We start from the raw sequence: 57,671 nt of genomic DNA, 5'->3' as shown, positions 1-57,671 counted from the left end.
GGGATCGGCGTGATGGCCGATCTCGCGGTGGGTGTCGCACGGCACAGCGCCGACGCGTGGGCGCTGGGCGACGTGCTCGCCTCCGGGGCGACCGTGGGAGCGCCGCCCGACGGCTTCAACCAGCAGGGACAGGACTGGGACCAGCCGCCGTGGCATCCCCGGCGCCTCGCCGAGGCCGAGTACGAGCCGTACCGCGACATGATCCGCACCGTCCTGCGACATGCGGGAGGTGTGCGCGTCGACCACATCCTCGGACTGTTCCGGCTCTGGTGGATTCCCGACGGGAGCAGTCCGGCTCACGGGACCTACGTGCACTACGACAGCGAAGCACTGATCGGCATCCTGGCGCTCGAGGCGCAACGCGCCGACGCGGTCGTCGTCGGCGAGGATCTCGGGGTCTTCGAGCCGTCGGTGCAGGACTCGCTCCGCGAGCGCGGAATCCTCGGCACCTCGATCCTCTGGTTCGAACAGGGACCCGACGCGGCGATCCCGCCCGAGGACTACCGCGAGCTGTGCCTGACCTCGGTGACGACGCACGACCTGCCGCCGACCGTGGGATATCTGGCGGGCGACCACATCACGCTGCGATCGCGGCTGGGCCTGCTCGCCTCCGGCGAGGACGCCGAGCGGGCCCGGGACGCGCGCGAACGCGACGCGGTACTCGAACTGGCCTACGAGCGCGGACTGCTCTCCCGGGACGCCCCGCTGACAGATCCCAAGGTCGTCGACGCCCTGTACGCGGTGATCGCACGGACCCCGTCGGTGCTGCTGAGCGTCGCTCTGGTGGACGCGGTGGGGGAGCGGCGGATTCAGAACCAGCCGGGCACCGACAGCAGCCAGTATCCGAACTGGTGTGTCCCGCTGGCCAATACCGAGGGCGACGTCGTCCTCGTCGAGGATCTCGTCAGCAGCGTGCGGTTCCGCAGGCTGGTGTCGGTGCTCAACGAGTCGGGCGTGCCAGGTTCCTGACGGACACGATGGTCAGCACGAGCGCGACGAGGGCCAGCACGGCGACACCGATGTTGAAGGCGATCCCGGCGGGCCGGAGACCCCAGTACTGCGCGGTGATCCCCTGGCCGACGATCGGTATGGAGATCGCCACGTAGGCGACGACGAAGTAGGTCGAGGTGACCTCGGCCTTGCGTCCGGCCGGTGTCGCGGCGACCACCGACGCCAGGCCCTTGCTGAACGACATGCCCTGCCCCACACCGCAGATCACCGCGCCGCCGAGCAGCGCCGGGGTCGACGCGGCGACCAGCCCCAGGATCGACAGGCCCGTTCCGAGGATGAGGAGGGCGCAGCCGGCGATCAGCGCCGGCTCGGTGGGCATCCGACGTATGACGATCTGGGTGAGCGCCGAGGACGCGAACAGCACGAACACGAGGAATCCGGTGAACGCGTGGTCGTCGATGCCGAGGATGTTCGTGACGAAGGAGGGCATCACGCCGGTGAAGGTGCCCATCACCGCGAACCCGGCGAAGGCCGCGATCGACGCCCGGACGAACACGCCGCGGATGTCGGCGGGCACCGACAGTCTCTGCACGCTCAGCCGGGCGCCCGGCACGACGTCGACGGTCTCGGGGAGTCGCCAGATGCCGACGAAGACGAGGACCAGCAAGGCGAGATCGAGCACGAACGGGGTGTGCAGCGGGGACGGTGCGTACTCGGCGAGGAGGCCGGCGATCAGCGGACCCAGGCCCAGGCCGCCGATGTTGGCGGCGGTCGCCACCGCCGGCGCGCGTCCCCGCCAGGACGCCGGGGCGAGTTCGATGACCGCGGTGGTGGCGGCGCCGGCATAGATGCCGGCGGACAACCCGGACAGCACGCGGCCCAGCAGCAACTGCCAGACGGGGCCCGCGGTCAGGAACACCACGGCGCTGACCGCCGACAGGATCGCACCGGCGATGAGCATCTTGCGGCGACCGATGACGTCGGACCAGCGTCCGAAACCGATCAGCGCGGCGATGACCCCGGCCGCGTACACGGCGAAGATCACGGTCGTGGTGGTGACGCCGAAGCCGAGTTCCTCGCCGTAGATCGCGTAGAGCGGCGTGGGGAGCGTGGTGCCCAGCATGATCACCGTGAAGGCGTAGACGGCCGCGGCGAACGATGCACCGGAAGGGGCGGAGGAAGAGGCGGGGACACTCGAACGGTCAGACATGGCAGCCGACACGCTACCGCCGCGGCCCTGGTCCAGCGCTGTGTGCTGAGTTACAGTTACTGGTGGTAACAGTTAACTTCCGCAGTGCAGCAAGTTGGGGGTGTCGGATGCAACCAGAACTCGACGTCGTGATCGTCGGTGCCGGCTTCGGCGGGATGGGCGCCGCGATCGAACTCAAGCGTCAGGGCTTGGACAACATCGCGATCCTCGAGCGCGAAGACGATCTGGGCGGCACGTGGCACGTGAACCACTACCCCGGACTGGCCGTCGACATCGCCTCGGTCACCTACTCCTATTCGTTCGAACCCAATCCGTACTGGTCCCGACTGTTCGCGCCGGGCGCCGAGCTCAAGCGCTACGCCCACCACGTCGCGGACAAATACGATCTCAAGCGGCACATGGAGTTCGGCACCCTCGTCGAGTCCGCGTCATGGGACCCCGAGGATCAGCTGTGGCGAGTCCGGACAGGTGACGGCGGTGAGCGGACCGCCCGCTACCTGGTGACCGCGACGGGATTCCTGTCACAGCCGCACGTCCCCGACTTCCCCGGGATCGAGAACTTCGCGGGCACCATCCTGCACACCGCCGCCTGGGACGACGGATTCGACTTCGCGGGCAAGAAGGTCGCCGTGATCGGCACCGGCGCCACCGCCGTCCAGCTCATCCCGGAGATCGCCGCCCGTGCCGACACCCTGACCGTCTTCCAGCGCACCGCCATCTGGGTGGTCCCCAAGATAGACTTCGCGATCCCCGCGGTCGTGCAGCGGCTGTTCCGCCGGATCCCGCTCACCCAACGCGCTGCGCGACTGGTCAATTCGTCGCTGCTGGAACTGTTGATGGTGTTCGGCGTCCTGCACTACAAGCAGGTCAAGCCGGGCAACAAGCTGGCCGCCCGACTGGCCAAGGCCCACCTGCGCGCGCAGATCGACGACCCGGAGCTGCGGCGGAAGCTCACTCCGGACTACGACTTCGGATGCAAACGCCCGACCTTCTCCAACACCTACTTCGCCAGCTTCGCCAAGCCGAACGTGACGCTGGAGACCAGCGGCATCGCCGGTCTCGAAGCCGATGCCATCCTGGCCGCCGACGGCACGCGCACCGAGATCGACACCCTCGTCCTCGCCACCGGGTTCAACCTCTGGGACGTCAACTTCCCGGCATTCGACATCATCGGCCGGGACGGGCGCAACCTCGGGAAGTTTTGGCGCGAGAACCGTTTCCAGGCCTACGAGGGCGTGACTGTCCCCAAGTTCCCGAACCTGCTGTCCCTCAACAGCCCGTACTCCTACAGCGGGTTGTCGTACTTCACGACCATCGAGGGACAGATGAAGCACATCGCGCGACTGTTCGGTGAGCTCCGTCGCCGCGGGCAACGCACCTTCGAGGTCACCGAGGCGGCCAACGATGCCTTCCTCGACGAGGTGACCGACCGCCTGCAGTCGTCGGTGTTCTACAACGGGGACTGCGCGACCTCGCGCAGTTACTACTTCAACCAGCACGGCGAGGCGACGCTCCTGCGGCCGGCATCGACGTTGCGGACCCTGCGCGAGATGAACTCGTTCCCGTTGCGCGACTACGAGTTCAGCTGAGCGAACCGGGGCGCGCCGGCGGGAGGGCTTGTCTCACAACAGCTCCCTGAGGAGCGAGCTTGCGAGCGTCACGAAGGGTTGAGCAACTCCGGTCCGTTGTTCGCGACCCGGTTGACCAGCGGGGCGACCTCGCGGATCGCGATGGCGTCGACCAATGACCGGGCGGGTGGGGCGAACAGTTCGTCGGGCGCCCGGCCATCCGGATCGAGCCAGGCATCCCAGCTGTCGTACGGCATGATCAGCGGCATCCGGTCGTGGACGTCGCGCAGCTCGCCGACCGCATCGGTGGTGAGGATGGAGCAGCTGAGCAGCGGCGGGGCCGGTTCGGCCGTGTCGGCGTCGGTCTTGGGATGCCAGACCGACCACAGGCCCGCCATGAAGAGCCGGGTCCCGTCCTGCGGGGACATGAAGAACGGGATCTTGGTGGGTTTGCCCTTGCTGTCGACCGGACCCTTCTTCCACTCGTACCACCCGTCCATCGGTACGAGGCAGCGCCGCGACTTGACCGACGAACGGAACGAACTCTTCTCCGCCGCACTCTCGGCGCGGGCGTTGAACAGCAGCGGCCCCTTGCCGACCTCTTTGGCCCACGGCGGCACCAGTCCCCAGCGCATCGCCCGCACCCGCAACAACGGATCGTCGTCGGGATCGTCGGGCGAGTGGCGCTTGACGACGGTCATCACCGTCGTCGTCGGTGCCACGTTGTAGTTCACGCCGGGCGGGCGGGGAGTGGCATCGAGATCGGTGGAGTCCTCACCCGCCGGTTCGGGTACCTCGTTGACGGCCTCGATCTCCGCCGCGAGCTTCGCCGGGTCGGTGGTCACCGCATAGCGTCCGCACATGGTGTCCATGCTGCCCTAGTGGGGGCGACTAGGCGGCGGCGATGTCGGCGACCACGGCCTCGGTGACCGACACCAGATCCGCCGGGGCCAGTTCGATCTCGAGCCCGCGCTTGCCTGCGCTGCACAGCACGCGGTCGAACCCCGTGGCCGAGGAGTCGATCACCGTGGGCAGCAGGGTGCGCTGACCGACGGGCGAGACACCGCCGAGGACATAACCGGTGGTCCGGGTGACCGCCTTGGCCTCGGCCATCGTCGCCTTCGACGCACCGAGCGCGGCCGCCGCCGACTTGAGTGACAGCTTGCCGGGCACCGGGACCACCGCGACGGCCAGACCGGATCGCCCGCCGCCGGAGAGTTCGATGACCAAGGTCTTGAAGATCTGCTCGGGCCGCACGCCGAGGGTGTCGGCGAGTGCGGCGACGGCCTCCGCGCCGTAGGCCTCCGAACGCGGGTCGTGCGCGTACCGGTGTACGGAGTGGGCGATCCGAGCACGTTCGAGTGCGGCGATCGCCGGGGTGGATGCCATCGTCGGTTACCTCCTGGTGGTGAGCGGGGGCGCGGGGGTGGCGCGAGAGGCCTCCGCCGGGATCGGCCCGCCGCGATCGCAACGGCGACCCGGGAACAAACCGCCCGTCGCGCTCTGTTGGGACTGTTCGGACAGCGGACGTAGGGAAACGGACACGAAGGAGGTCGGGAGGCATATGAGCACAGCGGCCGTGATGGAGCTCCCGCAGCGCACCGAGCCGAGGTCACTCTCGGTGGGGGACGGGTCGGTAAGCTTGATCGACAACATCTCCGTGATGCCTCCCATCGAAGGGATCGTAGTGTCCGACACAGAAGCATCCGACACAGAGTCGTCCGGCCCGGGGTCGTCCGGCCCGGCGCAGTCGGCGACCGGCCGGTCCGGTACCGCCAAGGCACCCCGCCGGGCCGATCCGAGCGAATCGCCGGAGCAGCTGACCGAGCGGTTCGAGCGCGACGCGCTGCCGCTGCTCGACCAGATGTACGGTGCCGCGCTGCGGATGACCCGCAATCCCGCCGACGCCGAGGATCTGGTCCAGGAGACCTACATCAAGGCGTTCACCGCGTTCGCCTCGTTCCGGGAGGGCACCAACCTCAAGGCCTGGCTCTACCGGATTCTCACCAACACCTACATCAACGGCTACCGCAAGAAGCAGCGTCAGCCCGCGCAGTACCCGACCGACGAGATCACCGACTGGCAGATCGCCGCGACCGCCGAACACACCTCACAGGGGTTGCGGTCGGCGGAGATCGAGGCGCTCGACGCCCTTCCCGACGACGAGATCAAGGCCGCGCTGCAAGAACTGCCGGAAGACTTCCGGATGGCCGTGTACTACGCCGATGTGGAAGGCCTGCCGTACAAGGAGATCGCCGAGATCATGGACACCCCGATCGGTACCGTCATGTCCCGACTGCATCGCGGACGCCGACAGCTGCGTGAGCTGCTGGCCGACGTGGCGCGCGAGCGCGGGTTCAACCGTTCCGCACGTGCGACGGATGCGGAGGTGGCCCGATGAGCGACGTCGATCCGGAGCTGACCCAGCTCGACTGCTCCGCCGTCATCGCCGACGTCTGGCTCCTGCTGGACAACGAGTGCGACCAGAACGCCCGCGAACGACTCCAGGGCCACCTCGACTCCTGCCCGTCCTGCCTGGCGCATTACGGCATCGAGCAGCAGCTCAAGGCGCTCGTCAATCGCAAGTGCGGCGGCGATCAGGCCCCGCAGGGTCTGCGCGACCGTTTGCGCATCGAGATCCGCAAGACCGTCATCGTGCACGAGGTCTCGGAATCCGAGCGCTGACCCCGACGAACACCGGACAACGCAGAACACAGGAAAAAGCCCGGGCGGCCTGATGGCCGTTCCCGGGCTTTTTTCTGCTCGATCGCCGAGACCGCGGTGAGCGGTGATCAGGCGTTGGGGCGCTTGCCGTGGTTGGCAGCGCTCTTCTTACGAGCGCGCTTCTTGCGTCCACGCTTTCCCATGACGCATCTCCTTCGTTGCGGGGCGGGTGCCGCCTGGGGCGGGTCCGCCGTGTACGGGTTTCAGCCGTGTGCTGAGACAACCCTGGCATCGGCCGGGGAGGACATCCCTGGTGTCATCCGGGGAAGACATCCCTGGTGATCGGGACATCACAGTGTCTCAGGGATTCTCCCATGCGCCAAAAACACCTCCGCGCACGCCCCCGGCACCGGACCGTCCGGGTACGACGCCGTGGGCTAATTTAGGTGCATGGCAGAAGACGTGGTGGCAGAGATCGTCGCGAGTGTCCTCGAGGTGCGCGTCGCTGCGGGCGAGCAGATCGAGGTCGGCGACACGCTCGTCCTGCTCGAGTCGATGAAGATGGAGATCCCCGTGCTGGCCGAGGAGCCGGGCACGATCGCCGAGGTCAAGGTCGAGGTCGGCGATGTCATCCAGGCCGGCGACGTGATCGCCGTCTTCGAGTGACCGTGTCGCGCCCCCGCCGGCCGGTCGACGTCGCCGTCTCCTGAGATGTCGACCCTCTCCGACCTCCTCGCCGAGCACACCACGCTGTCCGACTCGGCCGCCGCGCACCTGCAGCGACTCGTCGCCGAATGGCAACTCCTCGCCGATCTGTCCTTCGCGGACTTCCTGCTGTCGGTGCGCACGGAGGCCGGGGCGGTGGTCACCGTCGCGCAGTGCCGTCCCAACACGGCCTCGACGGTCTTCCCGACCGATGAGGTCGGCCGCGTCATCGACACCGAGGCGCACCCGCAGGTCCTGCGCGCTTTCACCTCCTCCCGCATCCTGCGCGACGAGGACCCGACCTGGTCCGGTGCGACGGCCATGCGTCAGGAAGCCGTCCCGGTCGGTTACGACGGCGAGGTGATCGCCGTGGCGACCCGGGCGGTGGATCTCACGCACCCACGCCTGCCGTCGCCGCTCGAACTCGCATACCAGGACTCCGCCGACGACCTGTGCCAGATGGTGGCCGACGGCACGTTCCCGCACGAGGAGGGCAACCCGCGCGGATTGTCGACTCCGCGGGCCGGTGACGGATTCGTGCGGCTCGACGGCCAGGGCATGGTCACCTACACCAGCCCGAACGCGCTGTCGGCATTCCACCGGATGGGGTGGACCGCCGAACTCAACCACACGCACCTGTCCGACGTCGTCAAACAGCTCATCACCGAGCCGTTCGAAGCCGACGACGTCGCCCTGATGCTCGACATCGCGGCCGGGGTGACCGAGGTCCCGACCGGTCCCTACCGCGACATCGGGATGCGGGTGGAGGCCGATGCGCGACGCGCGACGGCCCTGATACGCGCTGTACCGCTCCGTCCACGGGGGGACGTCACCGGAACCGTGGTCCTGATCCGGGACGTCACCGAGGTCAAGAGGCGCGATCGCGCACTGATCAGCAAGGACGCGACCATCCGCGAGATCCACCACCGGGTGAAGAACAATCTGCAGTCGGTGTCGGCACTGCTGCGACTACAGGCGCGGCGCACATCCAACTCCGACGCACGCGAGGCCCTCAACGAGGCGGTCCGGCGAGTGGCGTCCATCGCACTCGTCCACGAGCTGCTGTCGGGCAGTGTCGACGAGGAGGTCGACCTCGACGAGGTCGTCGACCGGCTCGTCCCGATCCTGATCGATGTCGCGTCGGGGGAGGCGAGGGTGGCTGTGCGCCATCGTGATCGGCTCGGCGTGCTGACCGCCGAACTCGCGATGCCACTGGTGATGGTCCTCACCGAACTCATCCAGAATGCGATCGAACACGGCTTCGACGGGGCGCCGCCCGACGACGCCGAGATCTCGGTCGTCGCCGAACGGGATGTACGTGGTCTGCGAATAGCCGTCCGCGACAACGGTTCCGGGCTACCCGAGCACTTCGACCTGGCCACCTCGGATCATCTCGGCCTGCAGATCGTGAAGACCCTGGTGTCGATCGAACTCGGAGGCGAACTGGACATCCGCGCCAATCCTGGCGGGGCGGGAACCGAAGTGGGTGTGTACATTCCGCTGCGCTCCTGAGCGCGGAAATCGCGAAGCGGTTGGGCGGCACCGGCTTCGCCGGACGCAGCGAGGCGCGAACACGAAAAAACCCGGCCGTGGCCGGGTTTTTTCGAATCCGGAACAGGGCCGGCCGCGAGGGCCTAGACGCTGCTCCGGGTACGCGTACGTGCGGTACGGCGCTTGAGTGCGCGTCGCTCGTCCTCGCTCATGCCGCCCCAGACCCCGGCATCCTGACCGGACTCGAGAGCCCACGACAGGCAGTCGGCGGTGACGGGGCACCGTGCGCAGACGAGCTTCGCGTCGGCGACCTGCGCGATGGCCGGGCCGCTGGTCCCCACGGGGAAGAACAGTTCCGGATCCTCGTCGCGACAGATGGCCTTGTGACGCCAGTCCATTCCACTACTCCTTCGGGCGCGTTTGCACCACTCGATCGTCTAACTGGTGATTGTTGGCTGTAACTCTCAGTTCACGCGGCGCACCAAATGTTTCCGCGTTGTTGCTTGTGAATACTTTCACGAATCGAGCCGAAGTCAATGGGTTTGCTTAACACGTGGGCAACATCACGTCGCTCGCCTAGCACTTCGGTCTCGGACTCCCGGAGGGGGGTCCAGGCTGTCTGTCTCACGGCCTTGTAGTAGCCTACTCGTCTCGCGCCGGTGCTGTCGATGACTTTCTGCTGGTCGCGCCCCTGTCGCCGGCGAAAATTGCCCGTGACGTGGTCGGACGCTCCGGGGTATTCTTCACCACATGCGCCGACGATGTTGATCCACACCGCATGAACGGACCCGCCGCAGGCTGACAGCCGCGGCGGTGGGTGCCGCCCTCCTCGAAGACCTCATCCCGTTCTACCCGCTCTATGCCGTCCTCTTCGCCGACCCCGGCGTCCCGGGTGCCGGCCTCGGGTCCGCCGAGATCTCGGCACTGTTCGTCGTCTGGTCGGTCTCGTCGGTGATCGTCGAGGTCCCCACCGGTGTGCTGGCCGACCGGATGTCCCGACGGAAGCTGCTGATCGCCGGTCCGCTGATCACAGCTTCCGGCTTCGCGCTGTGGACGGCGGCGCCGTCGTTTCTCGCCTTCGCCGCCGGATTCGTCCTGTGGGCCCTCGGCGGTTCGCTGCGCTCCGGCACGACCCAGGCCCTGGTCTACGACGAGCTCGCCGGTCTCGGGCGCGCGCGTGACTACGCGCGTCTGTCCGGACTCATGCGGGCCGCCGCGGCCCTCGGGGTGATCGGCGGCACCGCCCTGGCCGCGCCGTTGTTCTCCTGGGGCGGCTACGAGGCGGTGGGCATCGCCAGTGTCGTCTCCTGCCTGCTGTGCTCGCTGATGTCGGCGATGCTGCCCGAGACGCGCACCGGCCGGGGCGGTACCCCGGCGGACACGTCGGACTCCGATGGACCCGACCCCGGCGATGCGGACCCGGGAGCGGGCTGGCTCGCGATCGTGCGCAGTGGCAGGCGTTCGCTGCGGACACAACCCGTGGCGCGGCGGATGTTGCTGCTGGGTGTGGCCCTGACCTGGGTCGCTGCGCTGGACGAGTACCTGCCGTTGCTGATCGGGGCGTTCGTGGGCGAGGCGGAGAACGCCGACGCGGTCGGCGCCCCGGGGATCGATCCGGGCGCGATCGCGCTGCTGATGATCGTGGTCTCGATCGGCGACATCGGGGGAGCGCTCGCCGCGGGACGGTTCCGGTCGGTCGCGGCGATCGGGCCCGCCGTGGGTCTGGGCGCGATCATGCTGATCGGGGCGTCGCTGTGGGGGCATCCGGTGGGTGCGCTGGGTATCGCCGTCGCGTTCGGGATCCTGGGCTGGGCGCGGGTCGTCGCCGACGCCGCGCTGCAGGACCGACTGAGTTCGACGTCGCGGGCCACCGTCACCTCGCTGGCGGGGATGGGCGAGGAAGTCGTCGCGATCCTGGCCTATGCCGGCTGGGCGCTGGGGTCGGTGTGGCTCGGGCCGGCCGGACTGTTCGCCGTCGCCGCGCTGCCCTACGTCGTGGTGTCGGCGCTGCTGATCGGCGGTGCGATGACCGTGAGGGCCTCGCGGCGATGACGAAACCGCAAGTCGCGGAACGCCCCGATGTAGTCGCCGTCCATCTGCACATCGATCGGCGCCTCGGCGCGGAAGCACACCTCGTCGACATCGTCGTCCCGAAAGAGGTGGCGCGCCTTGGGATCTGCCTGGGACAGGAGTCGGGTTGCCAGCGGGAGATTGCGGAGCACGCCGGTGGAGGTCGCCACGAACACGCCGAGTCCGGTGTGGAAACCGGTGTCGGGATTGGTGCGGATCTCGCGCGGTCCGAGGTAGGTCCAGGGGCTGGTGTTCGACACGAAACCGAAACGGGCGCCGGTGATCCGGTCGCGCCCGGGGATCTCGACGTCGAACGTGGCCGACGACCCGGACTGTTTCAGGAAGCTGCTGATCGTGGTCCACAGGTATCGGGCCGGTGTCGCGGTCTTGCCCGCGTGGCGTTTGTCCTCCATCGCGTGGATGACGACCGCATCCATGCCCATGCCCGTGTTGAACAGGAACCACCGGTCGTCGGTGTGCCCGAGACCGATGCGGCGGCTCTGTCCGGCGTCGAGCAGCGAGATGATCTGCTGCGTCGCGAGAAGTGGATCGGGGTCGATCCCCAACGTCCGGGCGAAGACGTTGGCGCTGCCGCCGGGGATCACGGCCAGCGACGGGCGTCGACCGTCGGGGTCGCTCGTCGACGGCGGGTCGAGGAGTCCGTTGGCGGCCTCGTTCACCGATCCGTCGCCGCCGTGCACGATGACGGTGTCGAAGTCCTCGGCGACGGCGCGCGCGGCGAGTTCGAAGGCGTGCCCGCGGTGGGTGGTGAGTTCGACGTCGAGGTGGAAGTGCGCGCTCAGGGTGTGCGCGAGCGCGTCGCGGCCCGCGGGACTGGTCGCGGTGGCGAACGGATTGACGATGAGCATGACGCGCACGACACCCGAGGATATGGGGTCGGCCCCGCCTGCGCGTAATCGCGGCGGTGTCGCAGCGTGATCGGACCGGTGTGCACACCCGGGGCGGGGCGTGCGAGCGCACCAAATATCCTGGGGCGGTGAGCACCGAGAACGGCCGTCCGGAGTCCGACACCGATCCATCGGTGACCCCGCGCCAGATCAAGATCGCGGGTGCGGTGACCACGGTCCAGGGTCTGGTCGGAATTGTGGTCGCGGTGATCCTGGTGGTGCGCGGTCTGGCCGGGCACGAGGAGGCCACGATCAGTGGCTATGGCACCGCGGCCTGGTTCGGCATCATCGGCGGTGGAGTGCTCGTGGGCGGGCTCGCACTGCTCGCCGGGCGGCGCTGGGGACGCTCGATCGCGATGGTGGCCCAGATCTTGTTGCTGCCGGTCGCGTATTACCTGTTCACGAGCGGGTGGCCGGTGTTCGGGGTGCCGCTGGCGCTCGCGGCGCTGGCCGTCCTGGTGATGCTGTTCAGCCCGGCGTCCATCCGCTGGCTCGCCGACGACCTCGAACCCGACCGCTGACGGACCGCTCCCTACCTGACGTCGTCCACGAGGGCGGCCCCACAGACCGGGGAGCCGTGGCGAAGCCGCCGCGCAATCGGCCCGGACTCTCATCCGACGATCCCGGCCCGGGCGGTCGTACAGTAGGGCGCATGACGCGCATCCTCGCGATTGCCAACCAAAAGGGTGGGGTCGCCAAGACCACCACGGTGGAGTCCCTCGGCGCCGCCCTCGCCGACCTCGACGTCTCGGTGCTCGTCGTCGACCTCGACCCGCAAGGCTGTCTCACCTTCTCGCTCGGGCACGAGCCCGACCAGCTCACCTCCTCGGTTCACGACGTGCTGCTCGGCGACGAGGAGATCGCCGACGTCCTCCTCGACACCGAGGACAAGGTCACCCTGCTGCCGGCGACCATCGATCTCGCCGGAGCCGAGGCGCTGCTGCTGATGCGTCCGGGGCGGGAGTACGCGCTCAAGCGGGCGCTCGCGGAGGTGAGCGAGGATTTCGACGTCGTCATCGTCGACTGCCCGCCGTCGCTCGGTGTGCTGACCCTGAACGGTCTCACCGCGGCCGACGAGGTGATCGTGCCGCTGCAGTGCGAGACCCTCGCCCATCGTGGTGTCGGTCAGCTGTTGCGGACCGTCCGGGAGGTTCAGCAGATCACCAACCCGAACCTCACGATGCTGGGCGCGGTGGCCACCCTGTTCGACGCCCGGACCACGCACAGTCGTGACGTCCTCGCGGACGTGTCGGACCGCTATGACCTGCCGGTGCTCGACCCGCCGATCCCGCGCACCGTGCGTTTCGCGGAGTCCTCGGCTTCCGGGACATCGGTCATGCGGGGCCGAAAGAACAAGGGCGCCACGGCATATCGCGCGCTCGCCGAGAATCTGTGGAAGCACTGGGAGGCCGGCGAGAAGGTCGGTACCTTCGAGGTCTGAGGTCGCCGATCAGCCCGGACCGAAGGCCTCGATGCGCGGTCCGTGCTGTTCGATCACGGAGTCGCCGAGAACACGAAGACTCACCACCGGCGCCGCCGGTTCGCTTCGTGCCAGCGGGATGGACCGTATCTCACGGCCGGTCGCCACGTCCCGGACGCTGATCCCCGTCGCGCTCGGCAGCAGGAGTTGCCCGGCCATCACCTGGCCGGGCCCCAGAGTGCCGGGGACCTGATAGATCGGGTTGAGCGTCTGGGCGTTGAGGACGACCGTCGCCTTGCCGGTCCAGTAGGTGACGATCCCGTCGGAGGAGATCGGGACACTCCCGGCCGGCGGCGTCGCGTCGCCCGCGACGGTGTTGGTCCCGGCCGCGTTGCCGTCGGTGTCGAAACGCCGGATCGCCGGTCCGCTCTCGGCGCCGATCGTCGGTGGTTCGGCCGGCGTGGCCCCGCCGTCGTAGACGGCGATACCCGACGACGACATCGCGATCAGTACCGGCGGCGGTCCGCTCACGTCCCCGGTGATCAGGGTCGACCCGTACTGCTCGACGTTCTCATCGCTCCCGAGCACCGCGCCGAGGACCGTCAGCCGGTACCCGGGGTCGTCGGCGCAGCGTTCGATGACGGCGACGCGATCTCCGGACACCGCCGAGGAGAACAACTCGCAGTCTTCGCGGTCGGGCGCGTCCTCCGGACGTACAGGTGCCTCGACCCGCCCGTACTCGATACCGCGGACGAGGTTGGAACCCCAGGTCTCCATCCGCCGGGACCCCTGCGCGACGACGTACCCCGAGTCGGTCGCGAGCCGGATGTCCGGGTCGGCGTCGCTGGTGCGTGCGCCCTCCCGGCTCCCGGTGCCCGCGTCGAGTGCGGTCACCTCCGAGCATCCCCGGCTGTTGCGGTACACGGCCAGCGCCAGGTCCGAACTCGCCGTCCAGGCGGTGCCGACGGTACACAGATCGAGATCGCGGCTGTACGACCAGAGTTCACGGCCGGTGGCCGGGTCGTGCCCGACCACCCGACCGCCGTTGCCGGTGACCACGGCCGAGGTGCCGATGGCCGGGGCGCTGGTGGCGTCGGAGTCGGCCCGCCACCGGGCGACGAAGCGCTCCGGCACGGTATCCGCCTGCGCGACCGCGGCGGGCTCGTCCTCGGCCTGCACGCTCGTCGTGTGGCGGACCGGACTGAGGGCCCAGGCGGTGACGCACAGGGCGGCGACGACGACCACGATGGCCGCGGTGACCGCGAGATCGATCGGTCGGCGCCGCTCGGGCCTGACTCGTGCCACGCGGGTCAGCCGGTGGTCAGTCGGCGACCGCTGCGGTGGACTCGGACCCGCCGGGACGATTGGCACCCCCGCGACGGCGGCGACGCCGACGCGGTTTCGTGGTGCCGTCAGCGGCCGGCGCGGCGTCGTCGGCGGGCGTCGCGTCGGTGGAGGCGGCGGACTCGGTCGAGGTGGACTCGGCACCCGACTCCGCGGTCGTCGTGTCGCCACCCGGCTTCCCGGCACGGGTGCGTCGCCGGGTGCGGTTCGAGCGCTTGCGGGGCTCCCGGTCCTCGCGGGTCTCCCTGGTCTCGTCGGGGTCACGCGGTGGCTTGGGTGCGGCGATGCGGCCGGTCTTCGACTCGGGGATCGACAGATCCGCACGGAGGTGTTCCGACGTCGAGTAGGTCTCCGGCGGGTCCGGGATACCGAGGTTCAAGGCCTTGTCGATGAGCTCCCAGCGGTGCAGTTCGTCCCAGTCGACGAGGGTCACCGCGATACCCGTGCGGCCCGCGCGACCGGTACGGCCGATGCGGTGCACGTAGGTCTTGTCGTCTTCGGGGCACTGGTAGTTGATGACATGGGTGACGTCGTCGATGTCGATGCCGCGGGCGGCCACATCGGTGGCGACCAGCACGTCGATGGTGCCGTCGCGGAAGCGGTTGAGCGCCTTCTCGCGAGCGACCTGACCGAGGTCGCCGTGGACGGCGCCGACCTTGAAGCCGCGCTCGGCGAGATCGTCGGCGACCTTCTGCGCGGTGCGCTTGGTTCGGGTGAAGACCATCGTCGCGCCGCGGCCGTCGGCCTGCAGGATGCGGGCGACGAGTTCGGCCTTGTCCAGGGCGTGTGCCCGGTAGGCGTACTGCTTGGTGCGGTCGTGGACCGCGGAGTCGTTGGCGTTCTCGGCCCGGATGTGGGTCGGCCGGTTCAGGAAGGTGCGGGCCAGGGTGACGATGGGGCCGGGCATGGTCGCCGAGAACAGCATGGTCTGCCGAGGTGTCGGCAGTGCGGACATGATGCGCTCGATGTCGGGCAGGAAGCCGAGGTCGAGCATCTCGTCGGCCTCGTCGAGCACCAGGATCGACACCTTGCCGAGGACGAGGTGACCCTGCTGGGCGAGGTCGAGGAGGCGGCCGGGCGTGCCGACGACGACGTCGACGCCCGACTGCAGTTCGGCGATCTGGGCCTCGTAGGGACGTCCGCCGTAGATCGAGGTGATCTTCAGCGGGCGGGTGGTGCCGTCGGCCAGCGTGACGTCGAGAGCGGGTGCGATGACCTGGAGATCGCCGGTCACCTGGACGCACAGCTCACGCGTCGGCACGATGATCAGCGCACGCGGGGTGTTGTCCAGGGGCCGCACGCCCGAAGTGGCGGCGTGGGCGAGGCGGTGCACCAGCGGGATGCCGAAGCCGAACGTCTTGCCCATGCCCGTGCGGGCCTGACCGATCAGGTCGTGTCCCTCGAGGGCGAGCGGCAGGGTGAGTTCCTGGATCGCGAAGGAGTGGGTCTTGCCGTCTGCGGCGAGGGCGGAGACGATGCGCTCGTCGACGCCGAGTTCGGCGAAGGTGGGTGCGGTATGGGTGTCGTCGACGATGGTCGTCTGCACGGCGGAATCGCTCATGTGCGGTTGTGTGCCTTTCTGGGCCGGTCTGCGCGCGATGTGTTTCGGTGCGCGCACGGAGAGGGCTCGAAAGTGCACGCGCATATGTCGTAGTGGCACCGGGGATGTGACCGGGTATCGCGAGAGGGAACTCGCACGTCCCGCGAGTCGACTCGCGAGCAACGCCGTCGCCACATCCACACGCTCGCTCCGGCGAGCACGCGCTCTCGCGCAGCTCAGCGGGCAAGCGACGGGGGGTCCCGTCGGAGTGCACCGCCGTCGAGTGTACTTGGTGCCCGCCCGTGGCCCGCTACCATCACCTCATGGCGCCTGCATCCGACCCTTCCGAGTCGATCCCGTCACCTGCGACGTCCACCTCGGTGGCGTCGGTCGAGATGCGGGATTCGGCGATCGGGAAGCTGTTCGCCGTGCTGCTCGCCGGCGAGTTCGCCGCGTTCCACCGGCTCATCGAGGAGTCGGCGATGGCGCCGGATGTGCCCAGCCGGATCGCGATCGCCCGGATGGCGGCGTCGGAGGTCGGACACTTCGACCGGCTCGCCGAGCGGGTGGAGGCGATGACCGGGCTCGGCGCCGCGGAGGCCGTCGAGCGCTATCGCTCGGTGTTCGACCAGTACCACCGCGCGACCACGCCGAAGACCTGGTACGAGGCGCTGGTCAAGGCCTATGTCGGCGACGGACTGGCCGCCGATTTCTACGCCGAACTCGCCGACATGCTGCCGCCGGACTCGCAGGCCGTGATGGCCGAGGTGATGTCGGAGACCGTCAATTCGCAGTTCGCTCGGGAGCAGGTCCGTGCGGCGGTCGAGGCCGACCCGTCGATCAAGTCGGCGCTCGTCCTGTGGGGCCGTCGGCTGCTCGGCGAGGCGATCACGCACGCGCAATGGGTCCTCGCCGCCGAGGAAGAGGTCACCGATCTGCTCTTCGCCGGCGCCAGCTCGCTGACCGGCGTCGCGGGATTCTTCGACGTCGTCGCGAGCAAACACGCCGACCGGATGGCCGATCTCGGACTCGATTGAGCCGCACCTGACCTCCGTGGTTCCGGCCGGTGGCGTTTCGCTCTCAGCGGAGTGCCTGTCCGGCCGTGGCCCGGCTGCACTAGCCTTGTGCGGCAAGCGTTGTTAGACCAGCGTTGATGACACACCGAGGAGGGCGGCACATGGCCGTGGAAGTGAAGATCGGCATCACCGACAGCCCGCGGGAGCTGACCATCGCGTCGACCCTGACCAGCGACAAGGCCTTTGCGGAGGTCGAGGCGGCACTGGGTGGCAAGCAGCAACTGCTGTCCCTCGTGGACGACAAGGGCGCCCGCTACCTCATCCCGGTCACCAAGATCGCCTATGTCGAGGTGGGCGCATCGGAGAACCGGCGCGTCGGGTTCGGTTCCTGACCGGCCGGCAATAGCTCGACGAGAAAGGGGCCTGTACGCCGATGGCGTACAGGCCCCTTTCTCGTGTCGTCGGCCGGCGTCAGGCGCCGTTCGAGTCAGGCCCGCTCCCGGCGCCGCCCGCCTCGGGATCGGTGGGCTCCGCGTCGGCAGCGGCGGTCTGGCGCGGGAAATGCGACAACCCGCCCCACAGCAGGGCGACCGTCGTGTCGACCGCGGTCTGCTTGTCGACCGGGCGCTTGGCCTCCAGCCAGTAGCGGGCGTTGACCTGGCTGGCGCCGACGAGCCCCGACGCGAGCATGCGCGAACGATAGGGGTCGAGTCCGGAGTCGTGCATGACCAGCCCGTACACCGCGTCGACACAGGCCTCGGTCGCGCCCTCCACCCGGCGGATGACGGCGGGGTCGGAGGCGTCGGAGGAGAAGATCAGCCGGTAGCCCGAGTTGTCCTGGTCGATGAAATCGAAGAATGCCTGGACCGCTGCGCGGACGCGGCGGCGGTTGTCCGTCGTCGTCCGCAGGGCGGTGTTGACGTCGCTGACCAGCTTCTCGGCATGCGAATCGACGACCGCGATGTACAGGTCGAGCTTGGATGGAAAGTGTTGGTACAGAACGGGTTTGCTCACTCCCGCGTGCACGGCGATCTCATCCATGCCCGCGGCGTGGTAACCGCGTTCGACGAAGATCTCACTGGCCGCGTCGAGCAACTGCATACGTCGTGCGCTGCGCGGCAGGCGGGTGCTGCGTCCCGGCACGGCGGATGCGTTGGTTGCGGTCGACATGCCCAAGAGAGTACTCGGGGGAGCTTCTTGCGCAGTATCGGTGGTCTGCTGTGAGAAAGTTGACCGGTGAGCCGCACTGAGGACGGTGGCCCCGGACCCGAACGCGGCCGGGTGCGTGCCAAGGACGTCGGCCCGAGATCGTCGGGACGCCCCAGACCGGACCAGCCGCTACGAGCGCGCTGGGACCCGACCGACGACAGCGGACGACCCCGCGTCGACCGCGATGCGCAGCCCGGATACAAGAAGCAGTCGGCGCTCGGGCGATTCGTCTCGACCTACGGCTGGCGCGCGTACGCCATCCCGGTGCTCTCGATCCTGACGATCGCACTGATCGTCGTCACCGTCCGGGACGGCCGTACCGATGCGCTCGAGCCGGCCGCCGCCGCCAGCCCGGACTCCGCGGCACGCAACACCGACATCAGCAAGGAGACCCGCCCGATCGGCGCGCCTACCGGCGACATCCAGGCGGCCGCGCTGCCCGCCGGGACGCTGCCGCAGGGTGGTCCGTTCACCGAGCGGGCCCGCAAGACCTATCGGGTCCTGCGTGGGGGCGGTCCGCCCATCGGTTCCGGCGGGCAGGTGTACACCTACACGGTGGAGGTCGAGAACGGTCTCGACCCGCAGGACTACGGCGGTGACCCGACCTTCGCGAAGATGGTCGACACGACGCTGGCCAACCCGCGCAGCTGGATCGGTGACGGCCGCGTGTCCTTCCGTCGGGTCGACCGCGGCGAGCCCGACCTGCGCATCACCCTCACCTCCACCGGCACGACCCGAGAGCTCTGCGGCTATCAGATCCGGCTGGAGACCTCGTGTTACTACCCGCCGCAGGCCCGGGTCGCGCTCAACGAGGCCCGCTGGGTGCGCGGCGCCCTGTCGTATCAGGGGGACGACGTCGCCTACCGGCAATACCTCATCAACCACGAGGTCGGGCACGGCATCGGTTACGAGTCCCACGAGGCGTGCCGCGAGGACGGTGCGCTCGCGCCAATCATGATGCAGCAGTCCTTCGGCGTCGCGAACTCCGAGATCATGGCCCTCGATCCGCAGATGAAGGCCAACCGCACCTTCGTGTGCCGACCCAACCCGTGGCCTTTCCCGACCCGCTGACCCGGGAATGCCGCTGCGGGCCCGGTCGTTGTGCCAGGAGTCCGTAGTCACCTGAACAATGGAGGCGTTCGTGTCGTCGCAAGGGTCGCCCACAGGGTCGCTGCCGCCGCTGGTGGAACCGGCCGCGGAGCTGAGCAACGAAGAGGTGGCCCGCTACAGCCGTCACCTGATCATCCCCGATGTGGGAATGGACGGTCAGAAACGTCTGAAGAACGCCAAGGTGCTGGTGATCGGTGCCGGCGGCCTCGGCTCGCCGACGCTGCTCTACCTCGCCGCGGCCGGGGTCGGCACGATCGGCATCGTCGAATTCGACATCGTCGACGAATCCAATCTGCAGCGGCAGGTCATCCACGGCCAGTCCGACATCGGCCGGCCGAAGGCCGAGAGCGCACGGGACTCCATCCTGGAGATCAATCCGTTCGTCACCGTCAACCTGCACGACCAGCGGCTGGAGCCCGAGGGTGCGATCGAACTGTTCTCGCAGTACGACCTCATCCTCGACGGCACCGACAACTTCGCGACCCGGTACCTGGTGAACGACGCCGCGGTCCTCGCGCACAAGCCCTACGTGTGGGGTTCGATCTACCGCTTCGAGGGCCAGGCATCGGTCTTCTGGGAGGACGCCCCGGACGGTCGCGGACTCAACTACCGCGATCTCTACCCGCAGGCGCCGCCGCCCGGGATGGTGCCGTCGTGCGCCGAGGGCGGTGTCCTCGGCATCCTCTGCGCCTCGATCGGCTCGATCATGGGCACCGAGGCGATCAAGTTGATCTGCGGTATCGGTGAACCGCTGCTCGGCCGTCTGATGGTGTACGACGCGCTGGACATGACCTACCGGACCATCAAGATCCGCAAGGATCCCGAAGGTGAACGCGTCGCCGGTCTGATCGACTACGACGATTTCTGCGGTGTCGTCTCCTCGGAGGCGTCCGACGCCGCGGCCGGGTCGACGCTGACCGCCGTCGAACTCAAGTCGAAGATCGACGCGGGGGAGAAGCTGGCGATCATCGACGTCCGGGAGCCCGTCGAATGGGACATCGTCCGCATCGACGGCGCCACGCTCGTCCCGAAGGGCGACATCCTCTCCGGCGAAGGTCTCGCCAAGGTGCCCCACGACCGCCCCACGGTCCTGTACTGCAAGACCGGTATCCGGTCCGCGGAGGCACTCGCCGCGCTCAAGCGAGCCGGCTTCGCCGACGCGACGCATCTGCAGGGTGGCGTGACCGCGTGGGCCAACCAGGTCGACAAGACGCTCCCGGTCTACTGATCTCGGTCATCGATCCGGGTGTCTGCGCACGTGACTGCCGCGTGCCTTCCGGAAACGGACACCCGCGCTCGGTAATCTGGCCAACGTGAACACCGTCGAGCCGCCCGAACATGTGCTGAACACGTTCGGGCTCACCGCCCACCCGCCCATCGCGATGGGGGAATCGTGGGCCGGTGGGTGGCGTGTCGGCGAAGTCGTGCTGTCGCTGGTCCCCGACCACGCGCGTGCCGCGTGGTCGGCGTCGGTCCGGGAGTCCCTCTTCGTCGAGGGCATGCGGATCGCGCGTCCTTTCCGCGCCACGGACGGCCGATACGTGGTGTCCGGGTGGCGGGCGGACACCTACATCGCGGGGACACCCGAGCCGCGGCACGACGAGGTCGTCCTGGTCGCCGACCGCCTGCACGAGGCGACCGCCTCGCTCGAGCGGCCCCGGTTCCTGCTGCAGCCGCCGGCCCCGCCGCACACCGACGTCGATGTCTTCACCGCCGCCGACCGCGCCGCCTGGGAGGACGTGCCCCTGCGGTCGGCCCGCGCCGCGGGCATGGCCGAGCCGACCGCGCCGGACGGCGTGCAGAGCGTCGAGATGCTGAAAACCCTTGCGAAACTCCGCAAGCCGGTGGATCTGCCGTCCCAGGTCGTGCACGGTGATCTGTTCGGCACGGTCCTCTTCGCGGGCGCCGCGGCTCCCGGGATCACCGACATCGTCCCGTATTGGCGACCGGCCCCGTGGGCGGCGGCGGTCGCGGTCGTCGACGCCCTCGCCTGGGGCGGCGCCGACACCGAACTCATCCAGCGATGGTCCGATCAGCCCGAGTGGCCGCAGATGATGCTGCGGGCGACGATGTTCCGGCTGGCCGTCCACGCCCTGCACCCGCGGTCGACCTCGGGCGCACTGCCCGGGTTGCAGCGAGTCGTCGAACATGTACGTTTACTCGTATAATCGCAGCTCACAGCCCTGACTGATTGCTGACAGGGTTCTCACACCGTCGTTGTGACGGAGTGAGGACAACGTGACCATGCGGTCACCTCGCGGCAAATCCGCGCAACACGCCCCCTCCACACTTGGTCTCGAGTCGCACGACATCGGTGTCGGCGTCCCACACGACAGCCACCACTGCACGTCCAGCTCAGTGCACGGCAGTGACACCAGAGACCACCACAGCATCGGAGGCGGAGCCTTGGCATTCGCAGACCTCAAAGCCCAACTGAGACGAGACCACACCATCACCGACTGGGATCCCGAGGATCGGGAGGCCTGGGACAACGGCAACGCCGCGGTCGCCAAGCGCAACCTGATCTGGTCGGTGATCTGCGAGCACGTCGGCTTCTCGATCTGGTCGCTGTTCTCGGTGATGGCCCTGTTCATGGGTCCCGAGTACGGCATCAGCATGGACCAGAAGTTCATCATCGCCGCCACCGCGACCCTCGTCGGTTCGTGCCTGCGGATTCCCTACACGCAGGCCACCGCCCGGTTCGGCGGCCGCAACTGGGCCATCTTCTCCGCGGTCGTGCTGCTCATCCCGACCGGACTCACGATGATGCTGATGATGAATCCGGGCGAGTTCGGATTCGGCTGGTTCCTCGCCGTCGCGGCGATCACCGGCTTCGGTGGCGGCAACTTCGCGTCGTCGATGACCAACATCAACGCGTTCTACCCGCAGCGGCTCAAGGGCTGGGCCCTCGGACTCAACGCCGGCGGCGGCAACATCGGCGTCCCGGTCGTCCAGGTCATCGGTCTGCTGGTCATCTGGCTCTTCGCCGACAAGCCGGAGATCGTGTGCGCGATCTACCTCGTCGCATTGGCGGTCGCCGGCGTCGGCGCCGCGATCTACATGGACAACCTCGACCATCAGACCGCCAGCGGACGCGCGATGATCGACTGTCTGAAGCACCGCGACACCTGGCTGATCTGTCTGCTCTACGTCGGCACGTTCGGCTCGTTCATCGGTTTCGGCTTCGCGTTCAGCCAGGTCCTCAACATCAGCTTCACCTCGGCGGGGGCGGCCAAGCCGGCCCTGGCCGCAGCCCAGATCGCCTGGATCGGACCGCTTCTCGGATCGGTGGTGCGACCCTACGGCGGCAAGCTCGCCGACCGTATCGGCGGCGGCAAGGTGACGCTGTACTGCTTCATCGCGATGGCCGCGTCGGCCTCCATCCTGGTGGTCGCCGGCATGTCTGCCGACGCCAACGGCAAGGTCATCAGCGGTGGCGTGCTCGCTGCGTTCATCGTCGGGTTCATCCTCCTGTTCCTGCTGTCCGGGATCGCCAACGGGTCGGTGTACAAGATCATCCCGACGATCTGGGAACACAAGGCGCAGTCCTTGAGCGGCCTCAACTCGCACGGCAGGACCAAGTGGTCGCGCAGCATGTCCGGCGCGCTGATCGGGATCGCGGGCGCGGCCGGTGGCCTGGGTGGCGTCGGCATCAACCTCGTGTTGCGCGCGAGCTACAAGTCCAATCAGTCGGCAACACAAGCCTTCTGGGTGTTCCTCAGCTTCTACGTGATGGCGGCGGTGGTGACCTGGTGGTTCTACGCCCGTCGGCCGATCGTCATCGGGGAGACCACGGATCTGCCGGTCGCGGGTACCCCGGAGGGCGTTCCCGCCGCAGGCGACGAGGTCCGACCCAGCGGTGTCGCATCGGAGGGCACCGACAAGCAGGCAACCAAAGAAGCGCTGGCCTGATCCGTCGAGGACACGGGTACCGGCGAGGCAAGGGAGTCAAGAGCAGTGAACAGCGAAACCGCAACGCGCACCACCAAAACGGTGGTGGTGGTGGGCCATGGCATGGTCGGCCACCGCTTCGTCCAGGCGCTCCGCGAGCGTGACGCGACCGACCGGTGGCGGATCGAGATCGTCAGCGAGGAGCTCGATCCGGCCTACGACCGTGTCGGACTGTCCTCGTACGTCGGTGCCTGGCTACGTGATTCGCTCGCCCTCGAGGGGAACACGTATGCCGGCGACGATCGTGTGGTCACCCATCTGGGCGAGACCGTCACCGACATCGATCGGTCCGCCCGGCGGGTGGTCACCTCGAGCGGTCGCGAGATCGACTACGACGCGGTGGTTCTCGCCACCGGCTCTTACGCCTTCGTCCCGCCGGTTCCCGGCCACGACAACGATCGGTGTTTCGTCTACCGCACTCTCGACGACCTCGACGCCATCCGGGCCGCGGCAGAGGCCGCCGGTCCGGGCGCGACGGGCGTCGTGGTCGGGGGTGGGCTGCTCGGGCTCGAGGCCGCCAACGCCCTCAAGCTCCTGGGCATGACCCCGCATGTCGTGGAGTTCGCTCCGCGTCTGATGCCCATGCAGGTCGACGAGGGCGGTGGCGCGATCCTGAAGAATCTCGTGACCGATCTGGGGCTCGAGGTCCACACCGGGGTCGGCACGTCGGAGATCGCCGACGCCGAGGACGGCGGCCTGCGGGTGACGCTGTCCGACGAGTCGTCGATCGAGGCGTCGCTGGTCGTCTTCTCGGCGGGCGTGCGGCCGCGCGATCAGCTGGCCCGGGACGCGGGCCTGGCCGTCGGCGAGCGCGGCGGCGTGCTCGTCGACGCCGGCTGCGTCACCGACGACGAGAACATCTACGCCATCGGTGAGGTAGCCGCCGTCGACGGCCGCTGCTACGGACTCGTCGCCCCCGGGTACTCGACCGCCGAGGTGGTCGCCGACCGCCTGCTCGGCGGCACGGCCGAGTTCCCCGGCGCCGACCTGTCCACCAAGCTCAAGCTCCTCGGCGTCGACGTCGCCAGCTTCGGCGATGCGTTCGGCGCCGCCGAGAACGCGCTCGAGATCACCTATCACGACGCGGTCGCGGGCAAGTACGCCAAGATCGTCGTCAGCGACGACGCGAAGACGCTCCTCGGCGGAATCCTGGTCGGCGACGCATCGGCCTACGCCATGCTCAAGCCGATGGTCGGCCGGGAGATCCCGGGTGACCCGGCAGCTCTCATCGCGCCCGAGGGCGGCGCGGCGGTGGGCATGGACGCACTGCCCGACGACGCGGAGATCTGCTCGTGCAACGGTGTCTCGAAGGGCACGATCTGCTCGGCGATCGCGGCGGGTGCGTGCGAGATCGCCGACATCAAGAAGGAGACCTGCGCCGGCACCACCTGTGGTGGCTGCCTGCCGAGCATCAAGCCGCTGCTCGCCGCGTCCGGGGTCGAACTGAGCAAATCGCTGTGCGACCACTTCGCCCAGTCGCGCGCCGAACTGTTCGAGATCGTCGCGGTCACGGGCATCCGGACGTTCTCCGAACTCATCGAGCGATACGGCACCGGTCAGGGTTGTGAGATCTGCAAGCCGACGGTCGCCTCCATCCTGGCCTCGACCTCCAGCGAGCACATCCTCGACGGCGAGCAGGCCGCCCTGCAGGACACCAACGACCACTTCCTCGCGAACATGCAGAAGAACGGGTCGTACTCGGTCGTGCCGCGGATGCCCGGCGGCGAGGTCACACCCGAGCAGCTGATCGTCATCGGTGAGATCGCCCGCGACTTCGGTCTCTACACGAAGGTCACCGGTGGTCAGCGCATCGACCTGTTCGGCGCGCGCGTCGACCAGCTGCCCGAGATCTGGCGTCGCCTCGTCGACGCGGGCATGGAGTCGGGGCAGGCGTACGGCAAGAGCCTGCGGACGGTGAAGAGCTGCGTCGGGTCGACCTGGTGCCGGTACGGCGTACAGGACTCGGTCGGGATGGCCGTGCTGCTGGAGAAGCGGTACCGCGGGTTGCGTTCGCCCCACAAGATCAAGTTCGGCGTGTCGGGATGTGCCCGCGAGTGCGCCGAGGCCCGGGGCAAGGACGTCGGCGTGATCGCCACCGAGCACGGCTGGAACCTGTACGTGGGCGGTAACGGAGGCCAGAGCCCCAAGCATGCGGTCCTGCTCGCCAGCGGAGTGGATGACGAGACCCTCGTCGCCTACATTGATCGGTACCTCATGTTCTACATCCGAACCGCCGATCGACTGCAGCGCACAGCGCCGTGGCTGGAGTCGCTCGAGGGTGGCCTCGACCATCTGAAGGACGTCGTCTGCGAGGACAGCCTGGGACTCGCCGCCGAACTCGAGGACGCGATGGCCCGCCACGTCGGCGGTTACCAGGACGAGTGGGCGGCAGTGCTCGCGGACGAGGACAAGCTGAAGCGGTTCGTCTCGTTCGTGAACGCGCCGGACGTCGTCGACCCGACCATCCGGTTCTCCGAGTACGAACGGAAGGCGCCGGTGCTGCTCGACATGCCGTCGGTCCGACCGGGGACGGATGCATCGGGCACCGATGTGGCGAGCACCGAACCGGTGAGAGAAGGAGTGCCCACATGACCATCGCGCCAGGGGAGGCCGACACCATGTCCGCAGAGACCACGTCCGCCGACGCCACCGTCGGGGTGCGCGAGGGGAGCTGGGTGCGTGCCTGTCCGATCGACGACCTGATCGTCGGACGCGGAGTCGCCGTGCTCGGTCCGGAGGGTGTGCAGGCCGCGCTGTTCCGCCTGCCGGCCGCCGAGACGGATCGCGAGGCGGCCCCCGGCCGCTCACGCCTGTACGCCATCGGCAACATCGACCCCTTCGGCCGCGCCGCGGTGCTGTCGCGGGGGCTCACCGGCGATCGAGGGGGAGAACCCACCGTCGCCTCGCCGCTGGGCAAGCAGATCTTCGCGCTGCGCACCGGCGTCTGCCTGGACGACGAGACGGTGTCGGTCCCGAGTTACGGAGTGCGTGTCGTCAACCGCATCGTCGAGGTGTTCTTCCCGGCGTGAACACCATGACCCCCACCGGTGCAGACCCCGCCGGCGCAGGCTCCCCGGAAGCGGATCCGCTCCCGCTCGCCGGCTTCACGATCGGCATCACCGCGGCACGACGCGCGGAGGAATTCGCCGCGTTGCTCCAACGACGCGGTGCCGAGGTGATGCTCGCCCCGACCATCCGCATCCTGCCGCTGGTCGACGACACCGAACTCGAGCGGGTGACCGAGGAACTCATCGGCAACCCGCCGGAGGTGATGGTCGCGACGACCGGCATCGGCTTCCGCGGCTGGGTCGAGGCGGCCGACGGCTGGGGCAACGCCGAGGCCGTCCTGCGTGCGCTGTCCGAGAGCCGGCTCATCGCCCGCGGCCCGAAGGCCAAGGGGGCGATCCGTGCGGCGGGGTTGCGTGAGGAGTGGTCGCCGGAGAGCGAGTCCTCCTCCGAGGTGCTCGACAAGCTGCTCGAAGAGGGCGTCGAGGGTGTGCGGATCGCCGTGCAGTTACACGGCGCCACCAGCGAATGGGAACCGCTGCCGGACTTCTGCACGGTGCTGCGCGCCGCCGGTGCGCAGGTGGTGCCGATTCCGGTGTACCGCTGGCACATGCATCCCGACGTGGCCGGCATCGACAAGATGATCGCGGCGGTGATCCGCGGGGACCTCGACGCGATCACCTTCACCAGTGCCCCCGCGGCGGCATCGATCCTGACCCGCGCCAAGGAACTCGGCAAGCTGCAACAGTTCATCCATGCGCTGCGGACCGCGGTGCCGGTCATGTGTGTGGGTTCGGTCACGGCCAGTCCGCTGGAGGCGTTGCAGATCCCCACGATCTACCCGCGCCGGTTCCGGCTCGGTGCTCTCGCGCGCCTGATCACCGACGAGTTGCCGCGGCGCAGCCACCTGCTGCGGGTCGCCGGTCACGACACCGCCATTCGCGGACAGGCCGTGGTGGTCGACGGCGAGCTCCGCGACATGTCGGCGACGAGCCTGCTCCTGCTCAAGCTGCTGGCCCGCAACCCGGGCCGCGTGGTGTCCCGCCAGGAGATGCTCGCCGGGTTGCCCGGCGACAGCTCCGACACCCATGCGGTCGAGGTCGCCGTCGCGAGACTCCGCGCCGCGCTGGGTGATTCGAAGATGGTCCAGACCGTGGTCAAACGAGGATACCGACTGGCCGTCGACCTCGAGTACGACGCCGAAGACGAGTGAGGAAGGGAGCGAGAACACATGCACGACAACCATGTACGGCTTCCGCACGGTGACCGGTTGCAGGGGTACAGTCCCGTCCTGGTCGCGCACGGCACCCGCAATCCGCACGGCGTCAACGTGATCGCCCAGATCGCCGAGGCGGTCAGCGACCGGATCGGACTGACCCGCACCGCGTTCGTCGACGTCCTCGGGCCGACGCCGAGCGAGGTCATCGCCGATCTGGATCGCCCGGCCGTCCTGGTCCCGGCATTCCTGGCCTCGGGGTATCACGTCCGCAAGGACCTGCCCGAACACGTCTCGGCTGCCGGCCGGGACGACACGGTGGTCACCCGGGCGCTGGGACCCGATCCGGCGATCGCCTCGGTCGCCCGCCTCCGCCTGGTCGAAGCGGGCTGGGAACCGGGCGATGCGGTCGTCCTCGCCGCCGCCGGTTCGTCGGACGAGAGTGCCTGCGGCCAGGTTCATCTGGCCGCGCGGCAACTGGAGTCGCTCATCGGCGGGCGGGTCGAGGTCGGGTTCATCACGACCGCGACGCCGACGGTCCCCGACGCCGTCGAGCGGGCCCGGCGGACGGGCCGCCGAGTCGTGATCGCCAGTCACCTCCTCGCCCCGGGTCTGTTCCACCAGCGTCTGAGCACCTACGGCGCGGACGCGGTCGCCGCACCGCTCGGACCGGACCCGCGGATCGTCGACCTGATCGTGACGCGGATGCGCGCGGCGATCAGTCCGTACCGGCGGACCGCCGCGACCCGGCGGGGATAGTGCGCGTCACACCGAGATGTCCCAGCGACACTCGCGGAGGCGGATCCGCCCGTCGGTGATCGGAACTCCCTCCGCCCGTAGACGTTCGAGCTGTCGGTGCGCCAGGTGAGGAGCCGGCCGGCCGCTGGCGGGCACCACCCGGTGCCAGGGCAGATCGGCGGTGTCGGTCCGCATGATCCAGCCGACGATCCGGGGGCTGGACAACCCGGCCGCGGCGGCCAGGTCGCCGTAGGTGCTCACCCGGCCGGCCGGGATCGCCGACACCAGTGTGCGGATCTGTTCCACCTGCTCCTCGGTGATGGCCGCCATCGTCGCCACCCTCCCCTCGCCCGTCGAGCCGGTCGCGACACGACCGTCGCGAAAGATGCTGTCTCAGAGCAGCGATCGGATCAGTGAGGCGCAGCGCTCGGGTTCGAGGAACGGCACCATGTGCCCGCAGTCGGCATGGTGGACGGTGACCTCGGTGCCGCGTTCGCTCGCGCACGCATCCAAGAAGGCCGGCCGCACGAACGGAGGCTGCACCTGGTCGGCGACCACCACATGGGTCGGTGTCCCGGGCGGCGGAAGAACCGCGGGTCTGGCCATCTCGCTCCACGACGCCGCCGCGGCAGGTGCGCTGACCCGCCATCCGACCCGGCCCCGCGGCCGGGGGACGAGGTGTTCGGCGAGCTCGGCCTCCATGAGGGCGTCGGGCACGGCCGCCCAGCCCTCGGCACGTTTCGCGGACCGAGCGGCGTCGGTGTCGGCGTAGTCCCAGTTGTCGAGACTGTCGGTGGCCGCCTCGAGTGCGAATTCGGGGTCGAGGCCTTGCGCGGGGTCGAGCAGCACGAGGCCCTTGACCGCGTCCGGGCGGCGGTTGGCCAGGTGCAGCGCCAGCGCGCCGCCGAAGGAGTGACCCACGACAACCACCGGCTGCTCGTCGGTGGGGATGTGGTCGTCGATCACGGCGGACAGCGCCCGCACCTGATGTTCGATGCTCCACGGCGGGCGCCACGGCGACCGGCCGTGACCGATCAGGTCCGGCGCGACGAGACGGACGCCGGGGAGGTGGTCCGTCAGCGCTGCCCAGCGGCGGCCGTGACCGGTGAGCCCGTGAATGGCGAGAACCGCAGGACCGCTGCCGAAGACATGGGTGTTGAGAGCTGCCACCCGTCCATCCTGCCGTACGGCGTGCGGCGGGATCCGACGCAGGTGGCGGGCGCGTCGGGAACAGCGTCGGTGGGCCGTGATTCGATGGGGACATGAGTCGGAGACCGGGCGCCCAGACCCAGCGCAGCGCGCTGCGTGCGCGACTCGTCGCGGCCCCCGACCAGACGGATCGGCCCCGGCACTGGCCGCCGTCGGTGACCCAGGTCATCGACCCGCCCACGAGCCGACCGGCGGACGAGGAACAGGCCTGGCGTCCGGTGCGGGTGCACGGCGGTCCGGGGAGCGGGAAGACGGCGCTGATCGTCGATGCCGCGGTGGCCCGCCTGCTCGACCCGTCCACCGATCCGGAGTCCGTCCTCGTCCTGGCGTCGAGCCGGCGCGCCGCGGTCGCATTGCGCGAGGAGATCACCCGGCGCGTGCTCTCCGCCGGGTCGAGCGGCCGCCGGGTCCTCGGCGGTGCCTTGCGCGAGCCGCTCGTGCGGACCGTGCACTCCTATGCCTTCGCGATCCTCCGTCTACAGGCCCAAGCGCACAACAACCCGCCGCCACGACTCATCACGGGCTCCGAGCAGGACGTCGTCCTGCGTGAACTGCTCGCCGGCGACATCGAGGACGGCGCCGGGTACTGGCCTTCGCACCTGCGGCCCGCGCTGGGCACCGACGGTTTCGCCCAGGCCCTGCGCGACCTGATGATGCGGGCCGCCGAACGCGGCGTGGGTCCCGAAGAGCTTGCCGCATTGGGACGCACGCACAAGCGCCCGGAGTGGGTCGCGGCCGCTCGTGCGTATGCGCAGTACGAGCAGAACATGTTGTTGCGCGGGGCCGTCGGCCTCGAGACCCCAGGTGCCTCGGCGCCCGCGGTCGACGCGGCCGAGCTGATCGGCTCGGCCCTCTCGGCCTTCGCCACCGATCCCGAGCTGCTGAGCGGTGAGCGCCGCCGTATCCGGCACCTGCTCGTCGACGACGCGCAACATCTCGATCCGCAAGCGGCGCAGCTCATCACGCTCGTCGGCACCGGTACGCTGTCGACGATCATCGCGGCCGACACCGACCAGTCCGTCTTCGGGTTCCGGGGTGCGAGTCCGCGCTTCGCCGACGGCCTGGCCGAACCGGGCAGCCCGCACGACATCCTCCTCGAGGACGACTTCCGCGCCCGACCCGAACTGTCCCGGCTCGGTCGCGCGATCGCCGCCCGATTGCCCGGTGCCCGCCCGCATCCCTATCCCCGGCCGGTGGCAGATGCGGATGTCCAGGAACCCGATGCGCCGGGCCGGACACCCACGGACGGGGGCGGCGCGGCCGCCGTGCGGGTGTACGGGTCCGCGGCCAAGGAGGCCACCGCGATCGCCGACCTCCTGCGGCGTGCCCATCTCTTCGACGGTGTGCCGTGGTCGCAGATGGCGGTCGTCGTGCGGTCGGTGTCGCTGGCGCTACCGCCGCTGCGCCGCGCCTTCCGATCCGCGGGCGTGCCCTTGACGACTCCCGCGAGCGACCTGCCGCTGCACCGGCAACGTGCGGTCATCGGTTTGATGCTCGTGCTGCGCGCGGTCGCCGCACGCACTGCATCGGGGGCGGCCGCCGAACTGTCCGACCCCGGCACGCCGGACCCCGCGCCGTCCGCACCAGAGCCATCCACGTCCGCACCGTTCACGGCCGACCTGTTCACCACGGAGGACACGCTGACCCTGCTGTCGGGTCCGATCGGCGCCGCCGACCCGGGCGCGATGCGCCGGCTCCGGCGCGGTGTGCGACGCCTCGACGACGCCGACGACCCGGCGGGACAACCGGATTCACTCACGTCGCTCACCCGCGCGATCCTCGATCCGGACGTCGGCGCGCGCTATCGCCGCAGGCTCACCGAGACCGAGGCGGCGCCGCTGGCCCGCGTGCTCGACGTCGTCGGCGCGGCGCAGCGTGTCCACGACGCGCGTCGTGGGATCGAGGAGACCCTGTGGGCGGCGTGGCAGGCCACCGGACTCGAGCGGCGATGGGCGGCGTCGGCGGTTCGCGGCGGTCCGGCCGGCGAGCAGGCCGACCGCGACCTCGACGCGGTCATGGCGATGTTCGAATCCGCCGCGGACTTCTCCGACACACTGCCCGCGGCCGGGCCCGCCGGATTCGTGCACTACCTCTCCCAGCTCCAGATCCCGCGTGACACCCGGACAGCCACCGCGACGACCGACTCGGTGACGGTGCTGTCCGCACACGCCGCGGTCGGACGCGAATGGGAGGTCGTCGCCGTCGCCGGCGTCCAGGACGGGCTGTGGCCGTCGTTGCGCAGCCGCGGCGGTGTTCTCCAGACCGGGCAACTCGTCGACATCCTCGACGGCATGGCCGCCGACGCCGTGGACACCGTTGCCCGCGGGGCGACGGCGCTCGCCGACGAGCGCCGGCTCTTCCTCGTCGCCTGCACCCGGGCGCGTGGCCGGTTGCTCGTGACCGCGGTCGAGGACGGCAGCGGGGACGCGTCGCCGTCGCGGTTCATCACCGAACTCGCGGACCTGGTGGGTGATGCCGACGATCCGGCCGAGTCCGCCCGCGCCGAGATCCGACTCGATCCCGGGGTCGACCGGGTGCTCTCGTTGCCCTCGTTGGTCGCCACGCTGCGATCGGCGGTGATCGCCGGGGCCGACGAGCCCGACGCGCCTCGCACCGAGGCCGCGGCGCGCCTGCTGGCCGAGCTGGCCGATTCCGACATCCCGGGCGCGCATCCGCGCGACTGGTTCGGGCTCGCCGCGCCCAGCACCGACGAGCCGCTGTGGACGCCGGAGTCGGGGGCGCTGACGCTGTCCCCGTCGAATGTCGATGCGCTGACCCGCTGTTCACTGCGCTGGGTGCTCGAACGCAATGGCGGCCGCGACGGCGACGGCACCCCGGCACTGACCGGCAGCCTCGTGCACACACTCGTGCAGGCAGTCGCCGGTCAACTCGACCCGGCCGAGGTGACCGCGGCGCTGCGCGGCATCTGGGAGCGGGTCGACACCGGGGCGGGTTGGTACTCGGCTCGCGAACTCGAACGCGCGGAGAGCATGCTCGGGCACTTCCGGGAGTGGCTGCGCATCTCACGCACCGAGCTCGAGGAGGTGGGTGTCGAACTGCCGGTCGACGCAACCATTCCCGCTGACCCCGGGTCGGAGTCCGACGAGCCCGCGGTCCGTCTCCGCGGGCGCGTCGACCGCCTCGAGACCGATGCCGACGGCCGGCCGGTCGTCGTCGACGTGAAGACCTCCAAGAACCCGATCACCAAGGCCGACGCCGACGAGCACGCCCAGATGGCGGCCTACCAGGTGGCGTTGGCGCACGGCGGGGTGCCGCAGTTCGGCGATGCCGCCCCGGGCGGCGCGCGACTGGTCTACGTGTCTACTGCGAACCGCAATTCCGGTGCGGCCGAACGTGTTCAGCCGCCGCTCACGCCGGAGTTGCTCGACGAGTGGATCGGGGTGGTGCGCCGCGCGGCGCGGGCGAGCATCGGACCGACGTACACCGCGACACCCAATCCCGGTTGTGTGCACTGCAACCTCACCACCAGTTGTCCCGCGCAGATCCCCGGGAAGGCGGTGACCGATGACTGACCTCCAGGACCGGACCGAGCGTCCGATCGTCGGGGCGAAGTCACTGGCGGCGGCGCTGGGCCTGCCCGATCCCACGCCCGAGCAGGTCGCGGTGATCGAGGCACCCATGGAACCGATGCTCGTCGTCGCCGGCGCCGGTGCCGGCAAGACCGAGACGATGGCCTCGCGTGTGGTGTGGCTGGTGGCCAACCAGCTCGTGGCCCCCGACGAGATCCTCGGCCTCACGTTCACGCGCAAAGCCGCGAGCGAACTCGGTGCCCGTATCCGGCGCCGGCTCTCGATGCTCGCCGGGTCGCCGGCGCTGCGGAACTGGGATCCCGACGGCGCGTTGGCCGCCCGGCTGCGCGGTGCCGACCCCGAGGTGAGCACCTACCATGCCTACGCCGGCCGGCTGATCGCCGACTACGGGCTGCTCCTGCCGGTGGAACCGTCGTCGACCCTGCTCACCGAGACCGAGCTCTGGCAGCTGGCGTTCTCACTCGTGTCCGCCTGGCCGGGCGAACTGAACACCAAGAAGGTGCCGGCGAGTGTCACCGAGGCGGTCCTCAAGCTGTACGGCGAGATGTCGGAGCACCTCGTCGACATCGCCGACCTCGCGCAGGCGGGTTCCACGCTGTACGACCTCGTCGACACCCTTCCGAAAGGTCCCAAGCAGCGCGACAAACCGACTCAGGCGCTGCTGAAGGTCAAGGAGGTCATCGACGAGCGCCGCGAGCTGATCCCGATGGTGATCGCGCTGGGGGAGACGATGCGCTCACAGTCCGCGCTCGACTTCGGCAGCCAGATGTCGCTCGCCGCGCGGCTGGTGGTGTCCAATCCCGAAGTCGTGACGGCCGAACGGACCGCCTTCCGCGCGGTCCTGCTCGACGAGTACCAGGACACCGGTCACTCGCAACGGGTGCTGCTGTCGACGCTGTTCGGCGGGCACGGGCGCGCACCGGTCGCGGTCACCTCGGTCGGCGATCCCATCCAGTCCATCTACGGGTGGCGAGGTGCCTCGGCGGCCAACCTGCCGCGGTTCGCGCGTGACTTCCCGCGTCCCGACGGGACCCCGGCCCGGCGCCTGGAACTCCTCACCAGCTGGCGGAATGCGGCCCAGGGCCTGCGGCTGGCCAACCAGATCTCCGAAGAGCTCCGACGCCGCGGTATCCCGGTCAGCGTGCTCCGGCCCCGCCCCGACGCCCCGCACGGAACGGCGACGATCGCCCTGACCGAGACCGTCGTCGACGAACGGAACTGGATCGCCGACGCGATCGAGGAACGGTACCGAGCGGCGGAGGCCGCGGAGGTGGCACCTCCGACCACCGCGATCCTGGTGCGGCGCAACGAGGATTCGGCACCACTGGCCGCCGAGCTCGAGAGTCGGGGCATCCCCACCGAGGTGGTCGGCATCGGCGGGCTGCTGCATGTCCCGGAGATCGAGGACATCGTCGCGACCCTGCGCGTGATGGCCGACCCGATGGCCGGGACCGCGGTCATGCGCCTGCTCACCGGGGCACGCTGGCGGCTGGGCGCCAAGGACCTCGCCGCGCTGTGGCGGCGGGCCACCACCCTGGCGGCGGAGAGTTTCGCCGAGGCGGGCGGGGTGGTCACCAGCAGAGAGGCGCTCGACGCGGCCCTCGACGCCGTGCTGCCCACCGAGATCGTCGACCGGGCCGGCATCGCCGACGCCGTCGTCGACCCGGGCGAGCCGACCGACTACAGCCCGGAGGGCTATGCGCGCATCCGGGCCTTCGGCGCGCAGCTGGAGTCACTGCGCCGCCGCATCGGTCAGCCGCTGCCCGAACTCGTCGCCGACGTGGAGAACACGATCGGTGTCGGCGTCGAGGCGCAGATCCGCGCGCGCCGCATGCGGGGTGCGATCACCGGTCGCGAGCACCTCGACGCCTTCGCCGACTACGTCAGTCACTACGCCGATCGCCAGGGCGCGAACCTGCCCGGTCTGCTGGCTTTCCTCGATGCCGCCGAGACCATCGAGAAGGGCCTGGAACCGGGACGCATCGAGGTGGCCGAGCAGCGCGTGCAGATCCTCACCGTGCATGCCGCCAAGGGGCTCGAATGGGATGTCGTCGCGATCCCGCACCTGGCGAAGGGCATCTTCCCCAGCGCCAAGGCCGACACCACGTGGCTGGGCAGCGCGCGTGAACTCCCAGCCGACCTGCGCGGCGATCTGGCCATCCCGGCCGAATCGGCCGACGGTGCGCCGGAAGGATTTCCGCTCCTGAAGATCGACACCGTCGCCGACCGCAAACAGCTCGAGGACGCCCTGACCGACCACAAGGCCGCGATCGGTGAACGGCGACTCGAGGAGGATCGGCGGCTGCTGTACGTGGCCCTCACCCGAGCTCGGCACGACCTGCTGGTCTCGGCGCACCACTGGTCGGAGACCGGTGACAAACCGCGCGGCGGATCGGACTTCTTCGAGGAGCTGATGGTCGGGATCGACGAGGCCATCACCGACCCGAGCGTCGATTCGACCGGTCTGTCGGTCGCGGTGCGCACGCCGCCACCCGAACCGGACAGCCCGAACCCGTTGGCCGAGCGCGCGATCGCGGCGCCGTGGCCGCGCGATCCGCTCGGCGGACGCCGCGACTCGGTGCAGCGGGCGGCCGACCTGGTCACCGACGCCATCACCGCACGCGCAGCGCCCGCCCTGTTCGACGCCCCGGCCGGTGACGCCGGGTCCGCCACCGCTCCGCCGCCCGATCCGGCGGACGAGATCGGCGCATGGGAAGCGGAGGTGTCGGCCCTGCTCGCCGAGCACCACCAGGCCAATCAGGCACTTGTCGAGGTGTCCCTGCCGACCCACCTGTCGGTCAGCCAGCTCGTCGAACTCGACGCCGACGAGGCCGAGTTCGCCCGTCGGCTGCGCCGCCCGACACCGTTCCGGCCCAACCCGATGGCGCGGCGCGGCACCGCCTTCCACGCGTGGGTGGAACGCTGGTTCGGGGCGACACGACTCCTCGACATCGACGAGTTGCCCGGCGCGGCAGACGCGACCGCGAGTCCGGACGCCGATCTCGAGGAGCTGCGGGCGGCGTTCCTGTCCTCGCCCTGGGCGAATCGCAGTCCCACCGAGGTGGAGGTGCCGTTCGAAACCGTCATCGGCGGGATCGTGGTGCGTGGCCGGATCGACGCGGTCTTCGCCGAGAAGGACGGTTCGTGGACGGTGGTGGACTGGAAGACCGGCGTCGTCCCCGAGCCCGCCCGCCGGGAGTCGCTGTTCATCCAGCTGGCCGCGTATCGCCTGGCGTGGGCGCAACTGGCCGGGGTGGAGACGACCAAGGTGCGGGCCGCGTTCCACTACGTGCGCGACGGGCACACCCTGGAGGCCGACGATCTGCCCGACGAGGCCACCCTCGCCGCCAAGCTCGCCCGATGAGGTCCGCGTCGAGAGGTTGGTCCCGCCAGATGAGTTGCGATGCGCCGCGGTGGGCTACATTGCAGCGTGTGAGCGAACTCGACGGGCGCGAGCGCGCCGGTGGCTAGCCGCCTGCGCCGACGTTTCGGCGGTACCGAGCTGGCCAACCGGCCCGACCATGCACTGGTCGGTGTCGTCCGTATCCCCGAACTGCAGCAGAGTCCGAGCCGGGCGATCGGCCGGCGCGTCTTTTGGGCAACCCTCGCGCTGCTGTTCACCTCGGTGGTCGTCTGGCTGGATCGCGCCGGTTATCGCGACGCCCAGGACAACGAGCTGTCGTATCTGGATGCGCTGTACTACTCGGCGGTGACCCTCTCCACGACCGGCTACGGCGACATCACGCCGATCACGCCGTTCGCCCGTTTCATCAACCTCGTCATCATCACGCCCTTGCGCGTGCTGTTCCTGATCGTGCTGATCGGTACCACCCTCGAGGTGCTCACCGAACGGTCGCGGCAGGCGCTCAAGATCCAGCGTTGGAGGAATACCGTGCGCAATCACACCGTGGTCATCGGTTATGGCACCAAGGGCCGCACCGCGGTTGACGCGATGCGGGGTGACGGCATCAAGCCCTCCGAGATCGTCGTCGTCGACGCCGACGCCACCGTGCTCGAGGCGGCCGCCTCCGACGGGCTGGTCACGGTGCGCGGCGACGCCACCAAGTCCGACGTCCTCCGGCTGGCCGGTGTCGCCCACGCGACGAGCATCGTCGTGGCCACCAGCCGCGACGACACCGCGGTCCTCGCCACGCTCACCGCCCGCGAACTCAATCCGCGGGCGAAGATCGTCGCGTCGATCCGGGAGTCGGAGAACACCCATCTGATGCGTCAGTCCGGCGCCAACTCGGTCGTGGTGTCGTCGGAGACCGCCGGCCGCCTGCTCGGGATCGCGACGATGACCCCGTCGGTGGTCGAGGTGATCGAGGATCTCCTCACCCCGGACGCCGGGTATGCCATCGCCGAACGGGAGGTCGACCCGACCGAGACCGGCGGATCGCCCAGCCACACCCGCGACATCGTCCTCGGCGTCGTACGGAACGGTGTGCTGCACCGCGTCGACGACAGCGCGGTTGAGCAGATCGAGGTCGGCGACCGTCTGCTGTACGTCCGCAAGAGCCCCAACGACGACTGACCGATCCGCTGCATCCGAGAAAGGATTGTGCGACAGTGCATTTCGAGCTGCCCGAACCGCCCCTGCTGTCGCGAGCGGTGTTCGACCGCGCGGACGCGATCCGCGACGACGCGCCACGGATGGCCGCCGGCTGGCCGACGGCGAAGGTGCTGCTGATCGACGCGGCCGGTCGCTACCCGGTGACCGATGCCGGTGCGCTGCACTGGGTCGCCGCCACCACCGTCGCCCAGGCGCCGCCCGCGGACGCGGTCATCCTCGGGTTCGACGCAGCGGACGGCGACGGGGGAGCCGACCTGTGGACACGGCGGGTGGACCACATCGACGGACCGACCGATGACGCCCGACGCGGTGCGACGCGGCTGTCCGCCGACGAGGCGGGCCTGCTCGCCACCGCGCTGGGAATCCTGAACTGGCACGAGACCGCCCGTCATTCACCGGTCGACGGTTCGGTCACCCAGCCCGCGCGAGGCGGCTGGGTCCGGCGCAGCGTCGACTCCGGACGGGACGAGTTCCCGCGGACCGACCCGGCGATCATCACCGTCGTCCACGACGGCGCCGATCGGATCCTGCTCGGCCGGCAGGCGGTGTGGCCGGCCGGCTGGTATTCGACGCTGGCCGGTTTCGTCGAGCCGGGGGAGTCGCTCGAACAGTGTGTGCTGCGGGAGGTGCACGAGGAGGTCGGGATCGTGGTGCGCGAACCGCGCTACCTGGGAAGCCAGCCGTGGCCGTTCCCGCGATCGCTCATGCTGGGTTTCGCGGCGATCGGCGACCCGGCCGACGAGCTGGCATTCCTCGACGGCGAGATCGGCGACGCGCAGTGGTTCCGCCGCGACGAGGTCCGGGAAGCACTGGCCCGCGGCGACGGCTGGTCGCGCGCCGAGGCGCCGGGTTCCGACGACGCCGACCGCCTGCGTCTCCCCGGGTCGATCTCCATCGCGCGGTCGATGATCGAGGCCTGGGCGGCCGGATAGCGCGGACTCTGGCGACAGCCGCCCGCCCTTGACGACCGACAGACTTCAACTCGACTGATGGACCTCGATCGAAGTCCATCAGTCGAGTTGAGGTCTGCCGGTGCCAAATCGGAGCGAAGGGCTGGGCGAGATGCCCAGCGTGTCAGACGCCCAGCTTGGCCTTGACGTCGGCGATGGAGGGGTTGGTGGCGGTGGTGCCGTCGGCGTAGAGGACGGTGGGCACCACGTGATTGCCACCGTTGACACTGCCCACGAACTCCGCGGCGTCGGGGTTCAGCTCGATGTCGATCTCCTGCCAGCTGATGCCGCTGCTCTTCAGGCCGGTCTTGAGGCGGGCACAGAATCCGCACCACGACGTCGTGTACATGGTCAGTTCGCCGGTGTCGGAGGTGCGGGCGCCGGCCTCGTCGTCGATCACGTTGCTCATGGGTCTCATAACACCATGTCCGGGCCGGCTGTTCCCGGTTGCGTCGTTCTCCCCTGCGGGCGGCGTCGGTGGTTGGTGACATAGTGGACGCCGTGCCTCACCCGACTTCTGCTGCGAACCCCGAGTCCTCGCCTCGTGCCTCGTCGCCGGTGAGTCGAGGCGCGGTCGAGGGGCTCGACCCCGAACAGAGTGCCGCGGTCCTGGCGCCGCGCGGACCGGTGTGTGTGCTGGCCGGGGCGGGTACGGGCAAGACGCGGACCATCACCCGACGGATCGCCCACCTCATCGACACCGGGCAGGTGAATCCCGGTCAGGTGCTCGCGGTCACGTTCACCGCACGGGCAGCCGGGGAGATGCGGACCCGGTTGCGCGGTCTCGGTGTCAGCGGCGGTTCGGGGGGCAGCGTCGCGGCCCAGACCTTTCACGCCGCTGCGATGCGCCAGTTGCGGTATTTCTGGCCGCGGGCGTTCGGCGACGCACGGTGGGAGCTCCTCGACAACAAGTTCCCGCTCATCTCGCGCGCGGCCCGGCGCTCCGGTCTCGACACCGCCACCGACACCCTGCGCGACCTGTCGTCGGAGATCGAGTGGGCGAAGGCCTCGCTGATCTCACCGGAGAACTATGTCGAGGCCGTCGGCCGGCTCGGCCGCGAGTCCCCCGCGCCGCCGGCGAAGGTCGCTGCCGTGTACGGGCATTACGAGGACGCCAAGGTCTCACCCGACGGCGACCGGTTGCTCGACTTCGACGACATGCTCATCTACATGACGCAGATCCTCACCGCCGAACCGGGAGCGGCGGACGAGTTCCGTGCGCGGTACCGGTGTTTCGTCGTCGACGAGTACCAGGACGTGACCCCGGTGCAGCAGGGTCTGCTCGACGCCTGGCTCGGCGAGCGCGACGATCTGACGGTCGTCGGTGACGCCAACCAGACGATCTACACCTTCACCGGCGCGTCCCCCAACCATCTGCTGGACTTCAGCCGCCGGTTCCCCGAGGCGACGGTCGTCCGCCTGGAGCGGGACTATCGGTCGACTCCGCAGGTCGTCGACCTCGCGAACCGGGTCATCGGTGCGGCCCGAGGACGGATCGCGGGTACCCGCCTCCGGCTCGTCGGACAACGACCCGCCGGCCCGGCACCGCAGTTCGCCGAGTACGACGACGAGCCCGCCGCGGCAACGGCTGTCGCCATCGAGATCAAACACCTCATCCGTGCCGGGGTCGCGCCCGCGGAGATCGCGATCCTGTACCGCGTCAACGCGCAGTCGGAGAACTACGAGCAGGCGCTGACCGAGGCGGGCATCCCGTACCAGGTCCGCGGCGGCGAGGCGTTCTTCGCGCGCACGGAGGTCCGGCAGGCCATGCGGCAGCTCGCCACGGTCGCCGGTCGCGAGGTCAGGCCCGACGTGGAGATCCTCGACGTCGTGCGAGCAGTCCTCGGCGAACTCGGGCTCACGGCGGAAGAGCCGTCGGGTACGCAGGCGCGCAGCCGCTGGGAGTCGCTGAAGGCGCTGGTCCAGCTGACCGAGGACATGGTGGCCGAGAACCCCGGGCTGACACTGCCGCAGCTGTCGGCGGAGCTCGCGGCCCGCGCCGAGGCGCGCCATCCGCCGACCGTGCAGGGCGTGACGCTGTCGTCGCTGCATGCGGCCAAGGGACTCGAATGGGATGCGGTGTTCCTCGTCGGACTCACCGACGGGTCGCTGCCCATCAGTCAGGCGATCAAGGGGTCGTGGGAGGAGGTCGAGGAGGAACGCCGGCTGTTCTACGTCGGCGTCACCCGCGCCCGCGAGCGCCTGCACCTGTCGTGGGCGCTGGCCCGCAACGAGGGAGGCCGCGCCCGGCGGCGGTCACGGTTCCTCGCCGACCTCGTTCCCGACGACTCGCCCGCCTCGCCGATCGCGAAGGAGCGCACACCCCGCCGCGGACCGACGTGCCGGGTCTGCGGTTCACGGCTGATGGATTCGACCGCGACACTGCTCGGCCGGTGCGCCGGATGCCCGTCGGACCTCGACGAGGGGCTGTTGGTCTCGCTCAAGGAGTGGCGTCGCGAGCGGGCCCTGGAGAAGAAGGTTCCGGCGTTCGTCGTCTTCTCCGACAAGACGCTCACCGCGATCGCCGAGCAGCGTCCCACCGATACCGCTGCGCTGGTGGCGATCTCGGGGATCGGGGCCAAGAAGGTCGACGAGTACGGCGAGGACATCCTCGACCTCGTCAAAACTGCAGGTCAAAAATAGGTTGTGCGTGTTTCTGCCCAGCGTCTAGTCTGATTCCCGTCAGTACGGGGATCGGCCGAGTGCGTCCGTCACACGGCCCCAGCAGAATCACCGACGACCGACGACAACGCGGAAAGCCACGAGACCAGAAAGGAGCGGATCAGTGAACGGAATCATCGTGCGCCAGGCCGGCATCTGCCAGTCTGCGGCGAAACTGAGCGCGGCGAGCGCGTATGCGACCACATCGCATGCGGCGACGCCGAACCAGCCCGCCATCGCGCGTACCGGTCGCACCCGCTCCTGGATGCCGGTCGCCCGAGCGTGCACGAGCTTTGCACGCCCGGTCGCCGTCCCTCCGGCGGCTCTGCACCTGGCAGCCGAAGCGCGCGTAGCGCGAATCGCACCGCCCGCAGCAGTAGCACCCGCGCCGCGTCGGTTCCCCGTTCTGTTCCGAAGTTCCCGGAGTTAGATCTCCGAGACAATCCGGGCCACGGGCGAATCGCAGAGGCGACACCCGTGGCCCTCTTTTTTCTGTCATCCGAATCTCCGCCCCGCTAGGGGTCTCGGACACAGAGCCACATCGAGGACTCGGGTTCAACACCCCAAACGAGCAGATGTGGAGAATCCCAATGACTGTCGAATGCGTACTCGAGTCCTGTATGTCGGCGGACCGCGCAGCGACCGCCCGGCTCGACCTGCCCTGCCAGGTCGCCGACGCAGATCTGTGGTTCGCCGAAGACCCCCGTGACCTCGAGCGTGCGAAGGCGATGTGCGCCGAGTGCCCGCTGCGGACCCAGTGCCTGCAGGCCGCACTCGATCGGTCCGAACCCTGGGGGGTCTGGGGCGGCGAGATCTTCGAGCGAGGCGCTGTCATCGCACGCAAGCGCCCCCGCGGCCGCCCGCGCAAGAACGTTGCGTGACAACGAACGAAACGACACCGACGCCGTGAGCAGTGATGCTCGCGGCGTCGGTGCCGTTTCTGCGTGTCGTGTCTGCCGGGGGGCGGGGTCAGTCGCCCAGGCCGGGTACCCACTCCTCCATGATGGCGCGGTAGGGAGCGTGCGCCTCGAGTTGCGAGGCGATGCCGACGCAACCGCCGAGCACGCGGAAGACCATCACGAAACGCTTGGGCACGTTGAGGTTTCGTGACGTCTTGTACACCTCGCCCCGCACGTCGGTGGCCTTGCCCGCGGCCCGTTGCATCCACTTCCGCGTGAAGTGGAACGACTCGGAGAAGAGCGGGTCGACGTACGGACGCAGGTAGGCCTCGAGGTCGGCACTCGTCACCTTGTTCGCGTGGGACGGACGGATGAACTCGGCCGAGATCATGAGTTCTTTGAGCTCGTCGTACTTCTGGTCGCGCGCCAGTCGCAGGATCGGACCGGTCTCGGGCGGGAGACCGTCCGGATAGTGACCCACCGCACCGAAGTCGAGGACACCGAAACGTCCGTCGGTGGCCAGGAAGAAATTGCCCGGATGCGGGTCGCCGTGCAGGAGCCCGACCCGATACGGGGAGCTGACCTCGAACTCGGCCATCTTCGCGGCGGCATCGTCGCGGGTCTTCTGGTCACCGGTGGTGATGACCTTCGACAGAGGAACGCCGTCCACCCACTCCGAGACGACGACCTTGGGTGCGCTCGCGACGACCTTGGGGACGAGGAAATCGGGATGACCGTCGTAGGCCTTGGCGAAGGCGCGCTGGTTGTCGGCTTCACCGAGGTAGTCGAGTTCGGCCTCGGTCCGGTCGATGAGTTCGTCCATCATCGCCTTGACATCGGTGCCGGGGGACAGGCGCTGCAGGAGTCCGGACATGCGGGACAGGGTCTTCAGGTCGGCCTTCAGGGCGTGATCGGCGCCGGGATACTGCACCTTGACCGCGACCTCGCGACCGTCGGACCAGACCCCCTTGTGGACCTGTCCGATGGACGCAGAGGCAGCCGGCACATCGGAGAAGTCCTGGAAACGCTCGCGCCAGCGGGTACCGAGCTGCTGGTCGAGCACCTTGTGGACCTTGTCCGCCGGCATCGGCGGGGCGTCGGCCTGCAATTTGGTGAGGGCTTCGCGGAAGGGCTCGCCGAATTCGTCGGGGATGGCGGCTTCCATGATCGAGAGCGCCTGCCCGACCTTCATGGCGCCGCCCTTGAGTTCGCCGAGGACGGCGAAAAGCTGTTCGGCGGATTTCTCCAGGAGCTCTTGGTTGACCTCGTCTCGGTCCCTGCCGACCATGCGCTTGCCGAAACCGGCAGCGGCCCGACCGGCCATACCGATCGGAAGAGAAGCCAGTTTCGCGTTTCGGCGACCCTGTCCTTTGGTGATGTCGGTCATAGCATCCTTTCCGCGTCACACATTAGACGACCTGGCTCGTGAATCCGGTACGGGACGACAATCGCAGTCCGGGTGCGGCGACCACCGCTTGATGTCCAGTCGAGTCGGGTCGTCGCGCACCTCCAGCACGCGATCCAGCAGCTGCGGGACCGGCGGCGGACCCGAACTCGGCCGCTCGTCGTGCACGGCGGCCACCAGCCGTTCGATCTGGGAGTGCGCGATGGCGGTGGTCATCGCCAGGATGGTCGGACTCGCCTGTCCCGACGTTCGGATCAGTTGCACGGCCAATGCCGGCCACTCCGGGTCCGCGTCGGACCGGTGCCGGTCGGCGCACATCAGGCAGCTGGACAGACCGGGCAACACCAGCGGCCCGACTATGCCCACCCCGTCTCGCACCCGGACCAGCAGGTGGGGGATCCGGGCGCGGGTCAGCGCGAAGACGACCCGCGGGTCGTGGACGACGAAGTCGGTCAGGATCACCAGGTCGGTGTCGATGGCGTCGAGCGAGCCGTCGGGGAGTCGGCGCATGGTCCGCCGGGCAGATCTGCCCGTGCCACCCAACGAACTCGTCAGCTGCTCGCTGATCGGTCCCTGACCGTGGATCAGGATGCGGAATTCCGGCGTGCGGCGATCGACATCGACGACCGCGCGGCCGGCCGCCACCAGACTGCTCAGGACGAGGTCGAGGTCGTCGTCGTGCAGGCCCGCGCGGCGGGCGCGGCGGGCGAAGGTGTCCGTCGTGCACGTGTCCTCCAGCGACCGCAGCAGCGCGGCAACGGAATGCGCCGACACCGCGGCGTCGAACTCGAGGAGCAGGCTGTCGGCCGGATCGATCCCGACCCGGACCGAGTTCCCGGGCTGGACGAGAATCGGCGTACCCGGTAGCAGCCGGGGCAGAGCGGTCGAACGATCCGCGCGGGTGGGAGCCGAGATGGCGCTGGAACTCGTCCGGGCTGGCGACATGCGGCAACTCTGCCAGCCGGACGCCTTCAGTGACGTTCGGTGAGCAGGTTATCCACAACACGGCCGGATCAACCGAGGGTGTGGATCTACGATCCGCCTTGCGCCGAGTCGTCACCGGGGTCGCCTCCGGATTCGGGTGTCTGGGGACCGGGGCGCTTGCGCTCATCGCCGCGCGCCTTCTCGTCGGCGATGGTCTTCTCGAGTTGTGCGATCGGGTCGTCGAGTTCGTCGCCGGCCAGGAGACGATCGATGAAACCGGCGGGATTGTCGAGGTCGTCGGAATCGGGCAGCAGATCCGGGTGAGCCCACACGCCGTCCCTGGTCGCGACGTCGGTCGCCTCCAGCGTGCGACGCCACAGCTCCGACGCCTCGCGGACCTTGCGGGGTCGGAGCTCGAGACCGACGAGGGTCGCGAACGTCTGCTCGGCCGGCCCGCCCGAGGCGCGCCGGCGGCGCATGGTCTCGGTGAGTGCGCCGGTGCTCGGGATCCGATCGCCGAGTGCTCGCGTCACGACCTGCTCCACCCAGCCCTCGATGAGGGCGAGCAGGGTCTCGAGGCGGCCGAGCGCTGCCTTCTGCTCAGGGGTCGTGGTCGGCTCGAACGACGTCGACGAGTTGATGAGCTCCTCGAGTTTCGAAGGGTCGGAGAGCAATTGGGTCGGGTCGATCCCGGCGGTGGCGTCGGTGATCCCGCTGAAGTCGATACTGATTCCGCGGGCGTATTCCTCGACGGTGGTCAGCAGTCGCTGACGCAACCAGCCGACGTGGGTGAACAGGCGCACATGTGCGGCCTCACGCGCGGCGAGGAAGACGATGATCTCCTGCGCCGGCTGCTCGAGACCTTCGGCGAACTTCGCGATCGCCTCGGGAAGCAGGACGGCGATGCCCTCGGGCGCCAGCGGCAGGCCGACGTCGGTCGACGTCAGTACTTCCTTGGCGAGCTGTCCGAGGCCCTGGCCGAGCTGCGTGCCGAACGCCATGCCGCTCATCTGGGTGAGCATCCCGATCATCGGGCCGGCGAACTGTGCGGCCTCGGCGGGGAGGTTGTCCTGCCAGGTCCGGGCCAGCTGTTCGGCGACCGGATCGCACAGACCCTTCCACGTGTCCATGGACTCCTCGAGCCACTGGACCGGGGTCCACGCCACGGTCTGGGTGACCCCGCTGGGGAAGTTCGTCGCGTCGTCGAGCCAGACGTCGGCGAGGCGGACGGCGTCGGCCGACGCGGTGTTCTCCTTCTCGAGGATGGGGGTGAACGAACCGATCTGCTGCCGAGCCAGATTGGTCGCCACCGAGTAGTTCACCGGGCCGTCCCCGCCGCCGGCCATTCCCGCCCCCATGCCGCTGAACATGTTGCCCAGTTGCGAGAACATCTGGCCGATCATGTTGGGGTCGAAGTTCGACGGGTCGAACTCGCCGCCCGGCCCGCCCCCGAACCCCTGGCCGCCCCCGAATCCGAACGGATTGGACCCGCCGAACGGGTTGCCGCCGGGATTGTCGCCCGGCTTGTTCTTGTCACCGCTGTTCTTGGCGCGGTCGTCGTCGCCGTCATCGGACGACGAGAAGCCGAAGGGCAGATCACTCATGGGTTCCACCGTACCGCCCGGTGAGGCGCGCAAACGGCGACGACTGTTCGCCCTGCGCGTAGTCGGCTCATGCTGCCTCGGCGCGGCAGGCTCGTCGTCGCCGCGGGGCACTATCGTGTGCGGAATGAGTTCGAGCCCCCGCTTCCGGAGAATCGCCGCGGCCGCGGTCTCCACCGTGGTCCTGCTGGCGTTGCTGGTGGTGGGCACACAGGTGCAGGTGCCCTACGCCGCACTCGGACCCGGACCGACGCTGAACACGCTCGGCACGACGAAGGTGGAGGACGACGGCGCGGTCGTCGAGCGCAAGGTCGTGCAGATCGACGGGGCGGCAACCGATCCGACGACCGGGCACCTGAATCTCACCACCGTCTCAGTCCGGGACGGGCTGTCGCTCTTCGACGCGCTGGGCATGTGGTTGTCGGGCACCTACTCCCTCACTCCCCGTGATCAGGTCTATCCGCCCGACCGCACCACCGAACAGGTGCAGCAGGAGAACGCCCAGCAGATGACGGGTTCGGAGGAGAACGCGACGGTCGCCGCGCTCCGCTACCTGGACCGGCCGACGGCGCTGCGCGTCGCGAGCGTCGGACCCGACGGGCCCGCGGTCGGGGTGCTGCGCGCCGGTGACGAGGTCGTGGCGGCCGGGGGTGTGCCGGTGGAGACCGGCGAACAGCTCCGGAAGGTCGTCGGTGACAACCCGCCCGGAACCGTGCTCCCGCTCGAGATCATCCGTGCCGGCGCCCGGCAGACCGTGTCGGTCACGCTCGGCAAGCATCCCGCGAACCCCGACGACGGGTATCTCGGTGTCGTCCCGGAGGTCGTCAACGCCGATCCCCGGCTCGAGGTCACCTACACGGTGGGGGACATCGGCGGGCCGTCGGCCGGGATGATGCTGGCACTCGCGGTCATCGACCAGCTGAGTCCCGGCGAATTGACCTCCGGCAAGTTCATCGCCGGCACCGGCACCATCACCGACGAGGGTGCGGTCGGACCGATCGGCGGCATCACGCACAAGACCCGCGCCGCACGCGACGCCGGCGCGACGGTGTTCCTCGTCCCGGCCCGCAACTGTGCCGAAGCGGTCTCCGAGCGACCGGACGGACTCGAGCTGGTCAAGGTCGACACCCTCGACGGCGCGGTCGACGCGCTGGGTGCGATCGGCGCGGGACGTCCCGCGCCGACCTGCTGACGCGGCACCGGCAACCGCGGGTCAGCTCCGCCCGGGTGTCTCCGGCTCATCGGGGGCGAAGGTGTCGTGCAGTGCTTCCCGCAGTTCGAGGGCCAGCTGCGGATGGGTGAGCAGCTCGGGTTCCTCGTCGGGGATCGGACGTAGCCGCATCAGGGCCAGGTCGGTGCCATTGCGCAGTACCCCGACGACCAGGCGGGCGACCTCCTCGTCCGGGTGCTGGTCGCCGGTCTCGGTGACGACGTAGCGGGGCGTGAGGTCATCGTCGTCCTCGGGCTCGACGATGATGATCTCGATGGCCACCGCGGCGCCGGCGACCGCCGGGGGCCAGATCGCCGACGCCAGGAACTCGTCGAGGTCGGCGACATCCTCCTCCACGGGCGTGAAGACCGGGCCGTCCGCGGAGATGACGTCGGGAAGACGTTCGGCGAGAAGCGCGGTGGGCGCCAGCGCGAACACCGACGGTGGCTGTCCCCAGCCGCGCGTGTCGACGTGTTCCATGATCTCGCTCAGGGCACTGCCGAGGTCGTCGGTGGAAAAGGCACGAGGGGTGTTCGAGTCGCCGGGCACGTGCTCATCTTGCCTCGCAGTGCCGGACGACGACGACCCCGCCGTGCCGCGAGGGAACCACCGACGTGTCGCGATCGTTGAGCGGGCGCCCCGAGTGAGTTGGTCACCCGGGTGGTGCCAGTACAGTGGGCACCACGCCCAGCAGGCAATCGTGTGCGGGTGGTGTCCGGGTTGAGAGCTTTGGAGAGTGGGTCTGGTGGGCGTCCGAGGGCCGGCGGGAATGCCGACACTGTCACGCAGGAGCAAGATCATCATCGGGCTCGGCGTGGCCGTCCTGGTGCTGCTGCTCGTCGGGCCACGCCTGGTCGGTCTCGCGACCGACTGGCTCTGGTTCTCCAACGTCGGGTATTCCGGCGTCTTCACCAAGGTGATCTGGACCCGTGTGATCCTCTTCGCGGTCACCACGATCGTCGTCGGGGCCATCATCTTCGGCGCGGTGTCCCTGGCGTACCGCAGCCGTCCGGTGTTCGCCCCGACCGCGGGACCGAACGATCCGCTCGCGCGCTACCGCACCGCCATCATGAGCAAGGTCCGCTGGTTCGCGATCGTCCCGGCGGTGATCATCGGCGCGCTGGCCGGCCTGGTCGCGCAGGGATCCTGGGCGACGGTGCAGATGTTCCTGCACGGGCAGTCGTTCGGGCGGACCGATCCCCAGTTCAACCTGGACATCGGGTTCTACGCCTTCGACCTGCCGTTCTACCGGTTCGTGTTGAACCTGTTGTTCGTCGTGGTCGTGGTCGCCTTCCTGGCGAACCTGGTCACCCACTACCTCTTCGGCGGAATCCGTCTGGGCCAGGGCGGCGGTACGGTCACCACCGCGGCGCGAATCCAGCTGGCGGTGCTGGCCGGCACCTTCCTGCTGTTGAAGGCGGCCGCCTACTGGCTGGACAGATACTCCTTGTTGTCGAGTCAACGAAAAGCCGAGATCTTCCCCGGCGCGAGCTACACCGACATCAATGCGGTGCTGCCGTCGAAACTCATCCTGATGGCGATCGCGGTCATCTGTGCGGTCGCGTTCTTCGCCGGGATCGTGCTCCGCGACCTCCGGGTGCCGGCACTCGCCACCGTCCTGATGCTGTTCTCCGCGTTGCTCATCGGGGTCGGCTGGCCGCTCACGATGGAGCAGTTCTCGGTCAAGCCGAACGCGGCGCAGAAAGAAGCCGAATACATAGACCGCGCGATCACGTCGACGCGCGAGGCGTACGGGATCGGGCCGGACAAGGTCGTCACCCAGAACGACTGGACTTCCCGACCGGCCACACCGGCACTCGTGAACAGCGACGTGCCGACACTGTCGAACGTCCGCGTCCTGGACCCGAACGTCGTGTCGCCGACATTCATCCAGCAGCAGCAGCGGCAGAACTTCTACGGGTTCCCGACCCAACTTGCGGTCGACCGCTATCGCATCGACGGCGAGCTGCGTGACTTCGTTGTCGCGGTGCGCGAGCTGGATCCCAGTCGCTACCTCGAGAACCAGCAGAACTGGCTGAACAAGCACCTCGTCTACACCCACGGGGACGGGTTCGTTGCAGCGCCCGCCAACCGGGTGAACGAGTCGCGCGACGTCAACGACATCGACGGCGGCGGCGACCCGTTCTACTACGTCAGCGACACCTCGAACTACCAGTCCGAGGAGTACAAGCGCGACGCCCCGATCAAGGTGGCGCAGCCCCGCATCTACTTCGGTGAGCTGCTCGCGAAGATCGACCCTGACTACGCGATCGTCGGTTCCGACGACGGACAGGCGCGTGAGCACGACATCGGTGACGACAAGTACACCTATCAGGGGCCGGCCGGGGTGTCCCTGGGCAACTGGTTCAACCGGGTGCTCTACATGGCCAAATACGCGGAGCGCAACTTCCTGCTGTCGGGGGAGATCAACTCGGCGTCGAAGATCATCTACAACCGCGACCCCCGCGACCGCGTCGAACAGGTCGCGCCGTGGTTGACGGTGGATTCGAAGACGTACCCCGCGGTCATGGAGGACGGCTCGATCAAGTGGATCGTCGACGGTTACACCACTCTCGACAACTACCCGTATTCGCAGCCGACCTCGCTGCAGAGTGCGACCGCCGACGCCCAGGACCTCAATCCCGGGCAGACCGGCCGCACCCAGGTCAACAAGACCGTGTCCTACGTGCGCAACTCGGTGAAGGCGACCGTCGACGCCTACACCGGTGAGGTGGAGCTGTACCAGTTCGACACCGAGGACCCGGTGCTGAAGACGTGGATGGAGGTCTTCCCGGGAACGGTGAAGTCTCGCGCCGACTTCGACGCGCAGACGTCGCTGCGGGAACACGTCCGCTACCCCGAGGACATCTTCAAGATCCAGCGGTCGCTGCTGACCCGCTACCACGTCGATTCGCCGCAGACGTTCTTCCAGGCGAGCGACTTCTGGTCGGTGCCCTCGGATCCGACCGATCCCGATGCCGATCAGCGCGGACTCGATCAGCCGCCGTACTACTTCGTGGCGTCCGACCCGGAGAGCGGACAGCCGACGTTCCAGTTGACCTCGGTTCTCACCCGACTCAACCGGCCGATCCTCGGTGCATACGTGACGGTGTCGTCGAACCCCGAGAACTACGGGCAGATGACGGTCAAGCAGCTGCCCGGGAACGCGCAACGGTCGGGTCCGAAACAGGCCTTCAACCCGATGAAGACGGACCGCAAGGTCGCCGATTCGCTGAAGCCCCTTGAGAACAATGCGACAGTGACGTTCGGCAACCTGCTCACTCTTCCGGTCGGAGACAACGGGATTCTGCACGTCGTCCCGGTCTATGCACAGGCGCAGGGCCAGGAAGCTTTCCCCCGCCTGTTCCGGGTGATCACCCGGTACGAACCAGCTGAACGAGTGGCAAGTATCGGTTACGCGCCGACTACTGCGGCCGCACTGCGGCAGGTCGGCATCACACCCGCCTTGGGAGTGATCCCCGACGACCAGGAGCCGACCGAGCCGGACCAGGCCGGGTCGCCCGACACAGGCACCCCGACTCCGAATGAGCCACCGCAGCAGGGTGATTCGCCGGAGCGCGATGCTGCCGCGAAGGCCATCGGAGATGCGATCACGGCCTTGCGCCAAGCTCAGCAGGGTGGGGATTTCGCCGCATACGGTCAGGCGCTCGACCAGTTGAGCCAGGCTGTTGCCCGGTACGAGTCACTGGCGGCGCCCAACTAGTCGAGGATCGCCCTGTCACCGAGCGCTACGTGTGCGAGGTATCGCTAGCCGCGATATTTCCGCAGGTAGCGCTCGGTTTCGTTGGGGGTGTTGTCGGGGAGTACCGGACTGTGGTGGTGTCGATGACCCAGCGAGAAGAAGATCGACACCGCGGCGGCGAACGCGGCGACCATCAACAGGCCGCAGACGATCGCGGTACCCACGTTGCCGACGGCCATGTGGACGAGCCAGAGTGCGGCCATGGCGAACCCGCCCAGTGCGAGGACGAAACCGACGAAGCTCATCGGATGATTGCCGTGGCTCTCGTGGTGGAAACGGTGAGTGTTCATGGTTCCTCCTCGGCGGTGGCCTCTCGTGTGCCGAGTGTACGCCCGATGTGATCGGCATCACATTCAAGGACCCACGCCGGCGGCCTCCGGCGACCTCGCGCCGACCTGGGGCTACGTGCCGGAAGTGACCGCCGTCACGGGCGTTTGCCCAGGTCGCGACAGGTTGGGGTATCGATTTGCATCGCTGACGAACCGCTGTGTAACGTTGTGTTCACCAACGCGGGGTGGAGCAGCTCGGTAGCTCGCTGGGCTCATAACCCAGAGGTCGCAGGTTCAAATCCTGTCCCCGCTACCAACACCAAGAACCCCCGCCCGGGACTCCCGGGCGGGGGTTCTTGCTATCTGCCGACACCTCGGTGGGCGAAGTCCTCTCGGCGAAGACGATCCCTCGAGGGAGGCCGGCGCACTCACACCGGTCGACTCGCCGACCGGACTCGAGGTGCTTCGAGTCGAGGTCGGGTGATCCGATCTGCTGATCCCGGTCGACGGCGAGAAGGCCGCCGCCGATCACGTGCCCAGCCGCCCCGGGGTGCCGATCGACCGGTTTGGCGGGGACAGCCGCACGAAGTCTGCACGGGTATGCCGGTGACACGAGCTCCAGACCGCCTGTGACCAGGCGATTTGACGTCGAGTGGAGTGGTGCGTAACTTATGTCGAGTCAGCGCGCCACGGCGCCGCCCCGGAGGGCCTGGAAGGGTCTGGTTCGGGGAGTGGAGACCGGGTTTGTGGCTGACCGCCCCTGATTGTTTTGGTTGAGGCTTTGTGTCTTGGCTGGGTTGGTTGGGGTTGCCAGATCTCCTTCAGTCCGGAATTTCTTCGGGGTTGCGGGCTGGGGTTGGGGTCTGGTAGGTTGGAAGAGTTGCCTCGGAGACGGGGTGGCTTGGTAGGTTGACATGCAAGTCTGCTGGTGAGAGTCCCTTTGTTGGGGTGGGTAGCTGGTGGGTGTGTGTTCTTTGAGAACTCGATAGTGTGATGATGAATTGTCTGATGCCAATTTTTTGGCATTGTGCATCTTTTGTGGATGTAGATGTTTGTTTTGTGTGGCGCTCGGCCCCGTCTGGGTGTCACATTTTGCTAGGTTTATTTTGGTCAGGTTGTGCTTTCCTGATTTTTGTTGAAACGCTGGCCCTTTTGTGGGGTTGGTTTTGTTTCGCTGTTTTTTCATGGAGAGTTTGATCCTGGCTCAGGACGAACGCTGGCGGCGTGCTTAACACATGCAAGTCGAACGGAAAGGCCCAGCTTGCTGGGTACTCGAGTGGCGAACGGGTGAGTAACACGTGGGTGATCTGCCCTGCACTCTGGGATAAGCCTGGGAAACTGGGTCTAATACCGGATATGACCAACTGTCGCATGGTGGTTGGTGGAAAGCTTTTGCGGTGTGGGATGGGCCCGCGGCCTATCAGCTTGTTGGTGGGGTAATGGCCTACCAAGGCGACGACGGGTAGCCGACCTGAGAGGGTGATCGGCCACACTGGGACTGAGACACGGCCCAGACTCCTACGGGAGGCAGCAGTGGGGAATATTGCACAATGGGCGCAAGCCTGATGCAGCGACGCCGCGTGAGGGATGACGGCCTTCGGGTTGTAAACCTCTTTCACCAGGGACGAAGCGTGAGTGACGGTACCTGGAGAAGAAGCACCGGCCAACTACGTGCCAGCAGCCGCGGTAATACGTAGGGTGCGAGCGTTGTCCGGAATTACTGGGCGTAAAGAGCTCGTAGGCGGTTTGTCGCGTCGTCTGTGAAATTCTGCAACTCAATTGTAGGCGTGCAGGCGATACGGGCAGACTTGAGTACTACAGGGGAGACTGGAATTCCTGGTGTAGCGGTGAAATGCGCAGATATCAGGAGGAACACCGGTGGCGAAGGCGGGTCTCTGGGTAGTAACTGACGCTGAGGAGCGAAAGCGTGGGTAGCGAACAGGATTAGATACCCTGGTAGTCCACGCCGTAAACGGTGGGTACTAGGTGTGGGTTCCTTTTCACGGGATCCGTGCCGTAGCTAACGCATTAAGTACCCCGCCTGGGGAGTACGGCCGCAAGGCTAAAACTCAAAGGAATTGACGGGGGCCCGCACAAGCGGCGGAGCATGTGGATTAATTCGATGCAACGCGAAGAACCTTACCTGGGTTTGACATACACCAGACGCGGCTAGAGATAGTCGTTCCCTTGTGGTTGGTGTACAGGTGGTGCATGGCTGTCGTCAGCTCGTGTCGTGAGATGTTGGGTTAAGTCCCGCAACGAGCGCAACCCTTGTCCTGTATTGCCAGCGGGTTATGCCGGGGACTTGCAGGAGACTGCCGGGGTCAACTCGGAGGAAGGTGGGGATGACGTCAAGTCATCATGCCCCTTATGTCCAGGGCTTCACACATGCTACAATGGCTGGTACAGAGGGCTGCGATACCGTGAGGTGGAGCGAATCCCTTAAAGCCAGTCTCAGTTCGGATTGGGGTCTGCAACTCGACCCCATGAAGTCGGAGTCGCTAGTAATCGCAGATCAGCAACGCTGCGGTGAATACGTTCCCGGGCCTTGTACACACCGCCCGTCACGTCATGAAAGTCGGTAACACCCGAAGCCGGTGGCCTAACCCCTTGTGGGAGGGAGCTGTCGAAGGTGGGATCGGCGATTGGGACGAAGTCGTAACAAGGTAGCCGTACCGGAAGGTGCGGCTGGATCACCTCCTTTCTAAGGAGCACACAACAACACATGTTTCAGCAGGCGTTTGTTCTGCGGCGTGTGTGTGTTCGAGGGTGAAACATCAGACACATCCATGCTCGGCGCTTTCTGGTGCCGGTGCGGGGTGACTGCCAGTGCTCGTGAGGGCCGGCGGGTTCATCGTCACGCTATCGGGGTTCTGAGGGAACACACCAGTGTTGTCTCTGACCTAGCTCATGATGCGGGTTCGGGTGGTGATCGTGACTGTGATGGTTGCGGGAGCACGGATTCGTGGGTGGGTGTGTGTTGTTTGAGAAGTGCATAGTGGATGCGAGCATCTTTATTTCAAACCAATGCTCCAACGTTGTTGGGGTGCTTGGTCTGTGATTTAGCAGAAAATGATTTGTTTGTTGTGGTGATGTCTACATTCGGTCCTCGCGGCGTGACTCTTTGGGGTTGTGTGGTGGGGGTTGTTTGTAGGTGTTGTTGTAAGTGTGTAAGGGCGTTCGGTGGATGCCTTGGTACCAGGAGCCGATGAAGGACGTGGTAGGCCGCGATAGTCCTCGGGGAGTTGTCAAACGAGCTGTGATCCGAGGGTGTCCGAATGGGGAAACCCAGCACGAGTGATGTCGTGTTACCACCAGCTGAATGTATAGGCTGTGTGGGGGGAACGTGGGGAAGTGAAACATCTCAGTACCCATAGGAAGAGAAAACAATTGTGATTCCGTGAGTAGTGGCGAGCGAAAGCGGATGAGGCTAAACCATGCGCATGTGATACCGGGTAGGGGTTGTGTGTGTGGGGTTGTGGGGTTCGTCTTCTTCCATCTGCCTGTGGAAGCGTGAGTCAGAAAATCGTGTGTTAGGTGAAGTGGCCTGGAATGGTCTGCCGTAGTCGGTGAGAGTCCGGTAGCTGAAAACACATGGTCTTGCGTGACGGTGTCCCCAAGTAGCAGCGGGCTCGTGGAATCTGCTGTGAATCTGCCGGGACCACCCGGTAAGCCTGAATACTTCCTGGTGACCGATAGCGGACTAGTACCGTGAGGGAAAGGTGAAAAGTACCCCGGGAGGGGAGTGAAATAGTACCTGAAACCGGACGCTTACAATCCGTCAAAGCCTGTGCACCCTTGTGGTGGTGGGTGATGGCGTGCCTTTTGAAGAATGAGCCTGCGAGTTAGTGCTCGGTGGCGAGGTTAACCCGTGTGGGGTAGCCGTAGCGAAAGCGAGTCTGAATAGGGCGTTTGAGTCGCCGGGTCTAGACCCGAAGCGGAGTGATCTACCCATGGCCAGGGTGAAGCGTCGGTAAGACGTCGTGGAGGCCCGAACCCACTTCAGTTGAAAATGGAGGGGATGAGTTGTGGGTAGGGGTGAAAGGCCAATCAAACTCCGTGATAGCTGGTTCTCCCCGAAATGCATTTAGGTGCAGCGTCACATGTTTCTTACTGGAGGTAGAGCTACTGGATGGCCGATGGGCCCCACAGGGTTACTGACGTCAGCCAAACTCCGAATGCCGGTAAGTGAGAGTGTGGCAGTGAGACTGCGGGCGATAAGGTTCGTAGTCGAGAGGGAAACAGCCCAGATCGCCGGCTAAGGCCCCTAAGCGTGTACTAAGTGGAAAAGGATGTGGGGTCGCGAAGACAACCAGGAGGTTGGCTTAGAAGCAGCCACCCTTGAAAGAGTGCGTAATAGCTCACTGGTCAAGTGATCCTGCGCCGACAATGTAGCGGGGCTCAAGTACACCGCCGAAGCCGCGGCACTCACATTTTGCCCGTCGGAGCCTTACGGGGTTCCGGCCAGGTGTGTGGGTGGGTAGGGGAGCGTCCTGCATCCGTGGAAGCTACAGAGTGATCTAGTGGTGGAGGGTGTGGGAGTGAGAATGCAGGCATGAGTAGCGAAAGCAGAGTGAGAAACTCTGCCGCCGAATGACCAAGGGTTCCTGGGCCAGGCTAATCCGCCCAGGGTGAGTCGGGACCTAAGGCGAGGCCGACAGGCGTAGTCGATGGACAACGGGTTGATATTCCCGTACCCGTGTATCCGCGCCCATGCTGAATCAGTTGTACTAACCATCCTGATCCTCACGAGAGTGCCTTCGGGTGCCGAGTTGGGGTGATGCATGGGACCTTGGCTGGTAGTAGGCAAGCGATGGGGTGACGCAGGAAGGTAGTGGGGCCAGTCAGTGGTTGTACTGGTGTAAGCCTGTAGGGCGAGCGATAGGCAAATCCGTCGTTCATGAAGCCTGAGAGGTGATGCGTAGCCGTTGCGGTGAATTCCATGATCCTATGCTGCCGAGAAAAGCCTCTAGTGAGTTGGTACACGGCCCGTACCCCAAACCAACACAGGTGGTCAGGTAGAGAATACTAAGGCGATCGAGAGAACTGTGGTTAAGGAACTCGGCAAAATGCCCCCGTAACTTCGGGAGAAGGGGGACCCATTCTGGTGACGGCATGTACTGCCTGAGCTGGTGTGGGTCGCAGAGACCAGAGAGAAGCGACTGTTTACTAAAAACACAGGTCCGTGCGAAGTCGTAAGACGATGTATACGGACTGACGCCTGCCCGGTGCTGGAAGGTTAAGAGGACCGGTTAGTCACTTTGGTGGCGAAGCTGAGAATTTAAGCCCCAGTAAACGGCGGTGGTAACTATAACCATCCTAAGGTAGCGAAATTCCTTGTCGGGTAAGTTCCGACCTGCACGAATGGCGTAACGACTTCTCTGCTGTCTCAACCACAGACTCGGCGAAATTGCAGTACGAGTAAAGATGCTCGTTACGCGCGGCAGGACGAAAAGACCCCGGGACCTTCACTATAGCTTGGTATTGGTGTTCGGTTCGGTTTGTGTAGGATAGGTGGGAGACTGTGAAGTGGGCACGCCAGTGTTCATGGAGTCGTTGTTGAAATACCACTCTGATCGTATTGGACTTCTAACCTCGGACCCTGATCGGGTTCAGGGACAGTGCCTGGTGGGTAGTTTAACTGGGGCGGTTGCCTCCTAAAAGGTAACGGAGGCGCCCAAAGGTTCCCTCAGCCTGGTTGGCAATCAGGTGTTGAGTGTAAGTGCACAAGGGAGCTTGACTGTGAGACGTACATGTCGAGCAGGGACGAAAGTCGGGACTAGTGATCCGGCACCGGCAAGTGGAAGCGGTGTCGCTCAACGGATAAAAGGTACCCCGGGGATAACAGGCTGATCTTCCCCAAGAGTCCATATCGACGGGATGGTTTGGCACCTCGATGTCGGCTCGTCGCATCCTGGGGCTGGAGTAGGTCCCAAGGGTTGGGCTGTTCGCCCATTAAAGCGGCACGCGAGCTGGGTTTAGAACGTCGTGAGACAGTTCGGTCTCTATCCGCCGCGCGCGTAAGAAACTTGAGGAAACCTGTCCCTAGTACGAGAGGACCGGGACGGACGAACCTCTGGTGTGCCAGTTGTCCCGCCAGGGGCACTGCTGGTTAGCTACGTTCGGAAGGGATAACCGCTGAAAGCATCTAAGCGGGAAGCCTGTTCCAAGATGAGGTTTCTCACCCCCTTTTGCGGGGTTAAGGCCCCCTACAGACCATGGGGTTGATAGGCCAGAACTGTACGCACAGCAATGTGTTCAGGTGACTGGTACTAATCGGCCGAGGACTTACCAACAACACCCACAACATCACCAGACCATTCATTGGTTTCTGGTTGTGTTCGCATCCACTATGTACTTCTGAAACAACACACGAAAGCTATAAACAAGCAATCGTGTGTGGTTGTTTCACAAAGTTACGGCGGCTATAGCGGAGGGGAAACGCCCGGCCCCATTCCGAACCCGGAAGCTAAGCCCTCCAGCGCCGATGGTACTGCACCTTAATCAGTGTGGGAGAGTAGGACACCGCCGAACACAAC

Annotated in this window: 46 protein-coding genes, 1 tRNA gene and 3 rRNA genes (1 of these 50 running past the window's edge); 31 read left to right on the top strand and 19 right to left on the bottom strand. The window is 67.6% G+C overall.

The window, feature by feature from the left end:
• Positions 1-969: the 3' portion of a 4-alpha-glucanotransferase gene (gene malQ, locus AC3B6C_RS00250; RefSeq protein ID WP_488376196.1), read on the top strand. It extends 1,164 nt beyond the left edge of the window; 969 of the gene's 2,133 nt are visible here — the last part of the coding sequence; the start codon falls outside the window, past its left edge; its stop codon occupies positions 967-969.
• On the opposite strand, the gene AC3B6C_RS00245 is transcribed toward malQ, so the two are convergent.
• The gene (locus AC3B6C_RS00245) at positions 941-2,161 is read right to left on the bottom strand and encodes an MFS transporter (protein WP_488374499.1); all 1,221 of its coding nucleotides are present in this window, start codon (positions 2,159-2,161) and stop codon (positions 941-943) included. The genes malQ and AC3B6C_RS00245 overlap by 29 nt on opposite strands.
• Before the next feature lie 107 nt (positions 2,162-2,268).
• Between AC3B6C_RS00245 and AC3B6C_RS00240 the strand changes: the two genes are divergently transcribed.
• The gene (locus AC3B6C_RS00240) at positions 2,269-3,750 is read left to right on the top strand and encodes a flavin-containing monooxygenase (protein ID WP_010843916.1); all 1,482 of its coding nucleotides are present in this window, start codon (positions 2,269-2,271) and stop codon (positions 3,748-3,750) included.
• A 68-nt stretch (positions 3,751-3,818) separates the two neighbouring features.
• On the opposite strand, the gene AC3B6C_RS00235 is transcribed toward AC3B6C_RS00240, so the two are convergent.
• Together AC3B6C_RS00235 and ybaK are read right to left on the bottom strand one after the other, a co-directional pair.
• Entirely contained in the window at positions 3,819-4,592 is a 774-nt protein-coding gene (locus tag AC3B6C_RS00235; protein WP_055475610.1) for an SOS response-associated peptidase, read from the bottom strand.
• Positions 4,593-4,620: 28 nt separating this feature from the next.
• A complete protein-coding gene (ybaK, locus tag AC3B6C_RS00230) occupies positions 4,621-5,118 on the bottom strand; it encodes a Cys-tRNA(Pro) deacylase (RefSeq protein ID WP_010843918.1) in 498 nt (165 codons plus the stop codon).
• A 175-nt stretch (positions 5,119-5,293) separates the two neighbouring features.
• Here ybaK and AC3B6C_RS00225 point away from each other — a divergent pair, with 175 nt between their 5' ends.
• On the top strand, positions 5,294-6,130 hold the full coding sequence (locus tag AC3B6C_RS00225) for a sigma-70 family RNA polymerase sigma factor (RefSeq protein ID WP_014927734.1): 837 nt from the start codon (positions 5,294-5,296) through the stop codon (positions 6,128-6,130).
• Entirely contained in the window at positions 6,127-6,414 is a 288-nt protein-coding gene (rsrA, locus tag AC3B6C_RS00220) for a mycothiol system anti-sigma-R factor (RefSeq protein ID WP_010843921.1), read from the top strand. The genes AC3B6C_RS00225 and rsrA overlap by 4 nt, the downstream gene beginning before the upstream one ends.
• Positions 6,415-6,521: 107 nt before the next feature.
• Here the strand turns inward: rsrA and AC3B6C_RS00215 are convergent, their stop codons facing one another.
• On the bottom strand, positions 6,522-6,596 hold the full coding sequence (locus AC3B6C_RS00215; RefSeq protein WP_109239415.1) for a 50S ribosomal protein bL37: 75 nt from the start codon (positions 6,594-6,596) through the stop codon (positions 6,522-6,524).
• A gap of 247 nt (positions 6,597-6,843) precedes the next feature.
• Between AC3B6C_RS00215 and AC3B6C_RS00210 the strand changes: the two genes are divergently transcribed.
• Both AC3B6C_RS00210 and AC3B6C_RS00205 read left to right on the top strand, forming a co-directional pair.
• Positions 6,844-7,059, top strand: coding sequence for a biotin/lipoyl-binding carrier protein (locus tag AC3B6C_RS00210; protein WP_010843922.1), 216 nt, complete (start codon positions 6,844-6,846; stop codon positions 7,057-7,059).
• A 45-nt stretch (positions 7,060-7,104) separates the two neighbouring features.
• A complete protein-coding gene (locus AC3B6C_RS00205) occupies positions 7,105-8,610 on the top strand; it encodes a sensor histidine kinase (protein WP_010843923.1) in 1,506 nt (501 codons plus the stop codon).
• Positions 8,611-8,732: 122 nt separating this feature from the next.
• Here AC3B6C_RS00205 and AC3B6C_RS00200 read toward each other — a convergent pair whose 3' ends face one another.
• Together AC3B6C_RS00200 and AC3B6C_RS00195 are read right to left on the bottom strand one after the other, a co-directional pair.
• Positions 8,733-8,987 (bottom strand): WhiB family transcriptional regulator, encoded by a 255-nt coding sequence (locus AC3B6C_RS00200; protein ID WP_004023450.1) that lies wholly within the window; start codon positions 8,985-8,987, stop codon positions 8,733-8,735.
• A 71-nt stretch (positions 8,988-9,058) separates the two neighbouring features.
• Positions 9,059-9,364 (bottom strand): hypothetical protein, encoded by a 306-nt coding sequence (locus tag AC3B6C_RS00195; protein ID WP_488374498.1) that lies wholly within the window; start codon positions 9,362-9,364, stop codon positions 9,059-9,061.
• A 38-nt stretch (positions 9,365-9,402) separates the two neighbouring features.
• Between AC3B6C_RS00195 and AC3B6C_RS00190 the strand changes: the two genes are divergently transcribed.
• Positions 9,403-10,641: an MFS transporter gene (locus AC3B6C_RS00190; RefSeq protein WP_488374497.1), complete on the top strand. Its 1,239-nt coding sequence runs from the start codon at positions 9,403-9,405 to the stop codon at positions 10,639-10,641.
• Here the strand turns inward: AC3B6C_RS00190 and AC3B6C_RS00185 are convergent.
• The gene (locus AC3B6C_RS00185) at positions 10,578-11,528 is read right to left on the bottom strand and encodes a diacylglycerol/lipid kinase family protein (RefSeq protein ID WP_488376195.1); all 951 of its coding nucleotides are present in this window, start codon (positions 11,526-11,528) and stop codon (positions 10,578-10,580) included. The two genes, AC3B6C_RS00190 and AC3B6C_RS00185, sit on opposite strands and share 64 nt — an antisense overlap.
• A 128-nt stretch (positions 11,529-11,656) precedes the next feature.
• Here AC3B6C_RS00185 and AC3B6C_RS00180 point away from each other — a divergent pair, with 128 nt between their 5' ends.
• Positions 11,657-12,088 carry a hypothetical protein gene (locus AC3B6C_RS00180; protein ID WP_488374496.1) on the top strand — a complete coding sequence of 144 codons (432 nt, stop codon included), beginning with the start codon at positions 11,657-11,659 and terminating at the stop codon, positions 12,086-12,088.
• Between the two features lie 131 nt (positions 12,089-12,219).
• Positions 12,220-13,008 carry a ParA family protein gene (locus tag AC3B6C_RS00175; protein WP_010843927.1) on the top strand — a complete coding sequence of 263 codons (789 nt, stop codon included), beginning with the start codon at positions 12,220-12,222 and terminating at the stop codon, positions 13,006-13,008.
• 9 nt (positions 13,009-13,017) lie between these two features.
• On the opposite strand, the gene AC3B6C_RS00170 is transcribed toward AC3B6C_RS00175, so the two are convergent.
• Positions 13,018-14,292 carry an Rv3212 family protein gene (locus tag AC3B6C_RS00170; RefSeq protein WP_488374495.1) on the bottom strand — a complete coding sequence of 425 codons (1,275 nt, stop codon included), beginning with the start codon at positions 14,290-14,292 and terminating at the stop codon, positions 13,018-13,020.
• A 16-nt stretch (positions 14,293-14,308) separates the two neighbouring features.
• Positions 14,309-15,892, bottom strand: a complete 1,584-nt coding sequence (locus AC3B6C_RS00165; RefSeq protein WP_488374494.1) for a DEAD/DEAH box helicase — start codon at positions 15,890-15,892, stop codon at positions 14,309-14,311.
• 302 nt (positions 15,893-16,194) lie between these two features.
• Between AC3B6C_RS00165 and AC3B6C_RS00160 the strand changes: the two genes are divergently transcribed.
• Positions 16,195-16,908 (top strand): ferritin-like fold-containing protein, encoded by a 714-nt coding sequence (locus AC3B6C_RS00160; RefSeq protein WP_488374493.1) that lies wholly within the window; start codon positions 16,195-16,197, stop codon positions 16,906-16,908.
• A gap of 140 nt (positions 16,909-17,048) precedes the next feature.
• The gene (locus AC3B6C_RS00155; protein WP_004023442.1) at positions 17,049-17,279 is read left to right on the top strand and encodes a DUF3107 domain-containing protein; all 231 of its coding nucleotides are present in this window, start codon (positions 17,049-17,051) and stop codon (positions 17,277-17,279) included.
• A gap of 79 nt (positions 17,280-17,358) precedes the next feature.
• On the opposite strand, the gene fasR is transcribed toward AC3B6C_RS00155, so the two are convergent.
• The gene (gene fasR, locus AC3B6C_RS00150) at positions 17,359-18,057 is read right to left on the bottom strand and encodes an HTH-type transcriptional activator FasR (protein ID WP_010843931.1); all 699 of its coding nucleotides are present in this window, start codon (positions 18,055-18,057) and stop codon (positions 17,359-17,361) included.
• 66 nt (positions 18,058-18,123) lie between these two features.
• Between fasR and AC3B6C_RS00145 the strand changes: the two genes are divergently transcribed.
• From AC3B6C_RS00145 to AC3B6C_RS00110, 8 genes are all read left to right on the top strand, one after another.
• On the top strand, positions 18,124-19,167 hold the full coding sequence (locus tag AC3B6C_RS00145; RefSeq protein WP_010843932.1) for a DUF3152 domain-containing protein: 1,044 nt from the start codon (positions 18,124-18,126) through the stop codon (positions 19,165-19,167).
• A 58-nt stretch (positions 19,168-19,225) separates the two neighbouring features.
• Positions 19,226-20,434, top strand: coding sequence for an adenylyltransferase/sulfurtransferase MoeZ (moeZ, locus tag AC3B6C_RS00140; RefSeq protein ID WP_010843933.1), 1,209 nt, complete (start codon positions 19,226-19,228; stop codon positions 20,432-20,434).
• Positions 20,435-20,519: 85 nt separating this feature from the next.
• Complete coding sequence (locus AC3B6C_RS00135) at positions 20,520-21,374, top strand: TIGR02569 family protein (protein WP_488374492.1); 855 nt, start codon at positions 20,520-20,522, stop codon at positions 21,372-21,374.
• 238 nt (positions 21,375-21,612) lie between these two features.
• Positions 21,613-23,118, top strand: a complete 1,506-nt coding sequence (locus AC3B6C_RS00130; RefSeq protein ID WP_035717945.1) for an MFS transporter — start codon at positions 21,613-21,615, stop codon at positions 23,116-23,118.
• A gap of 45 nt (positions 23,119-23,163) precedes the next feature.
• A complete protein-coding gene (gene nirB, locus AC3B6C_RS00125) occupies positions 23,164-25,749 on the top strand; it encodes a nitrite reductase large subunit NirB (RefSeq protein WP_488374490.1) in 2,586 nt (861 codons plus the stop codon).
• On the top strand, positions 25,746-26,186 hold the full coding sequence (locus AC3B6C_RS00120) for a nitrite reductase small subunit NirD (RefSeq protein ID WP_014927721.1): 441 nt from the start codon (positions 25,746-25,748) through the stop codon (positions 26,184-26,186). The genes nirB and AC3B6C_RS00120 overlap by 4 nt, the downstream gene beginning before the upstream one ends.
• Positions 26,187-26,191: 5 nt before the next feature.
• Entirely contained in the window at positions 26,192-27,376 is a 1,185-nt protein-coding gene (locus AC3B6C_RS00115; RefSeq protein ID WP_044508113.1) for a uroporphyrinogen-III synthase, read from the top strand.
• Between the two features lie 18 nt (positions 27,377-27,394).
• Positions 27,395-28,138 (top strand): sirohydrochlorin chelatase, encoded by a 744-nt coding sequence (locus AC3B6C_RS00110; RefSeq protein ID WP_010843939.1) that lies wholly within the window; start codon positions 27,395-27,397, stop codon positions 28,136-28,138.
• Positions 28,139-28,144: 6 nt separating this feature from the next.
• Here the strand turns inward: AC3B6C_RS00110 and AC3B6C_RS00105 are convergent, their stop codons facing one another.
• Positions 28,145-28,447 (bottom strand): MGMT family protein, encoded by a 303-nt coding sequence (locus AC3B6C_RS00105; RefSeq protein ID WP_010843940.1) that lies wholly within the window; start codon positions 28,445-28,447, stop codon positions 28,145-28,147.
• Positions 28,448-28,510: 63 nt separating this feature from the next.
• Complete coding sequence (locus tag AC3B6C_RS00100) at positions 28,511-29,287, bottom strand: alpha/beta fold hydrolase (RefSeq protein ID WP_010843941.1); 777 nt, start codon at positions 29,285-29,287, stop codon at positions 28,511-28,513.
• Positions 29,288-29,379: 92 nt separating this feature from the next.
• Between AC3B6C_RS00100 and AC3B6C_RS00095 the strand changes: the two genes are divergently transcribed.
• The 4 genes from AC3B6C_RS00095 to nudC all read left to right on the top strand — a co-directional run bounded on the left by AC3B6C_RS00095 (position 29,380) and on the right by nudC (position 38,382).
• Positions 29,380-32,859, top strand: a complete 3,480-nt coding sequence (locus tag AC3B6C_RS00095; RefSeq protein ID WP_488374489.1) for an ATP-dependent helicase — start codon at positions 29,380-29,382, stop codon at positions 32,857-32,859.
• Positions 32,852-36,241: an ATP-dependent helicase gene (locus tag AC3B6C_RS00090; RefSeq protein WP_488374488.1), complete on the top strand. Its 3,390-nt coding sequence runs from the start codon at positions 32,852-32,854 to the stop codon at positions 36,239-36,241. The genes AC3B6C_RS00095 and AC3B6C_RS00090 overlap by 8 nt, the downstream gene beginning before the upstream one ends.
• A 99-nt stretch (positions 36,242-36,340) precedes the next feature.
• Positions 36,341-37,411, top strand: a complete 1,071-nt coding sequence (locus AC3B6C_RS00085; protein ID WP_010843944.1) for a potassium channel family protein — start codon at positions 36,341-36,343, stop codon at positions 37,409-37,411.
• Positions 37,412-37,446: 35 nt separating this feature from the next.
• Positions 37,447-38,382 carry an NAD(+) diphosphatase gene (gene nudC, locus AC3B6C_RS00080; protein ID WP_488374487.1) on the top strand — a complete coding sequence of 312 codons (936 nt, stop codon included), beginning with the start codon at positions 37,447-37,449 and terminating at the stop codon, positions 38,380-38,382.
• Positions 38,383-38,524: 142 nt separating this feature from the next.
• Here nudC and AC3B6C_RS00075 read toward each other — a convergent pair whose 3' ends face one another.
• Entirely contained in the window at positions 38,525-38,809 is a 285-nt protein-coding gene (locus tag AC3B6C_RS00075) for a mycoredoxin (RefSeq protein WP_010843946.1), read from the bottom strand.
• A gap of 83 nt (positions 38,810-38,892) precedes the next feature.
• On the opposite strand from AC3B6C_RS00075, the gene AC3B6C_RS00070 reads away from it, so the two are divergent.
• Positions 38,893-41,043 (top strand): ATP-dependent DNA helicase UvrD2, encoded by a 2,151-nt coding sequence (locus AC3B6C_RS00070; RefSeq protein ID WP_488374485.1) that lies wholly within the window; start codon positions 38,893-38,895, stop codon positions 41,041-41,043.
• A gap of 87 nt (positions 41,044-41,130) precedes the next feature.
• Here the strand turns inward: AC3B6C_RS00070 and AC3B6C_RS00065 are convergent, their stop codons facing one another.
• Positions 41,131-41,298: a hypothetical protein gene (locus AC3B6C_RS00065; protein WP_193748616.1), complete on the bottom strand. Its 168-nt coding sequence runs from the start codon at positions 41,296-41,298 to the stop codon at positions 41,131-41,133.
• A gap of 353 nt (positions 41,299-41,651) precedes the next feature.
• On the opposite strand from AC3B6C_RS00065, the gene AC3B6C_RS00060 reads away from it, so the two are divergent.
• A complete protein-coding gene (locus tag AC3B6C_RS00060; RefSeq protein ID WP_044507075.1) occupies positions 41,652-41,942 on the top strand; it encodes a WhiB family transcriptional regulator in 291 nt (96 codons plus the stop codon).
• An 88-nt stretch (positions 41,943-42,030) separates the two neighbouring features.
• Here AC3B6C_RS00060 and AC3B6C_RS00055 read toward each other — a convergent pair whose 3' ends face one another.
• The 3 genes from AC3B6C_RS00055 to AC3B6C_RS00045 all read right to left on the bottom strand — a co-directional run bounded on the left by AC3B6C_RS00055 (position 42,031) and on the right by AC3B6C_RS00045 (position 45,893).
• A complete protein-coding gene (locus AC3B6C_RS00055; protein WP_014927713.1) occupies positions 42,031-43,347 on the bottom strand; it encodes an ABC1 kinase family protein in 1,317 nt (438 codons plus the stop codon).
• A gap of 15 nt (positions 43,348-43,362) precedes the next feature.
• Entirely contained in the window at positions 43,363-44,310 is a 948-nt protein-coding gene (locus tag AC3B6C_RS00050) for a hypothetical protein (RefSeq protein ID WP_488374484.1), read from the bottom strand.
• A gap of 86 nt (positions 44,311-44,396) precedes the next feature.
• Positions 44,397-45,893 (bottom strand): zinc-dependent metalloprotease, encoded by a 1,497-nt coding sequence (locus tag AC3B6C_RS00045; protein ID WP_488374483.1) that lies wholly within the window; start codon positions 45,891-45,893, stop codon positions 44,397-44,399.
• A gap of 124 nt (positions 45,894-46,017) precedes the next feature.
• Between AC3B6C_RS00045 and AC3B6C_RS00040 the strand changes: the two genes are divergently transcribed.
• Positions 46,018-47,082, top strand: coding sequence for a YlbL family protein (locus tag AC3B6C_RS00040; RefSeq protein WP_044507073.1), 1,065 nt, complete (start codon positions 46,018-46,020; stop codon positions 47,080-47,082).
• A gap of 21 nt (positions 47,083-47,103) precedes the next feature.
• Here the strand turns inward: AC3B6C_RS00040 and AC3B6C_RS00035 are convergent, their stop codons facing one another.
• A complete protein-coding gene (locus AC3B6C_RS00035) occupies positions 47,104-47,649 on the bottom strand; it encodes a PPA1309 family protein (protein WP_488374482.1) in 546 nt (181 codons plus the stop codon).
• A 220-nt stretch (positions 47,650-47,869) separates the two neighbouring features.
• On the opposite strand from AC3B6C_RS00035, the gene AC3B6C_RS00030 reads away from it, so the two are divergent.
• Positions 47,870-50,824, top strand: a complete 2,955-nt coding sequence (locus tag AC3B6C_RS00030) for a UPF0182 family protein (RefSeq protein WP_488374481.1) — start codon at positions 47,870-47,872, stop codon at positions 50,822-50,824.
• Positions 50,825-50,868: 44 nt separating this feature from the next.
• Here the strand turns inward: AC3B6C_RS00030 and AC3B6C_RS00025 are convergent, their stop codons facing one another.
• Positions 50,869-51,153 carry a hypothetical protein gene (locus AC3B6C_RS00025; protein ID WP_010843956.1) on the bottom strand — a complete coding sequence of 95 codons (285 nt, stop codon included), beginning with the start codon at positions 51,151-51,153 and terminating at the stop codon, positions 50,869-50,871.
• 218 nt (positions 51,154-51,371) lie between these two features.
• On the opposite strand from AC3B6C_RS00025, the gene AC3B6C_RS00020 reads away from it, so the two are divergent.
• The 4 genes from AC3B6C_RS00020 (at position 51,372) to rrf (ending at position 57,666) form a co-directional block, all read left to right on the top strand.
• Positions 51,372-51,448 (top strand) — tRNA-Met (locus AC3B6C_RS00020).
• An 865-nt stretch (positions 51,449-52,313) separates the two neighbouring features.
• Positions 52,314-53,836: ribosomal RNA gene (locus AC3B6C_RS00015) — 16S ribosomal RNA — on the top strand.
• A gap of 456 nt (positions 53,837-54,292) precedes the next feature.
• Positions 54,293-57,428 (top strand): 23S ribosomal RNA (locus tag AC3B6C_RS00010).
• A 121-nt stretch (positions 57,429-57,549) separates the two neighbouring features.
• Positions 57,550-57,666 (top strand): 5S ribosomal RNA (gene rrf, locus AC3B6C_RS00005).
• Together the 16S, 23S and 5S rRNA genes form the textbook arrangement of a ribosomal RNA operon.
• Positions 57,667-57,671: the final 5 nt, after the last annotated feature.

The organism is Gordonia sp. 11cp, from assembly GCF_057767225.1.
Note: the sequence above shows the minus strand (reverse complement) of the source record. Positions and strands in the feature narration are given on the sequence as shown.

Excerpts from the sequence above, each read along its gene's own strand:
- AC3B6C_RS00245 (WP_488374499.1), bottom strand. The coding sequence starts at position 2,161 with ATGTCTGACCGTTCGAGTGTCCCCGCCTCTTCCTCCGCCCCTTCCGGT.
- AC3B6C_RS00240 (WP_010843916.1), top strand. The coding sequence starts at position 2,269 with ATGCAACCAGAACTCGACGTCGTGATCGTCGGTGCCGGCTTCGGCGGG.
- AC3B6C_RS00235 (WP_055475610.1), bottom strand. The coding sequence starts at position 4,592 with ATGTGCGGACGCTATGCGGTGACCACCGACCCGGCGAAGCTCGCGGCG.
- ybaK (WP_010843918.1), bottom strand. The coding sequence starts at position 5,118 with ATGGCATCCACCCCGGCGATCGCCGCACTCGAACGTGCTCGGATCGCC.
- AC3B6C_RS00225 (WP_014927734.1), top strand. The coding sequence starts at position 5,294 with ATGAGCACAGCGGCCGTGATGGAGCTCCCGCAGCGCACCGAGCCGAGG.
- rsrA (WP_010843921.1), top strand. The coding sequence starts at position 6,127 with ATGAGCGACGTCGATCCGGAGCTGACCCAGCTCGACTGCTCCGCCGTC.
- AC3B6C_RS00210 (WP_010843922.1), top strand. The coding sequence starts at position 6,844 with ATGGCAGAAGACGTGGTGGCAGAGATCGTCGCGAGTGTCCTCGAGGTG.
- AC3B6C_RS00205 (WP_010843923.1), top strand. The coding sequence starts at position 7,105 with ATGTCGACCCTCTCCGACCTCCTCGCCGAGCACACCACGCTGTCCGAC.
- AC3B6C_RS00200 (WP_004023450.1), bottom strand. The coding sequence starts at position 8,987 with ATGGACTGGCGTCACAAGGCCATCTGTCGCGACGAGGATCCGGAACTG.
- AC3B6C_RS00185 (WP_488376195.1), bottom strand. The coding sequence starts at position 11,528 with ATGCTCATCGTCAATCCGTTCGCCACCGCGACCAGTCCCGCGGGCCGC.
- AC3B6C_RS00175 (WP_010843927.1), top strand. The coding sequence starts at position 12,220 with ATGACGCGCATCCTCGCGATTGCCAACCAAAAGGGTGGGGTCGCCAAG.
- AC3B6C_RS00165 (WP_488374494.1), bottom strand. The coding sequence starts at position 15,892 with ATGAGCGATTCCGCCGTGCAGACGACCATCGTCGACGACACCCATACC.
- AC3B6C_RS00160 (WP_488374493.1), top strand. The coding sequence starts at position 16,195 with ATGGCGCCTGCATCCGACCCTTCCGAGTCGATCCCGTCACCTGCGACG.
- AC3B6C_RS00155 (WP_004023442.1), top strand. The coding sequence starts at position 17,049 with ATGGCCGTGGAAGTGAAGATCGGCATCACCGACAGCCCGCGGGAGCTG.
- fasR (WP_010843931.1), bottom strand. The coding sequence starts at position 18,057 with ATGTCGACCGCAACCAACGCATCCGCCGTGCCGGGACGCAGCACCCGC.
- moeZ (WP_010843933.1), top strand. The coding sequence starts at position 19,226 with ATGGAGGCGTTCGTGTCGTCGCAAGGGTCGCCCACAGGGTCGCTGCCG.
- AC3B6C_RS00120 (WP_014927721.1), top strand. The coding sequence starts at position 25,746 with ATGACCATCGCGCCAGGGGAGGCCGACACCATGTCCGCAGAGACCACG.
- AC3B6C_RS00115 (WP_044508113.1), top strand. The coding sequence starts at position 26,192 with ATGACCCCCACCGGTGCAGACCCCGCCGGCGCAGGCTCCCCGGAAGCG.
- AC3B6C_RS00110 (WP_010843939.1), top strand. The coding sequence starts at position 27,395 with ATGCACGACAACCATGTACGGCTTCCGCACGGTGACCGGTTGCAGGGG.
- AC3B6C_RS00105 (WP_010843940.1), bottom strand. The coding sequence starts at position 28,447 with ATGGCGGCCATCACCGAGGAGCAGGTGGAACAGATCCGCACACTGGTG.
- AC3B6C_RS00095 (WP_488374489.1), top strand. The coding sequence starts at position 29,380 with ATGAGTCGGAGACCGGGCGCCCAGACCCAGCGCAGCGCGCTGCGTGCG.
- AC3B6C_RS00090 (WP_488374488.1), top strand. The coding sequence starts at position 32,852 with ATGACTGACCTCCAGGACCGGACCGAGCGTCCGATCGTCGGGGCGAAG.
- AC3B6C_RS00075 (WP_010843946.1), bottom strand. The coding sequence starts at position 38,809 with ATGAGCAACGTGATCGACGACGAGGCCGGCGCCCGCACCTCCGACACC.
- AC3B6C_RS00065 (WP_193748616.1), bottom strand. The coding sequence starts at position 41,298 with ATGGCGGGCTGGTTCGGCGTCGCCGCATGCGATGTGGTCGCATACGCG.
- AC3B6C_RS00060 (WP_044507075.1), top strand. The coding sequence starts at position 41,652 with ATGACTGTCGAATGCGTACTCGAGTCCTGTATGTCGGCGGACCGCGCA.
- AC3B6C_RS00055 (WP_014927713.1), bottom strand. The coding sequence starts at position 43,347 with ATGACCGACATCACCAAAGGACAGGGTCGCCGAAACGCGAAACTGGCT.
- AC3B6C_RS00050 (WP_488374484.1), bottom strand. The coding sequence starts at position 44,310 with ATGTCGCCAGCCCGGACGAGTTCCAGCGCCATCTCGGCTCCCACCCGC.
- AC3B6C_RS00045 (WP_488374483.1), bottom strand. The coding sequence starts at position 45,893 with ATGAGTGATCTGCCCTTCGGCTTCTCGTCGTCCGATGACGGCGACGAC.
- AC3B6C_RS00040 (WP_044507073.1), top strand. The coding sequence starts at position 46,018 with ATGAGTTCGAGCCCCCGCTTCCGGAGAATCGCCGCGGCCGCGGTCTCC.
- AC3B6C_RS00030 (WP_488374481.1), top strand. The coding sequence starts at position 47,870 with ATGCCGACACTGTCACGCAGGAGCAAGATCATCATCGGGCTCGGCGTG.
- AC3B6C_RS00025 (WP_010843956.1), bottom strand. The coding sequence starts at position 51,153 with ATGAACACTCACCGTTTCCACCACGAGAGCCACGGCAATCATCCGATG.